Here is a 57,671-nt window from a genome sequence, read left to right as displayed (position 1 = left end):
CACACCATGTTACCTGAAAATCTGTTCTGCAAGGGTATGCCAGAAACGGGTGCGCATTTAATCACTGAGCTAGAAGAAATGATCGCACTGTACGATGCGTCGAATATCGCTGCCGTTATCGTAGAGCCAATGGCTGGTTCGGCAGGCGTTATTCCACCGCCAGTGGGTTATTTAAAACGCCTGCGTGAAGTGTGTACCAAACACAATATTTTGCTTATTTTTGATGAGGTTATCACAGGTTTTGGTCGAATGGGATCAAACACGGGTGCGGAAGAATTTGGCGTAACGCCAGATTTAATGACCATCGCTAAACAGGTTACCAATGGCACAGTGCCAATGGGTGCGATGATTACCAGAAAAGACGTGTATGAAACGTTTATGGAAAATGGTGGTCCGGAATACGCGCTAGAGATTCCTCATGGCTATACTTATTCGGGTCATCCTGTGGCATGTGCAGCAGGCTTGGCAGCGTTAGATGTGTTAGAAAATGATCAATTGGTTTCACGCGTGAAATCGATGGCACCCTATTTTGAAGAAAGTGTACACAGTCTCAAAGGTACGCAGTATATTAACGATATTCGTAACTACGGTTTAGCGGCAGGTCTCACAATAGAGGCAGCACCGGGAGAACCAATGTTGCGCCCTTATCAGATCGCGATGAAATGCTGGGAGAAAGGATTTTATGTCAGATATGGTGGCGATATGATCCAGCTAGGCCTACCTTTTACGGTAGAAAAAGAAGAGATCGACAGCCTGATCAATGCGCTGGGCGAGTCAATTAGAGAACTGGATTAAAAGAGAGCAATTAGAGACTTAAGCGATCTTTTTAACCCATGAATTAAAGAACAAAAACATAACGATATAGGACGGAAAAAATGACAACGATTGGACACTTAATTAACGGCGAGACATATACGGATAATGGCCGTACTCAAGATGTATTTAACCCAGCAACAGGTGAAGTAAGCAAACAAGTTGCACTGGCATCAAAAGAGACAGTTGAAGAAGCAATTGCTGCTGCACAGGCTGCTTTCCCCGCGTGGAGAAACATGCCCGTCGGAAAACGTTCTGCGATTATGTTCAAGTTCAAAGCATTGCTAGAAGCAAATGCAGATAAGATTTGTGAATTGATCGGTGATGAGCACGGTAAAATTTGTCACGATGCAGCGGGTGAATTACAGCGCGGAATCGAAGTAATCGAATACGCATGTGGCGCGGGTGAATTTCTAAAAGGCGAGCACAGTAAAAACGTTGGTCCAAATATCGATTCGTGGAGTGAATTTCAGCCATTAGGCGTTGTTGCTGGTATTACACCATTCAACTTCCCTGCAATGGTACCTTTATGGATGTACCCAATGGCGATTGCTTGCGGTAATACATTTGTACTTAAGCCTTCAGAAAGAGATCCATCATCGACTTTATTCATTGCTCAACTATTCAAAGAAGCAGGGCTTCCTGATGGCGTAATGAATGTTGTTAACGGTGACAAAGAAGCAGTTGATACCTTATTGCATGATAAGCGTGTTCAAGCAGTTAGCTTTGTTGGTTCAACCGATATCGCAGAATACATCTACACCACAGCGACTGCTAACGGCAAGCGTTGTCAGGCACTTGGTGGCGCTAAAAACCACGCAATCGTAATGCCAGATGCAGACATGGATAACGCAGTTAACCAACTATTGGGTGCGGCGTTTGGTTCATCAGGTGAGCGTTGTATGGCGCTATCAGTTGCGGTTGCAGTGGGTGATAACGCAGCAGACGCATTGATCGAAAAGATGAAAGTTGGCATGGCGCCGCTAAAAGTCGGTGAAGCAAAAGTCAAAGAAAATGACTTCGGTCCGTTGATTACTCGTGAAAGTCAGGAAAGAGTGGTTGGCTATATCGATAGCGCAGAAAAAGACGGCGCAACGGTTGTCGTTGATGGTCGTAAACCAACAGTTGATGGTTTCGAAAACGGATTCTTCGTTGGTGCAACACTGATTGATAATGTAACGCCAGAAATGGATAGCTACAAAAATGAAATCTTCGGTCCAGTTCTACAAGTGATTCGTGCTGAAACTATGGAAGAAGCAATGCAGCTAATCAACGATCACGAATACGGCAACGGTACTTGTATCTTTACTCGTGATGGTGCGGCAGCCCGTTACTTCTCAGATAATATCCAGGTGGGAATGGTTGGTATCAACGTACCGTTACCAGTGCCAGTTTCTTATCACAGCTTTGGTGGTTGGAAGCGTTCATTATTCGGTGATTTATACGCATACGGCCCAGATTCAGTAAGATTCTACACACGTCGTAAAACGATTACACAACGTTGGCCATCAACCGGCGTTAAAGAAGGCGTTAGTTTCTCATTCCCGAGCTAAAACGCTTTCGGTATAAGACTTAGTGGTTAGGCTATCATTTTTGATAGCCTTTTTTTTGTTTTAAAAAAGTGCCCCAAAGTAGGGGGGTGGCTTAGGCCCCTTTAAAAGCAATGCGTATCGCAAGAAAGAATGGATCGGAATTATCTGAGAAACTGATACTATATCGATAATTACACATTGAGTAGGAAGCATGAACCGTCGTAAGAAAAGCATTCAGATCGTAAAGTCTCGTATCAAAAAGGCCAAAGCCAAATTAGCGACAAATAGCAAACCTAAATACATTAGCAAAGCTGAGCGCGCTAAATTAGCAGAAGCGGCAGATCAAGAAACTAGCACAGACACAGAGAGCTAATATTAGGCTGTGAGTCAGATAAAAATGATGTCACCATCATTAGAAAAATACGCGCTTCTCAATGGTTATATGAGCACAGCACAACAAAGATTTTTGTCCTTCATATAAAAACAGGTAAACAATGAAATCATTGATTACCTGATAATTCTAACTACGTAAAAAGGCTTCGGAATCCTTCTTTCAAGAACCTAGTTTCGGCCTGCGATTACACCACCATCCACATCCCATATTGCTCCTGTGACCCAACTCGAGTCATCACTCAATAAAAAGCTAACGGTTTTAGCGATATCTTCTGGTTGGCCAATTCTGCCGATTGGGTGAAAACCGTTGAAAGTAGCTAGTGTTTCATCCATGGCACTTGGGTCGATGAATGATTCAAAAATCGTTGATTTTACCAAGGCTGGAGATACCGCATTCACACGAATATTATGATCTGCTAACTCCATAGCCATGTGTTGTGTCAGTGCGTGCAAGCCTGCCTTAGCCATTGAGTATGCAGAAGAAGGGGTTGCCTTAATCGCTTGTTTCGCCCACATCGAACCAATATTAACAATAGAACCACCACCGTTAGCAATCATGTTTTTAGCCACAGCTTGAGAGATAAAAAAGATGGCTCGGTTTAATTCCTGATAGATGTCATAGTCGTCATTGCTGTGATCAACAAATGGCGTTGGTTTAAAATAACCCGCAGAATTCAGTAAATATTTAATGTGTTGATTACCGCTGTTCGCAAATTCAACAATACTCTGTAAATCTTCAGCCTTGTATAAATCTGCCTGCAGGGTTTCAACCTCACCAAATGCAGAAAGCTCCTGACTTGCCTGATTTAATTTTTCCGGGTTTCTGCCGACAATGATTGTTTTTATATTACGTTTCAACAATAATTTCGCGCTCTCTAAACCCATTCCACTTGATCCACCAATAATAAGTGCGGTAGGTTGGCTTGTATTTTCCATCTCATAATCCTCTTTGTATTGTGTTAACTATGTTTTGTAAACTAGTTGTGTAAACTGAATTATTTGAACACAATCTGTGTAAACAAATCTGTGTAAACAAATCTGTGTAAACAAATCAGTGCAAAGTGAAATGAAAGATTACAAGTAAAGGTTGTTCCTAAACAGTAGGTACAATTCAGTAAGGTAGGTACAGTTAGGTATATCTTTATGATAAGTAACAGAAAAATATTTTTGAGAAACTCCGCTCCGGAACGCAGTGCGCGTATGGTAGAAAATGTGTTTCGCTGTAAATGGTCTCTGACGGTCTATCAACTTCTGTCCGAAGGCATTAATCGCCCGGGAGAAATGGTACGAAGTGTCGAAGGCCTAACCACAAAAGTACTGAATGAATGCCTGCGCAAAAACATGGAATACGGCATCATCAAACGCATCGAATACAACGAAGTTCCACCAAAAGTTGAATACGTCGTGACACCTTTCGGCAAAAAATTCATTCGTATTCTTGATGAATTAAAAGAATTACAAAACGAAATGAGCGCTTAACTAACACCAGAAACGTAACAACAGTTAGTTATTCAATGTTGAGTTATAAAAATAAGCAAATACTGCAATGCCTATAAAAATCTGGCACTTTACCGTTAGGAGAATAACAAGATGTATAAGCTATTCTATGCCCCCAGAAGTGCATCAATGGGTATTCAGGTCATTCTGGAAGAAATTGGTGTTCCATACGAACTGATCCCCACGACCACCGACAGGAACAAACCTTGCCCACCAGAACAACTGGCGATTAATCCCAATGGCTGGGTGCCAGTTCTCTCCTGGGACGAAAGTACGACAGATACGACAGATACGACAGGCGCGATGTACGAATACGCCGCTATAACCATGTTCTTATGCGATCGTCATCCGCAAGCAAATCTAGCTCCCGCCATCGATGATCCTTCTCGAGCGCTTTATTTACAGACGCTGGTCTATTTCTCCAATTCCATACAGAACGCATTTCAGCTCAGCTATTATCCAGATCGATTTGTAGACTCCCCAGCGGACGAACCCAGTGCGCAACGACGCGGTAACCGACGCCTCAAAGAAACATGGAAAGTGATTGATGATCAAATAGGGGGCAAGCAATGGATGCTAGGCGATCGCTTCAGTGCTGCTGACATTTACCTATATATGCTTAGCACCTGGCTAAACCCTGCCCTGGGTCATCCAGCCATCGACGAATTCCCCAGCGTCAAACGCATAGCCAATTCAGTGGCGCAACGACCAAGTATCCAGCTCGTTTTTGAAACATGATGAGATAGATTAAGGACTTAACAATATTTTCAATTTATAAAAAAGTGCCCCAAAGGTGGGGGGTGGCTTTTAGTGATCAGGGGACAGCAAATTGTGCTAAATCGATTTTTTCAAGTGAGTAAGGCGTTATAACCTCGTTGTCCGTGCAAGTAGATATCCTATTTCCATTAAGAAAGATATACGTCAGTTCCCACATTTATTAGCGCTTGTGTGCTTATGTCTCCGTAAATACCTAGATTTTGATCTGCTTCGTTTACAATTGTGCGCAGCATCGATTTGTCAAAGCCAAAAGTTTGTTGTTTTCTCGTTACGGCACCACAGCGCGGAGCCGCACTCATACACTTAATACTTGTATTGTCGATATGTAAGGTTTTACCAAGCCATTCTTGTTCGACTAAACCTGAGATTCCTTCAGTGGTCTCGATCAAAATATTAGGGCGGAAACGTCGTATGTCCCAATCTGAATCAGGGTGATTCTTCTTGAAGTGGTCCATGGTGGCAGTAGTAATGATGTGACAGGGCGATACGAGAAAGAATGTTCCGGGTAGCGTCACATAATCAATAAAGTCCTGAGGTAGGTCGCTAAAGTCTGGCAGACTCTCGCCCGGTTCGCGCGTAAATGTGTCTTTCAGTTCCTGGAGCCAATTGTGATTTTTAGCTTTAAAGCGCTTGTACAAATCATTATCGCTATCAGGCTGAAGTGTTTCGAGTATGGATTCGTGGCCTAGCAGCTCTGAGATTTTTTGATTAATTTCAGCGGTCACGCCCGAGTTGAATATTTGTCCGTCGGGGAAGTTTAGTGAAACAGGCGCTTGGTCAATATTTGCTGCATTGTCAGTATTATAGGTTGCGATACAGCTGAGTAAATTGGGCCTGAATTTACAGCTTTGGATTTCATTTCTTTTTACGTCACGAACGGCAAATTGTCGGTCACCTTCTAAACCATGCTGATCGATATGACAACTCTCAATACTTTCACCAGCCATGCCTTTTACGGGGTAGCGCCATATCTCTTTTATTGTTCCGATTTTAATCATGGGTTGCTCGATACTTATTTTTGGTTTGAATAATGCTCTGTTATTGAACCTGAATTTATGAAATATGGACATTTTTGGTGCAAAATCAGGATGAATGTTTATTCCGGTTAAGTTATGCCTAGAGGAGCAAAATATATGCCAATAATGCTAGGACTTTTAGTTTTGTTGAAAAATACGTAATCTGACAGTATCGAAGTGCCAGTATTGTTGGACAAATCTAGCTTGTATTTAAGGTACACTATTCGATTATGGCAATAAATGTATAACAATATGTGCCAGTGGATATTTCTCATTTCGATTTTTTTACAATAGCTCCGCCATTTTATTGTAAAAACACTACGTAAAAATTGCCGTTGTACTGAGCGTTATATGTCTGCGACGCTGAATAGAAAAAGTGCCTAAAAGTACGGGGGTGTGCTTTTATTAAACGAAGGTTATAAATGAAAACATATAAAGGCTCATGTCACTGTCAAACAGTTCAGTTCGAGATTCAAACTGACTTTCCTGAACTTACTACTTGCGACTGTTCAATTTGCCTTCGCAAAAACGCATTGATGGTGAAAGTACATGAGAGCAAACTGAAAATATTAAGTGGTGAGGAATCGCTAACAACGTACACATTTCATACGCATACAGCTAAGCATTATTTTTGTAGTATCTGTGGCATTTATCCATTTCATCGAAAACGTGTTACGCCTGATCACTATGGTGTTAATGTATATTGCCTTGAAGGTTTCGACCCTACTGGTATTCCTGTTAGGGCTACAGATGGAAAGGGTATGGCGTAATTAGTCGTTAAAATAAGGCGTCATATTCAAGTAGCAGAGCAATCTTTCTAGATCAGGTTATATCAATGACAGTGGTTTGTGAAACAGACAGATTGATTATTAGACACTTTCAGCTTTCAGATGCTGAGTTCATTGTTCGATTATTAAATGAAGAGTCTTTTATTCGTCATATTGCTGATAAAAAAGTCCGCACGAATGCTGATGCTGAAAACTATCTATTGAATGGCCCTTTAAATAGTTATAAAACTTTTGGCTTTGGTCTTAATCTGGTTGAATTAAAAAGCTCGAGAACTCCAGTAGGCATGTGTGGTTTGTTGAAAAGAACAGAGCTTGATCATCCTGACATTGGTTTTGCTTTTTTACCTGAGTTCTTTGGTAAAGGCTTTGCCTATGAGGCGACTTTATCAATACTAAATGATGGGTTTTCAACGCATGCTTTGCAGACGATTTTAGCGGTAACACTGCCAGATAACATAAGCTCTAACGCTTTGTTAAGAAAAGCGGGGTTTAATCCTATAGGTAAAATGGAGTTATATGGCTCTGAGAATAATGTCTATGAATACCGGGTAAAAAACAACTAACAAGAATACCGAACGTTTCATATTGGGCTTTAGCAAACTATCTACTCTACCTTTCACTCCCTTAAATGAATATTAAAAAACTCCCCCAAAGTAGGGGGGTGACTTTGATCCTTATTCTAATAATAAAGTGGCGAACTACAACGGTTCAGACGCTGTCTTTTCTCGCAATAACAACATCCCGGCAAATATCAACGCTAGCGCGATATAGTCCAGTGTTTGAATTTCTTCTCCCAGTAAAAATACCGCAATAATCATGGCGATCACAGGCGGTAGATAGGTTACTGATGATGCTCTTACCGCACCGAGTTTATCGACGACGTAATAGTAGGCAATAGAAGCGATGGCGGTATTGATTAATCCCAAACCGATGATAGTGCTGGCGATGGCTTTAGGCGTGCTCCAAACGTTTAAGATACCTGTAAAATCGATAAACGGAATCATCATCAATAAGCCCAGACCGAGTTGATAGGCGGTTAAGGCGATGACTGAGATTCCGAGTGGGGCGATATATTTTTTGGCATAAACAAATGATGCGCCTACCGCGGCTGAGCCTAAGAGTAAATACATCACGCCATAGAGGTTTGCACTTCCTGCTCCAGCATTAAACGGGTTGGCAATTAATACGACCCCAAAAAACCCTAATAGAATCCCGCCAAGTTTTACCCAGGTGGCGTGTTCTTCTTTGATGAAAGCGATCGATAATACAAACGCAAAAAGCGGTATCGAACCACTTAAGGCGCCGGCTATGCCTGAATTTAATAATACCGTTCCTTTGGCAAAAAACAGGAAATGCATCAGGGAAGCCAACACTGCAATCGCTATTAAATGTTTCCAGTGTTTTAGGTGTTCACGATCGAATGATTTGCTGATGATTCCGTAAACCGCTACGAGTAAAAATCCTAAAAATACGCGATAAAAGGCAATCTGTTCGGCACTGATAAATTCGTTAGCGATTTTAATAAAGACAAAAGTACAGCCCCACGCCAGCGCCAATAATAGGAAGGTTAGATAGGGCAGATATTTTTGCATGGAAACGGGTAGAAATCTCATGGGAATCTTCTTCTAAAAAAAGCCCTGAAAGTAGGGGGGGGGCTTTTTGTTTAAGTGGGTTGTATGTAATTGCTAGTGTTTGATAGGAACCTAAGTATAAACAAAGTCTTGTTCTACCGTGAGAACAATGGCGCGAGAATGTATCCTTATGTCGCGCAGATACTTTTCGTCTCTACAAGCACGTAAGATAATGTTAAATGTATAAATAACAACTAAAGAGCGTATCACTATGCCTAGTCCAAGTCGCGGTCGTCGTAATCGTCGTTCCAAAGGTGGCGAAAAAGCAGCCCCAGTCGCTGCACCTGCTTACATCACTCGCAAGATTCCCGAATACGAAATACTCGGCGAAGAGGGTTTGGCGATTATCGAGGCGAATGCCGATACGATTCTGGAAGAAACCGGCATCGATTTTAAAGATGATCCGGAAGCGTTGGAAATGTGGAAAGAAGCGGGCGCTTCGGTTGATGGACAACGCGTACGTTTTCCCAAAGGTATGTGTCGTAAAATTATTCAGGACAATGCCCCTAATCAATATACGCAGCATGCGCGAAACCCAGCCAAAAGTGTCGAAATAGGTGGCAAGCATACGGTGCTTGTGCCAGCCTACGGCAGTCCGTTTATTCGTAATCTGGATGAAGGACGACGCTATGCCACTATCGAGGATTTCCGTAATTTCGTGAAGTTGGCATACATGACGCCGCATCTGCATCACTCAGGTGGAACGGTTTGTGAGCCGGTAGATTTACCTGTCAACAAGCGCCATTTTGATATGAATTATGCGCACATGAAGTATTCGGATAAACCCTTCATGGGCTCAGTAACGGCAGGCGAGCGTGCGCAAGATACGGTCGATATGTGCGAAATTCTATTTGGCGATAATTATATCGATGAAGCAACGGGCAGGCCAAAAACAATTACGACGAGTTTAATCAACGCCAACTCGCCGATGTCATTCGATGACACCATGTTAGGTGCGCTTAAGGTTTATGCGAAGAATAATCAGGCGTGTATCGTTTCACCGTTTATTCTCGCGGGCGCGATGTCACCTGTTACCGTTGCAGGAACTTCTGCTCAAGCATTGGCAGAAGCACTCGCAGGGATGGCGTTTGCGCAGTTAGTAAACCCGGGAGTCCCCGTTATTTTTGGTACCTTCGCCAGTTCCATGTCGATGGCATCAGGTGCGCCTACATTCGGTACGCCAGAGCCTGCATTGGTATTAAATGTGATGGCTTCGCTGGCTCGTCGATTAGGCGTTCCGTTCCGTTCTGGTGGTGGTTTCTGTGGTGCTAAAGTTGCAGATGCTCAGGCAGGTTATGAATCATCAAACTCACTCTGGCCAGCTATCAATGCGGGTGTTAACTTCGTATTACACACCGCGGGCTGGATGGAAGGTGGTCTGGTAATGGGCTACGAAAAATTCATTATGGATTGTGATCAGGCAGGCATGCTAGCGACATACGCTAAAGGTGTAGACCTGAGTGAAAATGGACAAGCGATGGATGCCATCGAAGAGGTTGGTCCAGGCCAGCATTTCCTTGGTTGCGCGCATACTCAGGCAAACTTCCGCGAAGCGTTTTATCATTCACCCATCAATGACAATAATAGTTTTGAACAGTGGAAAGAAGACGGCGAACTCGATCTCGCACAACGCGCGAATGCCTATTACAAAAAGCAATTAAACGAGTACGAATTGCCAGCTATGGATCCTGCTGTGGATGAAGCACTGATTGAATTCATGGAAAAGAGAAAAGCCTCTTTTCCTGATTCGAATATTGCCTAGATAGGTGTTTCATTGAACGCTGTTTATAAGCTTAAAATATCACCTCTGTAATTGTTTCTACCTGAGGTATATGCCATACGGCAATAGTTTATAAATGCTTTTACATTAGCTTCATTGTTTGATGTTTTCCAAGCCAGTCCGATATCCATAGTGGGGATGGGGTCTGATAGTGGGATTGTAATTATACGATCTCCCTCAAGTGACCATGGGCGATAAACCACGTCAGAAAGAATTGTTATTCCAGCTCCTGTCGCAACTAAACTTCTCATAGCTTCGATTGAATTCGTCTTAAATGTAATATTGGGTTTTAAATCTAACTTTCCCCAAAATCTTGGGTGAGTGACTCTGGCTTCGTCTATTGTTAATTGTATATAAGGCTCATGAGAGACATCTTCTAAACTAACTGAGTCTAATTCAATAAATGGATGATTAGGTGGAACCCATAATTGTCTTGAAGACTCAATGAGGGTTTCGCTGGTTATGTCTGAATTGTTTATTAGGTTTGACGTAATTACCAAAGCTATATCTAAACTTCCATTAATCAGCTTTTTCTCAACTATTGATCGTTTATGTTCACTTATTGTTATATCAAGATTTGGGAATGATTTTTTAAATCGTGCAAGCAAAGGCGCGAGAAAGTATGAGGCTATAGTGTAAGTCACCCCAATCGATAGTTTTCCTTGTGCGGTCTCTTGTTGACTATCAAGAGCATATTTAGCATTAGATACGGCATCTAGAATATTCTGGCTGTGTTGTACGAAACGATGTCCATCGTACGTCAACTTTAATCCTTTGCGATGTCTTGAAAATAGAGAAACCCCTAATTCCTTTTCCAAATCTTGTATGGCCGCTGTCACGGACGATGCTGAAATACAAACTTCTATAGCAGCAGATGATACCGAGCCAAGTTCTGCTACAGCCATAAAATATCTAACTTGCTTTAAAGTGAAGGACATTTGTTGTTCTCAAGGGTGAAATTTCTAGGTAGCGAGCAACTATAGCAGTAACTCGAAAGGCATGTAAATTCGGAAAAACAGAATTTACATTTGTAATTTTCATAATTTACTTAAAATCGATTTTATAGAATTATGGACTCAAGAATCAGTTCTTTAAGTAAGTCATCATTATTTGATACAGATTATTTAGAGTCTTTTTTAGTTCCTTAAATCACATAAAGGTATTTATCATGAAAAAAAACATTACTTTACAAGCTACGAAAATAGTAAGCACGGCAGCGTTAGTTTTAGCGACTACCGGAATGAATTTTGCAGCGGAAGTATGGTATCCATTTCCTGTAGAAGAGTGGACCCCAGCGTTTGACATGACAAGCCCAAGAACTTCTATTGAATATAAACCTTTAGAAAAAGCTGAAAAGAAGTGGGATATCTGTGTCTCTTTTCCTCACATGAAAGATGCATATTGGTCAGCGGTTAACTATGGCGTAGTTGACGAGTCAAAAAGACTCGGGGTGAAGATGCAACTTGTAGAAGCTGGGGGCTATACAAATTTAAGTAAACAAATCTCACAAATTGAAGATTGTGTTGCCGGTGGTGCTGACGCGGTTGTTATTGGTGCAATTTCTAATGAGGGTTTAAATAATCTTGTTAAAGAAGTTCGCGGCAAAGGTGTTCCCGTTATCGATATTATTAATGGTATGTCTTCTCCAGATTTGTCTGCAAAATCATTAGTTTCGTTCGGCGAAATGGGAGCCCAGACAGGTGAATATATTTCTAAATTACATCCTGCGGGTGGCAAGCCTGCCAAAGTAGCATGGTTTCCAGGTCCTCCTGGAGCAGCTTGGGTAGAGGCTGGTAACAGTGGTTTTCAGAAAGGGATTAAAGGCAGTGCTATAGAAGTTGTTGAGACTAAGTATGGCGATACCGGTAAAGAGGTGCAGTTAAAATTAGTCGAAGATACTTTGGAAGCTCATCCAGATATTGATTACATCGTAGGTACTGCTGTAACAGCAGAAGCAGCCGTGGGTTTACTGAGATCAAGAGGCTTACTGGATAAAATCAAAATAGTTTCATACTACTTTACTCCAGGGGTGTATCAGGGTATCAAAAGAGGGCAAATTCTTGCCGCTCCAACAGATTCAACAGTAATTCAGGGACGAATAGCAATAGATCAAGCGGTTCGTATATTAGAGAAGAAACCATATAAGAAGCATGTCGGTCCTAAGCTTTATGTGATTGATAAGCTGAATATCGAAACGTTCGATCGTAATTCAGCTTTAGCTGCAGACGGTTTCAAACCTACATTTTCAGTTAAATAATTCTTCATTTTGGAACTTGGTTATTTTTATGAATAGTAAGTCTCAACTTTTATCTGACTCTGTTAAAGAAGGCGAAACATTATTAAGAGTTGAAGGGGTTAGTAAACGTTTTCCTGGGGTGTTAGCCCTCGACAATGTTTCATTTAATCTAAAAGCTGGAGAGGTGCATGTACTGTTTGGTGAAAATGGTGCAGGTAAATCCACAATGATTTCAATGATTGCTGGTGTTCACACCCCTACAAGCGGAGAAATTCGCTTTAGGGGGGAACCCGTGGATTTGAAGTCAGTTCGTTATGCTAGATCTCTAGGTATCAGCGCTGTTTTCCAAGAGTTTTCTCTTGTGGGGCAACTAAATGTTGAGCAAAACTTATTTTTAGGTGATGAGCGAGTTAAGAATAAGATTCTTAGAAAAAAGGAATTGCACATTGAAGCTGAGAAGATATTGAAAGACTTAGGCTTTGATCTGAAACCTTCTCAGATCGTGTCTTATTTATCTAGGGCTGAGCAACAGATGGTAGAAATTGCGAAGGCATTTAGATCGGAGGTTTCAGTCTTAATTCTGGATGAGCCGACGGCTTCTTTAACCGAACGTGAAACTGATCAATTATTTAGATTGGTTGAAATGCTAAAAGCTCAAGGCGTTGGTGTTATTTATATAACGCATCGTATGGCAGAAATCCGTCGAATAGCAGATAGGATAACTGTGCTGAGGGACGGTAAATATGTTGATACGGTTGACGCTAAATCTACCACTGAATCAAATTTAATTAACCTGATGACGGGGCGAGTTGTTGGTGAAATTTTTCCAAAAATAGACTTTAAGCCCAAAGATAAGATTCTCTCCATAGAAAACTTAAGTACCAAAAACCACAGAATCAAAGATGTGTCAGTTCATGTGTCTCCTGGCGAAATTGTTGGGTTAGCAGGTCTTGTTGGTGCAGGGAAGTCAGCTTTAATCAGAGCATGTTTTGGAATACAAAGCGTTTCTTCTGGGAAAGTCATATTTGATGGTGAAGATGTTACCAATATGACAACCAGGCAAATGCTAGATAAAGGGTTTTTCTATAGTCCGCCCGATAGGAAAGGGGAAGGGTTAGTGATGATTAGAAGTTGTCAGGAAAATATCTCTTTACCTTCCTTGCATTTACCAAAATTTAATAAATGGAATCTTCTCAGGAGATCTCATGAATTAAAGGAGACCCTAAGTTTAGCGACAAAGCTGCAATTGCATCCTTTAAAAATTAATCGAGAGGTAGAGCATTTTTCTGGAGGAAACCAGCAAAAGGTCCTATTGGCTAAATGTTTAACTAGAGATGTTAAGTTATTTGTTTTTGATGAGCCAACGGTTGGTGTTGATGTAGGTACAAGGGTAGAAATATATAAATTCATTGCGAAATTATGTGAAGAGGGTGCAGCTGTAATTATCATTTCTTCAGACCTACCTGAGGTTATAAATATGAGTCATCGTTTATATGTAATGCATCGCGGTAAGTTACAAACAGAGCTTCGTGGTGATGAAATCACACAAGAAAACGTACTAATGAACTTTTTTGATAAAGAGGTAGCTTAAGGTGTCAGCAGAAATAGAATTACAGCTTGAAACAGCGAATACAGATTCTGAAAAGAAAGGAGCTTTAAATTTTTTCAAAATGGTGTTTGTGAAAATTGGCGTTTTGCCCTTTCTTTTGATTATTGCAATTATTGTATTTGCAGTAACTTCAGATAATTTTTTAACCAGCCGAAATTTATCAAGTGTCGTTCGACAATCATCCTTTCTAATTTTAGTTTCAGTGGGGCAAATGTTCGTACTGTTAACCGGTGGCTTTGATCTTTCGGTAGGAACTATTGTTGCTCTAACTTCCGTTGTAAGTGCAACAGCAATGGCTATTTTACATACGATTATGCCAGATTCAGTTTGGTTGGTTATAACACTCGGCTGTTTTGCAGGAATTTTAGCGGGTAGTTTTGTCGGAGTAATAAACGGACTTGGTGTTTCCTTATTAAATGTTTCTCCTTTCATGATGACGTTAGGGATTTCATCTGTTGGATTTGGAGTTGCCTTATACATGACGGGTGGCACACCAGTATATGGAATGCCTCCTGAGTTCGGAAATATATTCGGTTATGGCAAATTTTTAGGAATACCTGCTCCGGTTTTCATTGGCGGGGTACTAATTTGCATGCTGTATTTCCTTCTAAATTGGACTCGTTTGGGTAGATATTTCTACGCAGTTGGTGGGAATACCAAGGCTGCGAGCTTATCTGGAATAAATACAGGACTTGTGAAATTTTTAGCTTATTTGATTTGTGCCGCAACTACTGCAATTGCTGGTCTACTGTTAACTGCTCGATTGGATACTGGTGAAGCCAATATTGGTTCAGCTATGCCTTTGGAGTCGATTGCTGCATGTGTCATTGCAGGTGTCAGTTTACGTGGTGGGCATGGTCGTCTAGAAAATGTCGTATTAGGTGCTTTGTTTATAGGCCTTGTGCAGAATGGCATGAATTTAGCGCGGGTTGAATCATACTTGCAGACGGTCGTTATAGGATTGCTTTTAATTTTGGCAGTTATTGCGGATCAGTTGCGAATTCGAGTCATGAAGAGTCTTTATAATTAAATTATAAAAAGTACATAGGAGGGAGTTATGAATATAGATGTAAATATTAACTGTGATATGGGAGAAAGCTTTGGAATTTATCAATTAGGAAATGATGAAGCAATTATGCCTTTTATTACTGAAGCAAATATTGCTTGTGGGTTTCATGCATCGGATCCAAATCACATGATGAATACAGCAGTACTAGCAAAAAAGCACAATGTCAGAGTTGGGGCACATTTTTCACTTCCAGATCTAGTTGGATTTGGTCGAAGAGAAATGAAAGTAAATAAAACCGAACTTTACAATATTGTGGTTTATCAGGTTGGCGCACTAATGGGGTTTTTAAAAAAGCTAGATGTTCCACTAAGCCATTTAAAAGCTCATGGAGCTTTATATGGAATGGCATCAAGACAAGAGCATGTTGCTGAAATCATTGCTGATGTCGGAGATTTATTTAAAGTCCCTGTTTTAGGGATTACAGGAACAAAACAAGAAGAGCAATGTAAAGCAAAGGGGGTTGAATTTAAATCTGAGTTTTTTGCTGATCTCGATTATGACGATAATGGTGGGTTAATTATCAGCAGAGTGCATGAGGCAGTGGACCCAGAAAAAGTTGTTGAGAAATGTTTAAGTGCAATAAAGAACGGCACAATTTTAAGTGTCAATGGGAAAGAGTTAGCGGTTAAAGCTGAAACCATTTGTGTTCATTCAGATACACCAAATGCTGTTGAAATTGCTGAAAGTTTATCCACTGCTTTGAAACAAATGTAAGTTGAATTATTTGTAATATTTATAAGAGGATTATGTCATGGCTATTAAAGAATTTATGTCTCCAGTACCAGGAATATTTTATACACAGCCCAGCCCAGATGAACCGGTATATAAACAAGTAGGTGATGTTGTTTCAGAAGGCGATTCGCTGTGTTTGGTTGAAGTGATGAAATCTTTTCACACAATTGTATCTGACACATCAGGAACATTTAAAGGTTACCTCGTTGAAAATGAAGATGAAGTTTCTCCAGGGCAAGTTTTACTAGAAATAGAAATATCAGAGTAATAGGAAATTTGTCATGAGTATAAATAAACTGTTAATTGCAAATAGAGGCGAAATTGCTGTACGTATTTGTAGAGCAGCACAAGAGCTTGGAATAAAGACTGTTCAGGTATACAGCGATGCTGATGAAGATTCTCTGGCTGTAAAAATTGCTGACGAGACTGTAAATATTGGTCCAGCTTCGGCAAGTAAGTCTTATTTAAATATGGAAGTAATACTTCAGGCAGCAAAAGAAGTAGATGCTGATGCTGTTCATCCGGGTTATGGGTTTTTCTCAGAGAATGCTGAATTTGCTGAGGCAGTTACTAACGCAGGGATGATCTTTGTCGGCCCTTCTGGAGAGACTATACGTCAGATGGGAGATAAAATTTCAGCACGTTATGCAGCGGATAAAGCAGGTGTTCCTACTGTTCCTGGAAGTAAAGGTTTATTAAGTGACTTTGCTGAAGCAAAAGATGTAGCCGATCAATATGGATTTCCTTTAATGGTTAAAGCTACAGCAGGTGGTGGCGGAAGAGGAATTCGAATTGTAGAAAATATAGAAGAACTTGAACGTGCTATCGCTGAAGCCAGTACTGAGGCTAAAGCGGCTTTTGGAAATGGAGGGCTATATATTGAAAAATATATAGAGACTGGTCGTCATGTTGAGGTTCAGTTGTTAGGTGATGGTACTGATGTAGTGCATTTCTTTGAAAGAGAGTGTTCTCTTCAAAGAAGAAGGCAAAAAGTTTGGGAAGAGGCTCCGGCATTTTTATTAACCGAGAGTGTTAGAAATAAACTCTGTGAATCTGCAGTTTCTTTAGCCAAGTCAGTAAATTACAAAGGTGCTGGTACCGTTGAGTTTTTATACGATGAGACTTCAGAAGATTTCTTTTTCATAGAAATGAACACACGTATACAAGTAGAACACCCTGTGACAGAAATGATAACGGGCGTAGATTTATTGAGAGAAATGATTCGTGTTGCAAATGGTGAAAAACTTAGATTTAAGCAAGATGAAATTAAAATTAAAGGCCATGCTATCGAAGTCCGTTTAAATGCAGAAGATGCTTCTAATAATTTCTTACCTAATCCTGGTGTTGTAAGTAAAGTTCATTTTCCTGGTGGTCCCGGTGTGCGAATGGATACCCATTTGTTTGCAAATTATAAAATTTCTCCATATTACGACTCTCTACTCGGTAAATTGATTGTTCACGATGAAGATAGGCTTAGTGCAATCAAAAGATTAGAAAGGGCGTTATCAGAACTTGAAATTGAAGGGGTCAAAACTACTAAACCTCTCTTTCAAGCGTTAGCTAAAGACCCATCAGTAATATCAGGTGATTACGATACAAAATGGCTTGAATCTTGGTTAGAAACAAATAGTAGTAATTTGAGTCGCTAATTTAAGGAGAAACAAAATGAAAACACGCTATTCCTTTGGCGGTGATGAGCACATTTTCGTTGAAGTAGATAAAGAAATGTCTCTAGAAGCTTTTTTTAAAAGCCTAGCCATGACCAATCAAATTAAAGAAAAGAATATTGATGGGATTATTGAAGTCTGTCCTGCAAATGCCTCTTTTCAAATAAAGTATGATCCCGACAAAATACATCCAAACGATATGATGGATACATTAGTTGGAATTGAAAATGATGTAGATCATATTGAAAATGTTTTAGAAACACGAATTATTGAAATTCCTGTTTACTACAATGATCCATGGACCCATGAAACATTAATGAGATTCAGAGAAAGACATCAAGATCCTGATGGAACCGATCTAGAGTATGGGGCACGCATTAATAATTTTGATTCTGTTGACGATTTCATCAACGCTCATCAAGAAACACCCTGGATAGTCACAATGGTAGGTTTTGTTGCGGGTTTACCATTTATGTATCAGTTAGTTGATAGAGAACATCAAATAGAAGTTCCGAAGTATCTTCGACCTCGCACAGATACCCCAAAGCATACTGTAGGTCATGGAGGTTGTTTTTCGTGTATCTATTCCGTACGGGGTGCAGGAGGCTATCAGATGTTTGGTGTAACCCCAATGCCAATTTTCGATCCAAACCAGAAGGTAAATCATCTGAAGGATTTCATGTTGTTTTTTAAACCAGGAGATATTGTTAAATATAGATCGGTCGATAGAGACGAATACGATCAAATACTACTTGATGTGGAGGAGGGTACATTTGAACCTCTCACAAAACCGGTGACTTTCGTGTTAGATGATTTTAATAATGACATGGAAGGCTATAACAAAGTTATTAAGGAGGCTTTATATGTCAATTAAAGTAATCACACCTGGGTTATCAACTAGTGTTCAAGATCTTGGTAGACCTGGTTATTATCATTTAGGCATTCCTTTATCTGGTGGAATGGATCGTTACGCTTTAAGAGTTTCAAATTTATTAGTCGGTAACGATGAAGGTGCTGCAGTTCTTGAAGCAGCTTTTATGGGGCCTGAATTACTATTTAACAAAGATGCTATTGTTGCAGTCACTGGCGCAGGAATGCTACCTAAAGTTGATGGTGAGGCTAAAAGTACATGGGCTTCTTTTGTGATAAAAGCAGGTCAAACTTTATCGTTTGATTTTCTTACCTCTGGAGCAAGAGCTTATATTGCGGTTTCAGGTGGAATTGATGTACCAATAATATTAGGTAGTCGATCAACATACACGCTTGGAGCACTAGGAGGTTTTGAAGGTAGGGGTTTAGCTGCTCAGGATGAGTTGCCAATAAACGAGTGTGACATTAGTAAGCATACTGAAAAAAGTATTGATGAAAGCCTAAGAAATCTTCCACAGAAGCCTGGTGAACTAAGATTTATACCTGGAATTTACTGGCATCGTATAACAGAAAAATCTCAAGCAACTTTTATTAATGATACATGGAAAGTTGCACCTGAAGCTGATCGTATCGGTTACCGTTTTAAAGGCGGGGAAGCATTAGATTTTGTTGATAGAGAGCAGGCCTTTGGTGCGGGTTCTGATCCATCAAATATAGTTGATAGTTGTTATCCATATGGATCAATTCAAGTTCCTAGTGGCTCAGAACCTATTGTCCTACATCGTGATGCCGTCTCAGGTGGTGGTTATTTCATGGTTGGTGTCGTTATTTCTGCTGATATGGATTTAATCGGTCAACTTCAGCCAAATAAACCTAGCACGTTTGTCCCTGTCACTATGGAAGAAGCTCTTATTGCTCGAAGAGAAAGAAAAGAAAAGCTTTCAAAAGTAAGAGATTTTCTTAGTTAAATCAGAGTGATGATTTAGCAATAAATTTGATTTTTATACGCTTTTTAATTTGGACATATATTGAGGATATAGGAAATATTAAACAATCTGTTAAATGTATTTCTTAATCAGCATATATCTATTTACTTAACTAATTAATAATTGGAGGAACAGTATGTTCTTTAAACAAATTACCTACCCAACACTCATCCAGGAAGTATCTGGATTAAAAGACTCGATGCTGACAAAGGTATTTCTAGCCCTTGTGGGTTCCTTAGCTCTATGGGCGTCAGCCAAAATTAGTATACCTTTCTATCCTGTGCCAATGACAATGCAAACGTTTGTTGTCTTGATGATAGGGATGTCTTATGGTGCGAAGCTCGGTGGAGCAACTATTACGTTATATCTAGTTGAAGGAGCATTAGGACTTCCTGTCTTTTCAGGAAGCCCAGAGCGTGGTATTGGTCTTGCCTATATGTTTGGCCCAACAGGTGGGTATCTTTTAGGATTTTTAGTATCAGCTGTAACTGTAGGTATTCTTGCTGAGCGTGGTTTTGGTAAAAATATTTTATCTACCTTGATTTCTATGACAATTGGTACCGCAATAATTTTTGCTTTTGGCTTACTCTGGTTGGGCAGTATTATTGGTTGGGATGCATCTTTGTTAGAACTAGGTTTTACGCCTTTTGCGTTAGGAGCAATTTTGAAAATAGGTTTAGCTGCTCTTTCACTACCTCTTGCTTGGAAATTACTAGGAAAGAAAAGCTAGAAGGATAAATATATTGTTAGTGTATTCTTTGAAATTATCCAAGGGGTACACTAACAATTTCTAGCATCACCCAAATCATAGTAATCCTGCCACACAGAATCAGGAACCATACTTCCACCCGTTGCCCATGCAATATGCGTAGCATTTTCCATTTTTTCCATGAGTCCTTTGGCCTTTAGGTAATTCTCGTTCTTATTCACGATGTTGATGCCAGGGAAACCTGCGAGTGCAGAAGGTTCTAGTTGGAGTTTCTCAGTGTCTGCGGCTAATCTAAGTAGTTGATACAGTTCTTTATCTTCAACGGTGTATACACCATCGAGTAGTGGCTCCATGTTTTTACACACCAAGCCAGAGGGGCGGCTAACGGCTAAACCATCTGCTGCCGTCAGACCATCTAATCCGATATCTTTGGCACTTATGTCTTCGTGTAACCCCGTTCCTAAACCTAAAATAACAGCGGGTGCATGAGTGGGTTCGGCGAATATGCAGTGAACATTATCTCCAAATGCTAATTTTAGGCCAAAGCTAAGACCACCAGGGCCTCCGCCAACACCACAGGGTAGATAAACAAACAGTGGGTGTTCGTCATCAACGTTAATTTCAAGTTCTGCTAATTGCTTCTTCAATCGTCTGGCGGCTACAGAATAGCCGAGGAATAAATCGGCTGAAGATTCGTCATCGACAAAGTGACAATTTGGGTCTTTATCTGCTTCAGCTCTTCCTTGAGCTACCGCGAAGCTGTAATCATCTTCGTATTCTTGAACGGTCACGCCTTTACTGCGCAATAAGTCTTTCTTCCATTGTCGGGCATCAGCTGACATGTGTACCGTGACTTTTAAGCCGAGGCTTGCACCCATAATGCCAATGCTCATGCCAAGGTTTCCGGTAGAGCCGACGACCAAAGCGTAATCACCAAAGAATTCGGTAAACTTTTCAGTGCTTAAAACGGAGTAATCATCGTTAGTGTTGAGTAAACCTGCTTTGATCGCGAGACTCTCAGCATATTTGAGTACTTCATAAATGCCGCCACGTGCTTTGATGGAACCAGAAATAGGTAAGTGGCTATCGAGTTTAATCAGTAACCGACCGGCAAGATCCATATCGTAAAAGGTTTCAAGCGCCTTTTGCATCGTAGGTGCGGTGACTAAGTCCGATTCAATAATGCCGTTAGTGGGACGAGTTTCAGGAAAGGTTAGAGCGATATAAGGGCTAAACCGATCAAGGCGAGCCGCCGCATCGTGCTCGTCAGATTCTGAAAAATCAAGTGTAGAGCGCGCATCAGCAAAAGGTAATTGATGGTTGTTTACCCAAAATACTGCTTTAGCATTTGCTAGGTCTTTGATCTCTGGGAATTTTAAAGAGTGCTCTGATATTAGGTTGGATTTAAGATTTGAGTGAGTATCGCTGCTGCGGGTCATTGATTGAAATTCCTGAGTAATCGTATCTTTTTTAATTATAGATGACTGACCAGAAGTATTATCTTAATTAGCGTTTTTTGGGAAAAAATGTAGGTGGTTTAAGTAGCCTTTGTGTTATTTATAGGCAAAAAATAACCCACCAAATGGTGGGTTATTTTAGTGTTTAAGCGATAGCCAGTATGACTTAGCCAGGTTGCTTAGTTGTTCTTAAGTAAGGCTTGATAGTTTTCCATCCTGCTGGGAAAAGTCCTTTTGCTTCTTCGTCTGACACAGTCGGTACAATGATCACGTCATCGCCATCTACCCAGTTTACTGGTGTCGCTACCTTGTACTCTGCGGTTAATTGCATCGCATCGATAACACGTAAGATTTCCTGGAAGTTACGACCTGTTGCCATTGGGTAAGTTAGCATTAGTTTAATGCGCTTATCTGGTCCGATAACAAATACAGTGCGAACGGTTTGGTTGTTAGCCGCGGTACGACCATCTGCATCAGCTTCTTCATCTGCAGGAAGCATATTGTAAAGCTTCGATACGTTAAGGTCTTCGTCGCCAATCATTGGGAAGTTAACGGTTGAACCTTGCGTTTCTGCAATGTCTTTTTCCCATTCGCCATGATTATCAATTGAATCTGCGCTTAGACCAATTGTTTTTACATTGCGTTTTTCAAACTCAGGTTGTAGACGTGCAACTTCACCTAACTCTGTGGTGCAAACTGGTGTGAAGTCTTTAGGGTGTGAAAATAAAACAGCCCAACTGTCACCAATCCACTCGTGAAAGTTGACCGTGCCTAAGGTTGTGTTTGCGGTAAAATCTGGTGCTATATCATTTATTCTTAATGCTGACATGTTTAATCCTTTTTTATTTGGTTTGAGTGTTGTTGTTAATGTGGAACGGATTATTCATGAAAATTAATTTCTGTAAAAGTGATATAAACAGATTTATATATCACATTTTAAGATAACTGGTTTTTGTTTGGTTTTTATTTTTTGTATGTGATGAAAATTGAAATCAGGAAGAAAGGGTTAAGAATTAGTTAAAAAAGCTCACCCATTCTAATATTGACTTAAAAAATGTTAGTAGTATCGTGCGCAAAGAAACACGCAAAAACTACACTTATTATTTACTTAAGTAGCAATAGGTAGCATTAGGTAGAAAAAATTATAAAAATGCGTTTTATTAAATTGTCATTTATTCTGTGTTTGGTGTCGCTGTTCTTTATCGTCAGCGTCTCAACGGATACCTTTGTATCGAATGATGAGCATGCGAGCGTCCATAAACACTATATTCCTGATGTCGTTGATTTTGACGATAGTCCAGATCTTGCACCTGCGCCTCAAACAAATTCCCATTTAGTAGTAAATGTATTTAGCATCGGCTTATTTGCTGTCTTGCAAAAAGCCATTCTCAAAGTCAAAAAGACCCTTTATATTCGCGGTCCTCCTATTTTCTGATTGATCTAGCCCAAATCAGTTTAAACAACTAATGCATATGCCTTTTATTTATTCTCCATAGGAATTCGTGGGCGTGTGTTTTGTAAAAAATAGAATAGGTATTTGATTATGAAGAAGATGAATTTACACCCATTAAACCGTGTTGAACATTTGGTTCGTCCAGAAGATTTTGATGAAATAACCCTGAGTTCACCGGCAGTTTCTGTGTTTACAGACTTTAAAAAACACATGCCGTTAATGATTGAATCTGATATTTCAGCGGTTCAAGCCAAATATCTCATGCAAAAGACGCATGTACGTTTACAGATCGCGGTAGATAGAGAAGGGGAGCTGCTAGGTACAATCAGTTTAGATCAGCTCAGCGATCAAAATTTGTTAAAAGAGCACACGAAAGGACGTGATCGTGAAGATGTTCTGGTCAGGGATTTGATGACACCAAGAGAAGATATCATGGCTCTGGAGTATAAGGAGTTGATGGCATCTACCATTGGAGATGTTGTAGAAACGTTGAAGAAAGATGGGGTGCAGCACTTTTTGGTAGTCGAGCCGAATAAGCATCAAATCAGAGGAATTATTTCAACGTCTGACATCGCGCGTCGCCTGCATATTCCGTTGGATATTGAGACCAAAACCGCATCGTTTGCGGATGTGTTTAATGCGATAGGAAGTCTTTAGATAATAGAAAGTCCTTAACGAATAAAAAGACTTTAGGATAAAGACGTATCAGTGAATAACAGACGCCCATATTACATAGGCGTCTGTTTTTTCCAGATAATATTGCTTGAATCAAGAGTGCGTTTTAATTCCCTCTGGGTCGTACATCGCGCCGTATCCAACCGATTCGATTTTTACTTTGTAGATTTCATCGAAGTAGTCCATATCTAAAATTCGACCTTCCTGACAGTATTCATGTGGAATGAACGCCAGTGCGATATTTTTACCAATGCTTGGGCCGTATTCGATACTGGTGGTGTAAGAACGTCTACCCACAGAATCGATCAGAACGTCACCGGTTTCTGGGTCGATGATTGGACAATTCCCTAGTGGATAACGTTTTACACCATTGGCATCGGTATTATCTTCCATACTCAAAGTACATAATGTTGCCGGTTGGTGTTCTCTGTCGCGAATTTTCAGGTAAGCTTCTTTACCGTAGAAATCTGCTGCTTTTACCAGTTTACGCGCGAGATCGACTTCTAGCAGATTGTATTCGGTGAGGATGTCGGTATTTTGAATACGCAAACTTTTTTCTACGCGACGACTGCTGGCATATGTTTCTATACCCACCGGTAGCACGCCTTCTGCGTAAAGCGCATCCCATACTGCGAGTCCATCTTCGTATTTGAAATGTAATTCCCAGCCTTGCTCACCAACGTAGGAGATGCGGAAAGCGGATACTGTTTTACCCGCAATCTCGATATCTTTAACCGCTACGAATGGAAAGTTTTCATTGCTGAGTTCTTCCGGGTTGGCGACTAACTTCTCTAAAGTTGTACGTGCATTAGGCCCCCAAAGTCCGATACAGCCAAAATCAGGTGAATGATCAACAATAGATAGTTGTGTGTAGCCGTGATCTTCAGACAGACGCTTCATCCAGACAAAGTCACGGTTACCGTTGTAACCACCATCGATAACACGGTAATGGTTTTCAGCAAGGCGCAAAACGGTTAAGTCAGCGCGAACACCACCCGTATGATCCAGAAAGTGTGTGTAAATGCCTTTGCCTGTTGGTGTATCACCCGCAACCTTTGCTACGCAGAGGAATTCCATAAAGTCTGCGGCTTGGTCACCCGTCACATCGTAAACCGCAAAATGACAAAGGTTAATCATTCCCACGTTTTCTGACATTTCCAGATGTTCTGCATTGGATACGCGCCAGAAATGACGGTTCTCCCATTCCACTTCGCGCACAGGGACTTTATCGCCCCATTTTTCGAGTAGATGTTCGTTAGAGGCGTAACCGTGCGCGCGTTCCCAGCCCACGGCTTCCATGAAGTAACCGCCAAGTTCTTTTTCGCGTTCCCAGAAAGGGCTTTTGTGATGATTACGAGCTGCAGTATAAGGTTCGCGATTGTGAACTGGTGGATTATAGATTTTGAATGCCGTCTCGTAACATCGATCAGCAATGTATTGTTCGGTCTGTTGGAACGGGTAATAACGGGCAACATCGATACTGGAATGATCAAACTCGGTAACCCCATCAGTCATCCAGTCAGCAACTATTTTGCCAGTGCCGGGACCATCTTTGACCCACACAGATTCTACGTACCATAGCCCACGAACATTGGCTGATTCGCCAATAGAAGGGCCACCATCAGCGGTAACTTGTAGTAAACCGTTAAACGAGTATTTCTCGTCGTAACCCAGATCGCCAAGAATAGGGGTAAGCTCCATGGCGCGTTCCATGGGCTCTATGACTTGTTCTAATTCCAGATCGCGCATTGACGGAGATAAGCGACAATCTTCTTTTTCTAAAATATCGCGAGGATGACACATACGCGGCACTTTCTCTTCGTAATAACCCCATTCTATTTGACCACCTTCGGCAGATTTAGGGTCGCCGGTATCGCGTAAGTACGCGGAGTTCCCCTGATCTCTTAGTAATGGATAACCGATTTCTTTGCCTGTATTGGCAAATTCGTCAAAACCGCCAAAGAAGGTTAGTGGGTGATCGACAGGCATAATCGGTAAATCTTCACCGGCCATTTCTGCGATTAAACGCCCCCAAAGGCCGGCACAACACACCACATAATCTGCTTCGATATAGCCGCGATTAGTTTCTACCCCTTTGATATGACCATCTTCAATTTTTAGACCGGTACAGGAGGTATTGGCGAAGGATTGTAACTTTCCGGATGCGACGCCCATCTCCACTAATTCACCGGCAACGGTTTGTGAGCGTGGCACAACGAGTCCTGCATCAGGATCCCAAAGCGCGCCCTGGATAACGTCTTCTTCAAGGTGCGGAAATTTCTCTTTGGCTTCTGCGGGTGTAATCATTTCAACGCGATTACCGAAAGCCTTGCCAGACGTTACACGGCGCTTGAGTTCGACCATGCGTTCATCATCACCAACACGTGCTACTTCGATACCGCCAATGCGCTCGTAGCGACCCATTTTCTCGAAGAAGTCGATACTGTATTTCGTGGTGTGCATGGTCATTTGATCGTGCATGGTGTTAAAGCAAAAATCAGATGCGTGTGCGGTTGATCCAATATCTGTTGGAATGGCTGACTTATCGATGCCGACAATATCATCCCAGCCGCGTTCGATTAGGTGATGCGCTACTGATGAGCCAGTAATGCCGCCGAGGCCGATAATGACGACTTTTGCTTTTTCTGGAAATTTTGCCATGTGTTTCACTCTCTAGATCAATCGGTAGTATGGTAGGTTTCAATTTCATTAAGATACTTGCTCTTACAATATCCTAACGTGATTGATTTTGCCTGAAACAAATTACTGACCTTATTTAAAAACGATATTTTATGTTTGATATGCGTCGGACTCGCTTATTCAGATAAACCATTAGTAAAAGAAAGCTGCCTAAAAAACGCCTGTAAGTAGGGGGGTGGCTTAATAAATTATACAAAGCTTTAAAATTCATATTTCTGTTGAATGAACCAGTATCTTTAATCACAGTCTGAGTAGTTTCAATATTTGCAGTATCGACGCAACGCGTTTATTAAACTGATACTGCAAATGATTAAAATGGGTTTGCGAGGTTTACATGAATAATAATAGTGAAAATAAACAGAAACAATTAGCAGAAAAAAGCCGTGGTGGTTTTTCGATCAGGTCTTTATTTGCAGGGGCATTTTCTTTCTTGTTTTTTGTTTTATCAGGGCTGATCGCCATCTCAATGTTGGTGATGGTGGGTGAAAGTATCATTGCTGGTGAAGAGTTCATGCCAGTCATTTTAAAGAGTATTAATACTGGCATTATTGCTTTAGCGGTGTTTGAGCTAGCTTTAGTTATCAATCAGGAGTACCGACTAGATAAAGGTGAGCATAATGTAATCACCAGCCTTAGAAGAACACTGCCACGTTTTATCGGCACGGTGTGTGTGGCTTTATCTCTTGAGGGTTTGATTATGGTGATTAAGTATAGTCAGCTTGATATGGCAGGAAATCTATATTATCCCGTAGCCATTATCATTAGTACTGCGATATTGCTTGCTGCTTTAGGTTTATTCCTGAAGTTATTACCAGAGCCAACACAAAGACAAAATGAAGTGAAACTGGTGACTGTTCCGTCGAACAATAGCCTAGATAGAGAAAAAGCAGATTTTCCCGTACCTACATATAACTAGTTTACTTATTACATATAAAGACAAGCAAAATAAAGATAGGTAAAAAAGATAAGTAAAAAAAAGCCCCCAAAGTAGGGGGGTGGGTATACATTTTAAAATAACCAGACTAGTAAGGCACTAGTCTGGTTGTCTGCTAAATGTCGATCATTTTGTTCTTATTGTTAGATCCTGATCAGTGCCAAATGGGTTTTTGTGGACTTCTAATCCAGAAAAACTATTGCGTGCGTTTAAGCGGTTAAACTTACTGATTAGGTGTTTAATTAATGATGACATTCCTTTCTCCTTTTATGAATTAACCTGTTCCTTTCAGGTTGAGATCAGTATAGGACTTGAAGCGAAAACACTTTGTGACATATTCACGGTGAGTTTGTGAGATATTCACCTTTATGGAGTGATAACCGATGCGGCGAGCAGCTCTTCGTGAGTTGGGAACCACATTTGATCTGGCTTTTTACTAAAGACTTTATCCAGAAAGCTTTGATTGATTCCTCTGGATTTAAACAACTCAATATCCCGGCGTTGTTCCTCTTCCGGCTTGTGAAAGGGGACGAGCTTTTTGTGGTGTGAATAATCCAGTTTGTACTGGTGGAAGCCTAGTTTTGCGCCTTTTGAAAGGTGGCGTTTGTTACCGCCAATGAACGCACTGGCACAAGCGCTGCTGCAATACTTATCTACTTCTGTATCGAGGTTATATCTGGAAAATAATTTAGATAAGCCTCGGCCTTCATAAATGTGCCCACCATTGCTTTCTAATAGCACCGAGGTAATGGTTTTATTCTTTTCAATCAATGAGGTGACGGCTTTTGTGATACCAATGTCTAAATCGCCTTTTATGGTTAATTGTTGTTTTTGTGGGTCTATAGAAAGGGTGTAGGACGGTTGCTCCTGTTTGGCTGCCAAACGTTCGATTTTGTTCTTATACAAGTACGCATCCTGAATTAATTCAAGACTGTAAGACAGCGTGAATAATACCGAGAGGACCATTGCTGCCTGAATAAAACGCGTTTTGATTGTACTTGAGGCTTTAACAAAGTCTCTGTCGACAACACGTATCAAACCGATCAGTTGCCAGGGAAAGATAATCAGTCTGGTAATAGCCAGCGATATAAAGGTTGCACTAATGCGTTGCTGCGGGTCATCAAAGAAAGTGCGGAGTATTAGTGGTTCTAACAGGCTCAATAATATCAAAAGAAAAAGAAACACAACCCAGAATGAAAAGCTGATATTCAGCTTTCCATTCCAGTAATTGATTAAGAATTTGATAATCGACCCTTTGCTCAATGAAAGCCTTTTTAAAAAAAGGCCTAAAAGGTGGGGGGTGGCTTTTCGTTTTTAGCCGTTGTTTGTTCTCAGATAATGAGTCACAACTTTATTCTTCATTGTTTACGTCGTTCGTTAGTGAGGTGTAATGCCTCTTAATCTTTCATTTCTACGGCGTAGTAACTCAACCATAAACAATAAGATTATTGAGAACGTAATCAATAGCGTCGCAACTGCCAAAATTGTTGGGCTAATCTCTTCACGTATACCAGAGAACATCGCCCAAGGTATGGTACGTTGATTAACACTACCTACAAATAACACCACTACCACTTCATCAAAAGAGGTGATAAAGGCGAACAATGCGCCTGAAATAACACCTGGTGTAATCAGAGGAACAGTGATGCGGAAGAAGGTATTGGTAGGTGATGAACCAAGGTTTGCTGCTGCACGGGTTAAACTGTGGTCAAAGCCTGTCAGCGTCGCTGTAACGGTTATCACAACAAAGGGTGTAGCTAACGCAGCATGCGCGAGGATTACACCAATGTGTGTGCCTAATAAGTTAATTTTGGCGTAGAAAAAGAACATACCTGCAGCAGAAATGATAAGAGGCACAATCATTGGCGAGATCAGGATACCCATCATCGCTGTCTTGAATGGAAAATCTTTTTGACTTAAACCTAAGGCGGCTAAGGTGCCGAGGAAGGTTGAGATAATAGTCGAGAACAACGCGATGATTAATGAGTTTTTAACAGCGGCTCGCCAGTTAGAATCACTGAAGAAGGCTTCATACCATTTCGTTGAATAACCTGCCGGATCAAACGCCACCATTTCAGGTGTAAACGTAAAATAGGGCTGTGCATTAAACGATAACGGTATGATGACCAAAATCGGAATAATAAGAAAAGCAAAGATGAGCACACATATTGTTAAAAATGTGTAATGCCAGATTCTTTCGCCAGTTGTTGCGTGTAGTGGAAGTGCCATATCTATTTCCTTTTCCTTAACCCAGTTTCATATTGTCGATGCCGACAATTTTGTCATAGAGGATATAAAGTGCGACTACTAGCAAGAGTAATAGCGTTCCTAAAGCGGCAGCTAAGCCCCAATTAAGTGATCCTGAAATATGATAAGCAATAAAGTTACTGATCAACGTACCTTGTGTTCCACCGACTAAAGCAGGGGTAATGTAATAACCGATTGAAAGGATGAAAACCAGGATGCCTCCTGCGCCGATACCCGCTATGGTATTGGGGAAATACACGCGTCTAAATGCCGTGAATGAATCTGCGCCCATAGAACGCGCGGCGCGCACATAGCTAGGATTAATAGTCTTCATCACACTAAACAACGGTAGAATCATGAAGGGCAATAAAATATGTGTCATGGCGACCACAGTACCTGTCTGGTTGTGGATCATCGCTAGTCTGCCATCATTACTAATCAAGCCGATGGCGAAGAGGAAGTCGTTGATAACACCTTCCTTCTGCAATAAGGCAATCCACGAACTGGTTCTTACCAGTAGTGATGTCCAGAAGGGCAGTAGTACCAGAATGATTAATAAGTTACTGGTGCTGGTTTTTAATGTTGCTAATAAATAGGCAATTGGGTAACCCAGTAACACCGTTAAAAAGGTAATTAAAAAGCTCAGCCACAGCGTGCGTTTAAACAGATTTAAGTAAATCTGGCTGTCTTCCGCTTTCCAGGTAACACCATCAACGTCCTGTTTCATATCAACAGCTGATAGGAAATACGATTTGGTATAAGGACCGCTTTCTCTATGAAGGAGTTGCCATGTTTCCAGTTTTCCCCATTTTTTATCCATACCTATGAGGGCTTCTTGATACGTGGTTGTGAGTTTTTCAGGGTCTAGTTTTCTGAGTTTACGGCCTGTTTTTCTAAACAGACTCGATGTGCCTGATTTTTCATAATTCAAACGCTTACCTAAGCGATTGATGGTTTTCTCTTTGGCTGCGACCTTGCCATCGATGATGAATGCTTTAAATACTTCTTCATCGGGAAGCTCGCCCGACTTAGGGTCCCACTTTAATAATAAAGGTGCTGCAGTGGGCAGAATTTCTTGAGTAATAGAATTGTCGACACTTTTCATTAACATGTAAAAGATCGGCAATATAAAGGTAATTAGAATGAATAGGAATAAGGGAGCCACTAGGAGTAGGGCGTTGCGTTTCTTTCTTCGTAAAGAGCGCTGGAGGCTTAACTTTAATGAAATGCCGTCTGCTGTTTTTAAATCGCCCGTTTCGCTTTTTGTCATTCTAGATCCATGAATTTAGGGTTGTACTTTTATGATGAGAAACTATTAGTAAATGCTGTTTCTAGCTGTTCTATTAGCTGTTCTATCTAAATATTATCTAACGTGTATAAACTATCTAGCTTGTGTAAATTAGATTAAAGGTGAATAAAAATAGCCGGAGTAAATCCGGCTATTTTTAAGCGCTTTAATTAGCCTTTAGCTAACCAAGCTTCAAACTTCTCAGCAAGTTCTTCTTTGCGATCAGCCCAAAAGTTAATGTCTTTAAACAGTGTGTTTTTAGCATTAGCTGGGTTTGTAGGCATGTGTGGAGCCATATCTATACCTAGCTCAGCATGCTTACCTACTAACGCTGCAGACGACTTACGTGCTGGACCGTAAGAAATATACTTAGCCTGATCAGCTAAACGCTGTGTATCTGTAGCGAATTTTAAGTATTTCTTAACTTCTTCCAGGTTAGGAGCACCTTTAGGGATAATCCATCCGTCTAGTTCGAATAACTGAGCATCCCACATCATGCCAACAGGTTGCTTGTTTTCTACAATTGCAGAGAATAGACGACCGTTATAAGCAGAAGCCATTACAACTTCGCCATCAGCAAGTAGCTGACCAGGTTGAGCACCTTTCGTCCACCAGATTACATCTTTCTTAATGGTGTCTAGCTTTTTGAATGCGCGTGCTACGCCTTCTTCAGTCTCTAGCTCTTTATAAACGTCTTTACCTGCAACACCGTCAGCCATTAAAGCCCACTCAAGGTTACCGATTGGGTTCTTTTGTAGAGCACGTTTTCCAGGATATTTTTTAGTATCAAAAACATCGTTTATGCTTGTTGGTGGAGTGCTGCCAACTTTATCAGTACGGAAACCGATAGTTGTTGAGTAAACAATCTGTGGAATGAAACATGGTGAAACAAGAGAATCGCCAAAGTCTTCAGAAGCAGGTGTTCCATCTGGAGCTGGTGCTAATAGTTTATCAACATCAACTTCGAGGGCTAGACCTTCGTCACAAAGTGCAACAGCATCATCAGGAACAACATCGACCAAATCCCATGAGATTTTTCCAGCTTCTGCTTGAGCACGTAATTTAGATGCGCCTTCAGCTGCAGAGTCATCATTGATGATCTTGACGTCTGGATGTTCCTTCATGTAGGGCTCGTGATAAGCTTTCTGCTGACTTTTTGTATAAGCGCCACCCCAAGATACAACAACCATTTCGGTTTTTGCTTGAGCTGTGCTTACGCTTGCTGCAAGTACTGCAGTAGCTAGGCTACACTGGATAAAAGTTTTCATTATTAATCTCCTTTGATGGTAATAATGTTCTTGATGAAAAGTGCGGATATTGTTTCTTCCGCACAGGTAAGAGGCTAATGCCAAATCCGTATATGACTCTGGGGTTTAGAGTCTTTAATTATCAAACGCGTCTAATGCGCGACAATCATATTCATTCCAGCCGATCTTGACGGTATCGCCTTTATTAAGATCAGCATGGTGTGAAGAATTGGGGATCTTCACGTAAAAATTATCATTTCCACAGACTTCCATGCGCGTACGAATGTGGTCGCCGAGGTAAATGAGTTCCGCAGCCTTGGCTTCAAATATATTAGGTACCTGACCAGGTTCTGGGTTAACAATAACGCGTTCAGGTCGGATAGATAATGTAGAAGGCTGTCCGACTCCCTTGATATTAATTTTATTCGCTTGTATCTGAGAGCCATCATCGGTTTTAACTACGCAGCTGTTTTCAGTTTCACTGGTGACTATGCCATGGAGGCAATTGTTATCACCAATAAAATCAGCAACGAATGCATTTTCAGGCTCTTCATAAAGAATATTGGGTGGTGCTAATTGCTGGATAACACCAGCATCGAATACTGCAACGCGGTCTGACATTGTCAGCGCTTCGCTTTGGTCGTGCGTTACATATAAAACTGTTACACCAAGTCTTTCGTGTATGTGTTTGATTTCATACTGCATTTGTTCGCGTAAGTTTTTATCTAATGCGCCTAAAGGTTCATCCATCAGGACAACATCTGGATCAAATACTAAAGACCTTGCTACGGCAACTCGTTGTTGCTGACCACCAGACAATTGCGCTGGACGTCTATCTGCAAAGTTACCTAATTGCACCATGTCTAAGGCATTTTTAACTTTTGCTTCGCGCTCTGATTTTCCCATCTTTCGAACTTCTAAAGGGAAAGATAAATTTTCACCGATAGTCATGTGTGGGAATAGTGCGTAGCTTTGGAAAACCATGCCGATACCGCGTTTATGCGGAGGAACACGGTTTATTGGGACATTGTCTAGGTATATTTCACCGTGTGTGGCTGGCTCAAAACCTGCGAGCATCATGAGGCAAGTTGTTTTGCCTGACCCTGAGGGGCCTAACATGGTGAGAAACTCACCTTTTGCCATATTTAAATTTAGGTCTTTAACAACGAGGATTTCGCCATCATAACTCTTTTGAACATTTTCGAATCTAACTAAGTAATCTTCTTTGTTTACAGGCATAAATTTAAGGGTCTGTGGTTTTATTATTAAAAAAGCTGGTTTTATTCATTAATTCTGTAAAAAATATAGGTTAAGGAATATTCATTGTCAAACTTATGATTAATATTAATTTTCTAAGTGTTTAATATGTATTTATATGTCGTTTTATGGCAAATAACAGGATTAAATCCTGTCTTTAAGAATTATTTAGTCAGTTTTTGGAGTTATATATTTCTGAGGTCGTTGTAAGTAGTGTCTTTCACTTCTTCACTGACAATATTGGTATGAGTGAGTGAAACATAGGGCAATGTATCTAACCCTTTTCCCAGAAACTCTCGATATTGTTGAATATCGCTAAAGCGAAGCTTCAATAGATAATCAAAACCACCTGCTATCATGTGACATTCTAGTATTTCAGAATAGTTTTTTACTCTGTTGGAAAATTCTCTAAAAACTTCATTGTTCGTTTTTTCCAGAGTGACCTCGATGAATACTAATAAAGACGTGTTTGTTTTTACGGGACAAATGATGGCGTGATAGCCTTGAATAACTTCTGCTTTTTCAAGACGTTTGACTCTTTCAAGACAGGGTGTGGGACTTAGGTTAACACGTTTTGATAATTCAACGTTTGAAATTCTTGCATTATGTTGTAGCTCTTCCAGAATGCGTTTATCTATGGAATCCAGTTGAAGTACTTTATTTTTTTCTATCACGATATTTCATCCTGTTTACTAATGCAGATGTTTGGGTTTGTTCTTGGTACTGAAGGAATAGAGAGATATTATGCCAAAAAAGTTCATTATAAAGCATCTTAATTTCTTATTAATTATAAGGACAGTTTATCTGAGTATATAAAAGGCACCTCCCCACTTACAGGCAGTTTTTTTATAAGCTATGAAAAAATACATAAGGATTTGCTTATCAAATAATGATAATTAAAAGATGCTAATTTAAATTATTAAATTATACTCTGAGTAATATTGTGACTGTTACATAGGTATAAGCATCGTTGATCACTGAAGACTTAACAAGTGAGAATTTCTCTCCGAAACATTTTGGATTTCTGGCGTTGCCCGGATTTTCTTTGATTGCGTATGCGGCTGCAATCGATACGCTGCGATTAGCAAATCGTTTACAAGGCGCTGAACTGTATACCTGGGAGACGATTACGCCTAATGATGAATTAGTCATGGCAAGTAATGGGCTAGAAGTTAAACCTAACCGTAATTATCAAGATACTGATGTTTATGACATGCTGTTTGTTTGCGGCGGCGTAAAAATCAGCAGTACCTGGTCAGAATCAATAGGCAAGTATTTACGTTATCAGGATAAAAGAGGGGTCGTGCTCGGTGCCTTATGCACTGGTGCCTATATTTTAGCGAAGGCAGGCTTACTCGATGGCTATCGTTGTACTTTGCATTGGGAAAACATAGCGTCTATGCGCGAAGAATTTCCCCATTTAAATATCACTGATGATATTTATGAAGTGGATCGTAATCGTTATACCTGCGCGGGCGGCACAACGCCTTTCGACATGATGCATCATTTGATTTCACGTCAATATGGAAGAGTACTTGCGGCGGCTGTGAGTGAAACTATTCTGGTTGATCATGTGCGTAATATGACCGACAGACAACGTGTTCCCTTAAGACAGCAAATCGGTACGAGTCAACCTAAATTGACCGAAGCCGTAATGCTGATGGAAGCAAATATTGAAGATCCATTAACGCCTGACGAATTATCCAGTTTAGTCAGCATTTCAAGACGTCAACTCGAGCGTTTATTCCGAAGTTATTTGAACTGCACACCTACGCAATATTATTTGGGATTACGTTTACGCAACGCCAGAAGACTGTTGTTACAAACAGAAAAGGCGATTATTGATATATCACTTGTCTGTGGTTTTTCATCGGCTCCTCACTTTAGTAAATGTTATCGCGATATGTTTGGTTTACCGCCACGAGATGAACGACGCCTTCTTCTTAAGCGCGGCGAGTCTGAAGATGATTCTTCTTTTGCAGGCAGAAAAACAACCTGAGATAGGTGTTCGAAGGTATCTATCTTGTGTGGAATTGCCATGGCATTTACGAAGTAATCCTGAAAACTGGCTTCCGTAGCTGTTTCAATTTTTTCCATGCGCAATACCTCATTTTCGATTTCACGACGTCCCGCCAGATTGGTTAAGGCAATTCTTGCGCCTGTTCCGGCGGCATTGCCTACAGATTGCACCTGATCGAGAGGACAGTCTGGAATCATTCCCAAAAGCATGGCGTATTTCGGATCGATGTGCGCACCAAATGCACCGGCAAAACGGATCTGCTCGATTTTCTTGACGTGTATCTTATCCATCAATAATTGCACGCTGGCATAGAGCGTGCCTTTTGCGAGTTGAATGGCACGAATATCATTTTGAGTTATCAGAACACCTGTTTCAGATCTGGCCGAGTTGATGTCGCTATCATCGTTTTTACTCGCCACCATTTTGTAAGCCCAGGTTTTTCCATCGTTAACAATGCGCGCAGATATACTGGCTTTTTCACCGTTAATGACGCCATCAGTGGTCACAATGCCTGCGAGATACATGGTGGCAATAGCTTCGATGATGCCCGAACCACAAATGCCGGTGACGCCCGTCTCGCCAATAGCTTCATCGAAACCAGGATCGTCCGACCAGAGATCTACCCCTATCACTTTATAGCGTGGTTCCAGCGTTTCAGGATCAATTCGAACTCTTTCAATCGCGCCCGGTGCAGCACGTTGCCCATTATGAATTTGTGCGCCTTCGAAGGCAGGCCCAGTTGGGGATGAGGCCGCTACCAGCTTTTTCTTGTTGCCTAGAATAATTTCAGCATTGGTGCCCACGTCGATAATGAGTGTCATCGCGTCATTCTTGTAAGGTGCTTCAGATAGCACTACTGCAGCTGCATCAGCACCAACATGTCCGGCAATACAAGGCGGTAAATAAACCTGTGCGCCAGCTGCCAAATGTAGATCTAAATCTCTAGCGGGTAAGGTCATCGAAGCTTGGGTCGCTAATGCGAATGGCGCTCCACCTAACTCAACGGGGTCGATCCCAAGAAAAATATGGTGCATAACCGGATTGCCGACAAAGGTGGCATCTAGCAGTAAATCTTTAGTCACTGGTTTGTCATCAGGTCGAGGTGAGGTATTTGCCTCAATCAACAGCTGATCAACTAAATGATTAATGCCTTCTCTGATTGCAGCGGTCATTTTTAAATCACCGCCTGGATTCATCATTGAATACGAAACCCGGCTCATCAAATCTTCACCAAAGCGTATTTGAGGGTTCATAATGCCGTGTGATGCGAGCACTTCACCGGTAGCTAGATTACACAAATGACCAGCAATGGTAGTAGAGCCCATATCGACTGCCAAGCCATAAGCATCTTCTTGTTTACCTGACCAAATACCAATAATGCGCTGGTTCTCATAAATGGCAACAGTCACTGTCCATTTACCTTTTCGAAGCGCAGGTTGTAGATCGCGTAATAAATGGGTTTCAATCGATAAGTCAGTGAGACTTGTCTCGAACTCAATGGCGTCTTTGAGCCTTTCTAAATCTCCCGTGGGTGAATTTAAATCTGGTTCTTCAACATCGACTGTGATCAGTTTAACGGCTGGTTTGTTTTCTATATCTAACACGGTCGCATCTTTACGAATGACCTGCTGGTGTGTCTGACTTTCTGCTGGAACATCAATGACGATGTCGCCTTGTATCTTTGCACTGCAACTGAGTCGGTAGCCTTGTTCTAAGTCTGCTTCACTGATCCGCTCTCTTTCGGCAGAAGTAATAGGGGAGAGGTGTTGTGTCTGAGATTCTATTTGGTGTTTAGGAAACGAGCCTGTACTTAATTTAACTTTGCAACGGGTGCATAAGCCATTGCCACCGCAGAGTGAAGCAACATCTGCGCCTAATTCTCTCGCTGCAGATAATACATCTGTGCCTTCTTTTATGTCTCCGCGAATACCTGATGGCGTAAAAACGACTTTAAAAGTGCTCATTCATTTATCTCAATCTATTTATCATTTTCTAGAGCAGGAATAACACAATAATCACTGGCATCTTCAGTGTGGATGTTGCCTACCGTTTTTAAGTGTGTTGGTGCATCTAGAGTTCCCGCACCAATGCTGATTTGATTATCCTTATTGTTGTCCCAGAAGACATTGCCACCACAATTTTCGCAGAACCCCTTAAAAGTGCCAGGTGAACATTCATACCACTTTAAGGTGTTTTCAGATTCTATTGTTAAGTGATCTTTATTGATGCGTGTTGCCGCAACATGATGACCACTGGTTTTACGACATTCTGAGCAAAAGCAATTAACCACGTCCCGTGCTGGTCCATCGATGCGGTACTTTACGCCACCGCAATGACAACTCCCGGTTAAGTGAGAATCCTCTTTGTTATTAATGCTCAAAATGTCTGTCATGTTAACCTCTGCGACGGCGACGTCCAGAACGTTCGCGTGCTCCTGCTGCAGGTGGTTCACGATAATTAGAAAGCCATTGTGCGCAATCAGGGTCATTGCCCATCACCACATCAGCTGCTCGTACAGCCTGAACCACTTCTGTGTGTAATGGATTCACGATGGCTGATGTCATCCCAGCCCCCATTGCCATACTAATGAATGACGCATTCATACCATTTCGGTTAGGAATACCAAAACTAAAGTTAGATGCACCACAGGTGGTATTTACTTTTAATTCATTACGTAAGCGACTGATTAAATGCAATACCTGTTTTCCAGCATCGTTGATTGCACCAACTGGCATCACCAGTGGATCGACCACTACGTCTTCGGCTTTGATACCATAATCCTGAGCTCTTTCGATTATTTTTTTCGCTACTTCAAAGCGTACATTCGGGTCTTCCGAGATTCCTGTTTCATCGTTTGAGATTGCAACCACAGCACAGTTGTATTTTTTGATGAGAGGTAATACATCTTCCAGACGATCTTCTTCACCAGTAACTGAATTCACTAAGGGGCGACCTTGATAGACTTCAAGTCCTGCTTCCAAAGCAGCGACGATGGATGAATCAATAGACAGTGGGACATCCGTAATTGATTGGACCAATTTGATGGTGTCTGCGAGAATTTTAGGTTCGTCAGCTAAAGGTATGCCGGCATTTACATCCAGCATTTGAGCCCCGGCAGCTAGCTGAGCCAGGGTATCCATTTCTACACGTGTAAAATCACCGTTTTTCATTTCTTCAGCAAGAATTTTCCTGCCAGTGGGGTTGATTCTCTCACCGATCATGACAAAGGGTTCATTAAAACCAATCGCAATTTCTTTACTGTGCGAGCTTAATATCGTTCTGGTCATTTTACTTCTCCTCTTTTTACATTGAGTTTATCCAAGGTACAGCAAATGAATATTCAGATTACTCAGCCTGATCTGGGTGCCAAGGAATTCTATCTCCTAAAACGCCAGATTTTAAAACGATGTCTTTTACAGAAGATTCTTGTCTGTATGCCATCACGTGTACTCCTGCAACACCTTCGATTTCTTTTAGTTGTTGCATGAGCTCGATACAAATTTGCTGACCTTCCTGTTTCGGGTTTTCAGCATCTTTCAATCTTTTTATGACCCAGTCCGGGATATGAATCCCTGGTACGTTGTCACGTATCCAGGTCGCAGAACGTGCTGACGCCATAGGACCAACTCCGGCTAAAATAAACACTTTATCTAGTAAGCCTTTATCACCAGCACGCGCCATATATTCTTTAAATACCGGAATATCAAAACAGTACTGTGTTTGAATAAACTGTGCGCCAGCTTCGATTTTCTTTGCCAAACGATCAACTCTGAATTCCCTGGGTTCTGCAAAAGGGTTTGCGGCAGCGCCAAGAAAAGAGTGGGGTGGTGTATCAAGTTTACGCCCGCTTAAAAAACGTTTCTCATCACGCATTATTTTAATCGTTTGAAGTAGTGTCATAGCATCAAGATCAAAAACGGGTTTAGCCTCTGGATGATCGCCAGCCTGAACACCATCGCCGGTTAAGCAAAGCATGTTTGCCACACCCATGGCAGAAGCACCCAAGACATCACCTTGAATAGCGATACGGTTTTTATCTCGACATGAAATTTGCATCACCATCGAATAGCCTTTGCGGGTTAGCAAAGAACATACGCCAACACTCGACATATGACAGTTTGCACCTGAACCATCTGTGGCATTAATAGCATCCGTGACACCATCGAAAAGGGCTGCTTGTTTATAGACTTCTTGTGGGTCTGCAGAATCTGGAGGCGCCATTTCAGAGGTGACGGTGAAATGTCCTGCGCGTAAAATACGTTCTAATCGACCAAACGAACTGTGCCCCGGTAATATGCTCAGGTTTTCTCCTGGGATAGGTTCATCCGAGAATTTCATTAAACCTCATCCTTCACTTTTAGATGTTTTTCACGAACCTCTTTAAGCCATGAAGAACGTCCTTTAAGACTATGATCTACCGCAATTTGTACATTTAAAATTGATTCTCTTGACCCAGCTATTGATTGATTATCGTTGATAATTTGATCACCACGCCAGGCTTCAACCCATACACAACGCATCTCGGGTTTTACTTCGCAATTGCCGTTAGCTCTCACGCCACCACAAGGACCATTTCTTAATGTTTTAGGGCAATTCATGGGACAGGACATGCCGGTTTCATGAAGTACGCATTGACCACACATTTGACAGTCAAAGAGTAAGCCTTTTACGTGTTTCTCAACAAAGGCGACAGGCTTTTCAACACGCTCATAACCTATTAGTTTCCAAACAGGGTGCAGGGCACTTAGAGTATTTTCTAATATTTTATAAACGCTATTGAAGCTCTTCGCATGACTCACTGTCCATTTACGAACCGAGTACATTTTTAAGCGTCTCCGCCTGGGTTTGCCTGATCTGTGTTTTCTGGGAGTAAGCCTTTGTTTCTGACAATGCTATCGAGTTTTTCATCAGTGAACTCTGCTTCAATCTGATTAGCTACGCTTTCCACAAGTTCGTTTATATCACCTTCTTGTTTGGTATTTGTGCGCTTCCAGTCCTCAAGATAAGCATCACTATCGATTTTCTTAGCGCGCATAGCAGCGCGGTCAATTGCTTCTTGAAATCGAGCGGGTAATAGCTTTTTTGCTCGTTTACGTCCTTCCTGAACGGTGACTTGCGATGGAATATCGCGCCAATAAATGATAACTATTTTAGGCACTAGGCTGTTTTCTCCAGTGAAGTGTTTAATGTCAGATTTTTAATATTAATAACCTGATTTGATATTTTATTTAATTCGTCTTCCATTTCACCATAACCGGTGAAAATGCGCTCATAAGCAAGACCAAGACGAGATGCGGATTCCTCAGCTTTCTGATCGAGTTCCGGGTTATCAGTTTGCGCTAAATAAATAAGTTTTTTGTAATTGCCAAAATACATTTCAAGCAGTTCAGGCTTACGATCAAGACCTAGCATTTTCCATACATAGGTCTCGAAATGCTGGGTAAGGAAGTCAGTTAGATAGAAGGTGCCAATTTCTGCTTCATGCAAGTCATTAAAGGCATCATGACCGGCAAAAAACTGATAACAATGTGCCCCAGGTAATCTGCTTGTGCCGGTTTCTTCTAAAACAACATCTAATAACCCGCCAGTGCCGCAATCCCCATAAGCGACGAGAATTTCCCCGTCGTTATGTGTTCGAATTTGTATGATTTTTTCGCGAACTGCATCAGGTATTAATGCCGGTGTTGAATGGTATTTCGCGGGTAGACAGTCAATATTAAAATGATCCCATTGGTTTAATGTTTTCAAAGCAACAAGCTCATTCGCGAGTGCACCACAAGCGATAATATTTACAACTTGTTTGGGATCAGATTTCATTACATTAGCTAGCTCTGCGCAGTGCTACCTGCTCTTTGGCAATGTCAACGGCAGAAGCGGCATCACGACAATAGGCATCTGCACCAACCGCTTCACTAAATTCTTCATTGAGTGGAGCACCGCCGACGAGCACGATGTAATCTTCACGCATGCCTTGTGCAACCATCTCATCGATGACAACTTTCATATACGGCATAGTTGTGGTGAGAAGAGCTGACATTCCCAATATATCCGGTTTGTGTTCTTCAAGAGCCGCAAAGAAATCTTCAGCTGATTGATTGATGCCCAAATCTATAACTTCAAATCCTGCACCTTCCATCATCATCTTAACTAGGTTTTTACCGATATCATGGATATCACCTTTAACGGTGCCAATAACCATTTTACCTGCGCGACTTCCGTCTGATGCAGATAGAAGAGGGCGCAAAATTTCCATTCCGCCTTTCATGGCATTCGCTGAGGAAAGCACTTCGGGTACGAATAAAATACCATCTCTAAAATCGATGCCAACGATGGTCATGCCACCTACTAAGGCTTTGGTTAAAACATCTCCCGCTTCCCAGCCACGTTTTAATAGAATTTCTGTTCCTTCAATAACTTCTTCTCTGAGACCGTCATAGAGATCATCTTGCATTTGCTCGACTAATTCATCGTCATCAAGTGCATTTAAATCAATATCTTCTTCGTCATCATAGTTTGAATCATTATCGTTTTCAGCCATATCTAAACCCTGTAAAAGTGAACCTGATTAGTGAGCGCATTTCTGTATCTTTATTAAGTGTATGGTTTAACCATTATTTATGCTCCAGAATTAACGACTTACCGTTATCTGATTACGACGTACTCAGGTGAAATTACAAAGTCTTTTATACATATCGTGGGCGAAGACTCTATGGGTGATATAAAATTTATGAGTTATTTAAAAGTAAAATTAAATCAAAACGCAAACTAAACTAAAAGTATGCTTGATTATTAAACGCGAGTGAGAGGAAATAAGTTATGGATAAGGATAGATTTGAATTGGGCTTAAACCAACGGAAAGCGACGCTAGGTGCGGAATATGTAGAAAACACACTTCAATCAGCAGATGATTTTAGTCGACCGTTTCAGGAAATGATGACCGAATGGTGTTGGGGATTCGGTTGGGGCGATGACGTAATCGATCTCAAAACACGATCACTGATGAATCTCACCATGATTGCGGCATTAGGCAAAATGCAGGAATGGGAATTACACCTGAAAGGCGCGTTAAAAAATGGCGCATCGGTTGAAGAAATTCGGGCAGCCATTCATGCCATTGCGATCTATTGTGGAGTGCCACAAGGGGTAGAATGTTTTCGTATCGCGCGAGAGGTTTTAAAAGCCGAAGGTAAGCTTTGATCTAAAAAAGTGCCTCAAAGTAGGGGGGTGTCTAATATTGGTTCTTAAATACCTTGTTTTAAGTCGTTGCCAGTTGTGGTTGGCGCTTTGCCCATGGACGTTCATCAATGGGCAAATGGATAATCGCCGAGAACCCGCCCACTCCAACCCCAATCCACCACACAATATTGTAGTTACCAAATAAATCGTAAAGGCTTCCACCTAACCAGACTCCGAGGAATCCGCCGAGTTGGTGTGAGAAAAAAACCAGTCCATATAGCGTGCCCATATAGCGTAAGCCATATATATGCGCAATCAGTCCCGAGGTTAATGGCACCGTTGCTAACCAGAGTGCGCCCATAGTGACAGAGAAAAATACCACAGAAGCAGGTGTGATTGGATTAAGAATAAATAGCGCAGCGATAATTGTGCGCAACATGTAAATGCTTGCTAATAAATACTTTCTTGAATATCTGCTTCCGAGCCAGCCAGCGAGTAAAGTGCCGCCAATATTAAACACACCGATGATGGCAATCGATACCGCACCAAGCGTGGTGGTGCTCGAAACCCCAAGCGTTTGCATAATGCTGTCGGGAGAAATCGCACTGCACATTTCAGCAATGAACGCGGGGAAATGCGCGGTGATAAAAGCGAGCTGATAACCACAGGAGAAAAAGCCAAGGAAGATAAAAGCAAAGGTAGGGTCTTTAAAAGCCTTCTTTAAAACAGTACCGAGGGATTCATCATTTTTTTCAACTTTAGGTGGCGGTGGCACGCGCATAAAGGTTAATGCGAATAACGACAATAAGATAAAGCCTGCAAACATCATGAAAACAGATTGCCATTGCATGCTTTGAAGCATGGCTTGCGCTAACGGAGGCCCCACAATCTGACCAGCAGAACCAGCTGCCGTTGCGATTCCAAGAGCCATGGAGCGGTGTTTGTCAGATGCGGCGCGCCCCACTACGGCTAAAATGACGCCGAAACCAGTTCCGGCAATACCAAAACCAACTAGAATTTCCAGAAACTGGTGTTGACCCGGGGTAATCGCAAACGAAGAAAATATCAAACCCGCGGCATAAAAAAGTGCACCCGTGATAATCGCTTTACGGTCGCTATATTTCTCTGCAAGCGCACCAAAAATAGGTTGCCCGATACCCCAGAACAGATTTTGAATGGCAATGGCAAAAGAAAAATCAGCCCTTAACCAGCTGAATTCAGTGGCAATAGGGATTTGAAAAACACCAAATGACGCCCTGATAGCGAAGCTCACCAGAATAATAATGCAGCCCGCAATTAATACCGGCGTAAATAAGGAAGCACTCTTGGTTGTCGTGTCAGCAGTAGTCATAGTAACGGTGTTTAGGGAGAAGTAACTTCTCGGATTAATTTATTATAGACACAAACGGAGTCCTGCCTAGTTTTTAGTGATAGTTTGTTTAACGATGATCAAAATAGTCTTATTACAAAAATATATCTAATTGTTAATACAGAAGGCTATCATCACTAAATCGGATTGGTTTAGCTTCGCATCCTATTGCTTCGTTCGATGAGAAAAAAAAGTGCCTCAAAGTAGGGGGGTGACTTAAACAATAATATGCACCCATAGTGATACTTAATTTTTTACAGGATCATGTTAGCATAACGCTTCTTCAACCTAGTCCAATGAGAACCATTAATGGAAGACAAAATCGATGGGGTTTTTTATCCCAGTGAAAACCCTGGCGCGCATGAACGTCACTTAATAAGACGCAATAACAATGTATTGTTTGGTGCACGTCAAACTGAAGTCGACAGTGATTCTTTGCAAAAAAACCAGAAAAAAGATCACGATATTTTGCAACAATTCATGTCAGATTTTCGCGACTTGATGACTCAGGCCGTTTCTCTTGATTTGAATGAGGACAGCGACGTCATTCTGAAAATTAAAGACCGTCTGGATAAGATGTATGCGGCGTCAGTCAGTGTTGCGGATGATCAGAGCAGAGTGAAAGAGTCGATTAAAAAGTTATTGGCTGTGATTATGCAATCTGTGCGTCAGGGAGCGGGAACGGACTCTCATGCATTGCAAGAACTAGATCAGGAAGATGCTGCGCGAAAAGCAAATTTTGCCTTTTTAGAATCTAATTTAGTGGCTGATATTCTGGACCCTGATTCACCAATCGAAAATGTTGATTTGGTACCTACGTTATTATCAGCAGAGAAAGATGACTTGGCGTTGGCGATTCAGTTATTTGATGAACAGCAAATGGAATATGTCTTATCTCAAAGCGAAAGCTTAGTGACAAAGTTAGATGCAGAAGGTCATGATGTAAAACAGGCTGCTGAAAATTACGTATTTATGGAAGGCTTCATGACATTTTTAAAAGAACAGATGGCTTCTAAATAGTCTTTTAATAACATCAGAAGCAAAGCATATATTTAAGGCAGTTTTTGTAATAATTGCTTTATAAAAATATCCATATCCGGGAAGCTTAAATTGGCTTCTCGTTGTTTTTTGCCCCACATCGGTTCGGGGAAAAAACTATCTTCTTTAAAGCGCGCCATAATGTGCCAATGCACCTGAGGTAAATAATTGGCGAACGATGCGATATTGATTTTTTCAGGTTTGAAGTATTCCAGCATCTCTCGTTCGATTAGATCAAGCAGCATCCAGATTTGTTGTTTGGTTTCCTGATCACAGTCGGTCATTTCTTTGCTGTTGTCTTGAGCAAAAATCTTTAGCCATGGAATTTCAGAATCTTCTACTTCTATGCGTATGTGTTCGTTTTGGTAAATGCTAGTCATTTGCAGAGTTAAACACGGATGCAAAAAAAAAGCCAAGGAGATTCCCTGGCTTTAAGTGTATGAAAATTGAGTTACTCAGTAACTGTGATCGTTACATTACCTGAGCCGTTGTGCCCATGACCATCGTGAACACCGTAGTAGAAAATATCAGTACCTACAAACCCGGGGTTAGGAGTGTATAGAACACCACCGCCACTTTGTTTAACAGCAGTTCCATTATCTGGAGGGCTGATTTGGTCAAGTATCAAAACATCACCATCAGCATCGGAGTCATTGGCTAATACATCAATAAAGATTGCTGTGTTCTTAGGCGTAGTGACAACTTCATTGGTTATAGAAGGGTAAGCATCGTTACCGTCATTAGGGTCAGTGCTAGCCACTGTTAATGCTGCTACATCTGTACCACCTCGACCATCAGAAACCGTGTAGAAAACTGTAATACTTCCAATATTTCCTTCAGGATTAAAGAGAATCGTACCATCGTTATTCAGGACAGCTGATCCAACCGTAGGTTGAACGATTGATTCAACGGATAAAGTATCACCATCAGGATCTGTGTCATTGGCTAATACATTGACTAATACGGTCTTATCGAAATCTACATCAGCCACATCTTCAACAGCATCAGGGGAATTGTTTGGTACCGTAACAAATACTGTAGCTGTCGCTGTAGCTCCACTTCTATCTTGAATAGTATAGCTAAATGTATCTGTACCAGTAAAAGTTGGATTTGGGGTGTAATCAAGCGTTGATGGCGTATTTCTAGCTACCGTTCCATTACTTGGTTGAGTGTAATCATTGGTAAGGTCAGTGCCATTATTATCTGGGTCAAAGTCGTTGTCTTTTACTCGAATTCGTAAAGTATTAATACCATCAGTAGTTACATTATCATCAACAGCCACTGGAGGATTATTTTTAGTAACGACAATAGTTACAAGGGCCTTATCTGTTCCACCATTTCCATCGCTAATAATATAAGTGAATGTATCAGTTCCTAAGAACCCAGTGTTTGCCGTATATCTAATAAACGCTGAATTTGAATTATGGGTAACAGTTCCATTTGAGCCTTGAGAAATCTGTATGATTGCTAAATTGTCTCCATCTGGGTCAAAATCATTACGTAATACACTTATTGATGCTTCATTAGTTTCAACTGTTGTTACTGAGTCATCCTTTGCTTCTGGGTCTTGATTTGGTATTGACTGAACCGTAATTGTTAATACAGCAGATGCAGTTCCTCCGTTGCCATCACTAATTTCATAAGAGACTGAATCAGTTCCTGTGAAACTTGTGTTTGGTGTGTAAATAATATTTCCACCAGAACTTACAGCTTGACCATTTCCTGCTTCGCCAACACTAGAAATACTTAACGTATCGCCATCAGCATCACTATCGTTCTCTAATACATTAACTGCAATTTGCGTATTGTAAGGTGCGCTGGCAGAGTCATTTTTAGCAATAGGTGCACTATTAGTTGGTGCTGCTACCTCAACTGTTACAGTGGCTACATCTTCGTAAAGTCCTGTTGCTACATCTGCGATTGAATAGCTAAAGGTGTCTGTACCCGTAAAGCCTGCATCGGCTTTATATTTTATTTTATTTGAAACAATAGTCGCCGTTCCGTGACTAGGAAGTTCATCTATAAGAATAATTTCAAGAGCACTTCCAGAATAAGAAATATCATTTGCCAGTACATTAATAGTGATGGATCCTGCATTAGCCACAGTGATGCGGTCGGCATTTGCTTTCACTTGATTAGAGTTAGTTGGAAATAACAAAGTATAAACAGGCATTGCTTGCTCAGGAATCTGATACATCACATTCCAGTTTTCATCACGACTCATAAATGCCATTGGAATTTTATTCCCTAGATATTCAAAGTCTGACTTTTTGATGGCTACTTCCAGAATATTTCCTGCTTTAACAAACTCTGTATCACCAATTGTATAGTCCCATGCCCATAGTGCAGAGTTACTTGTGGATTTATCGAGTGAGTTGTTTTCTAACATATAGTCAGCACCTGCCGACCAGCCACTCATGTGTGCGGCTAGATCTAAACCGGTGCTCGCTCGATTATCGGTATCCATGAAAATTTGAGTGTTTTCATTGAGGTTATCGGCGTTTACTAAAATATAGATTTTTTCAGCATCATCGGTGACCTTCATGATGCCATTTGATGAACTCGTTAAGGTCGGTATATTTATCCAATCTGAAGCATTTCCGTCAACAGTAATACCTTCAGGCGTAACTGCTGTGATTTCAACTTTTCGAGTTTTTGTTGCTTTATTACCGGCATTATCTTTAACGCTATAGTTAACAGTGTAACTACCTGCTACAGCAGTGTTTACATTTGATGAGATAACAATACCTGTACTTAAATCACCATCGATATTGTCAATAGCTGTTGCACCTAGCTCACTATAGATAGACCCAACTTCAAGATTAAGTGGGTTTGCACCAATCAAACTAAGAAATGGCGCTTCTGTATCTACAGGTGTTGTTGAGCAATAAGATAGGGTGAATGACTGCATCTTCGCAGAAATTGGGTAGAAGGTTGCTATATTCCAATCATCATCGCGAGTCATTACACCCACGTTTAGATTGTTACAGATGTCACCGAGTAGGGTGAGATCGATATTGATTTTTAATTTATCAATGCTTACTGCATAAGTGATATCGCCTGCATTTGTATCCCAACTCCAGGTGGTGTCGTTTGCGGTTGATTTGAATAGGTCACCGTCTTCTATGATGAAATCGACCCCACTTTGTGACCAAGCCTGATTTTCAAATTGAAAGCCTGTTGCAGCGGTATTGTCAGTATCCAGATAGATTTGAACATGATCACCATGACTTAAATTGTCAGACTGAATGGTAATGAGTAATTCATTGCCAACCACTTCGACTTCTAAGTCGGTATCGCTTTGGGGCGTTAGCAACGGAGCACTTTTCCAGTTAGTGGTATTCACTATTCTCGGCAGTGCGGTGACTGATGGTGCATCACTGATAACAACATCAACAGTGTCATTTGAGTTTGAATTATCGGTTGAGTCAGATGAAGCAGACGAAGAGCTTCCACCTCCACCACACGCACTTAAAATTATAGATAATGATGCAGCAAAAACGATAGATAGAGATCCATTCAGTTTCATCAGTGAGTCCTTTCAGTATGAAATATAGTGTGTTTGAACCATTGATAGATTCAAGCAAAGGAATTATAGGGGTAATAAAGAACAGAGTTTTCGAATCACTCTAAACTAAAGATAAGGGGTTGTATTCATTGGATGTAAGGATTTTATGCAAGCGTGGAATACGAGCTTGGTATGCAAGCCCATTAATGATTTTATGCGCAGATAGATTACAAATTGCATCGTTGCAGACATCGCTCTATTATCGGCTTTTTCCAGAGTCTTGTGTTTAATTGACAAGACTAAGTAGGCGATAGTAAATAGAATGAGTTTTCTCGATCATATCAAGCAGTGTAATCATTATAATCCACTGAATTACATGCCATTTCTTGTGAATGGTATTCAATACGGATGGGCAAAAAAAGAGTTTGTCGGACAGCTAAAAACCTATGACAAGGTTTTCGCTATCGAATCAGATTGTCTAACGATTAATCCTGCCTTAAGCACTTGTGAAGAGCGTAGTGCCGCAATAAAACCTGTGTTGGAACAACTCCACAAAGAGGGTGTTATTGATACCTGGGTGAATGAGCTATATGCCATTACCAATCACTTCGGTGATGAGCCTGCGGTGCTAATTGAAAGAGCATCCGTCAGCTACTTTGGAGCACGAGGTTATGGAGTACATATCAACGGTCTGGTCGAAAAAAATGACGGTGTGTACATCTGGATTGCAAAACGCGCCAAAGATAAACCTTTCTGGTCTGGTAGTCTTGATCAGATCGTCGCAGGTGGTCAGCCTGCTGGAATAAGCTTGATTGAGAACGTCATCAAAGAGTCGGCAGAAGAAGCGGCAATCCCAGAATCTATTTCAGCGAAAGCTGAATTAATGAGCGAAATTCATTACCGGGGTGAAACGCATAGCGAAAAGAATAGAGGGTTAAATGTCGACACATTATTTAATTACGATTTATGGCTGCCCGACGACTTTACACCCGTCAATACCGATGGCGAAGTTGATGAGTTTATCTTGATGTCACTAGAAGAAATGGCAGATATCACAGATACAAGCAATGACTTCAAAGCCAATTGTAACCTGGTCAATATTGATTTATTAATCAGACGAGGTTTGATAAGCGAAAGCCGCCCAGACTATAATGAAATCACACAACTACTGTATGCCCCAGCGGCACTGTAACTTGTCTTTTTTTAGAAAAGATTATTAACGAACACAAACTGAGAAATTTATGAGCTATACCACCGAGAATAACCACAGTATTCCTTTGAATCCTGTGTCTAGCAGTGAACTTGAAACTACTTTAAAACAGTACCCAGAAAACGTATCAAAATGGGTTGTGAGTAACGGTTTCGAGGCCAAGCCAGATCAGTTTTGTGTCGTGCCAGATGCAAATGGTGCGCTATCAATGGTATTTGTCGGTGTTGAAGAAAACATCACAAGTAAACCTGAATTATTAATGTGGTCAATAGCTGGTTTACCGAAGAATTTGCCTGCGGGTCAGTACCATCTGGAAGCGAACTGGTCAGAGGCTGAGAAACTAAAAGCCACAATCGGTTGGGGACTTGGTGATTACAGTTTCGATTTCTTTAAAGCTGATTTCCTGGAACCTAAAGAGAAAGCCGTATTGCGCGTTGAAGAGCAACAGCTGGATGAAGTAAATGCCTTTGTAGATGCATTCACACTCGTTAGAGATATGGTCAATACACCAGCAAACCACATGATGCCAGCAGATATGTCTTCGCTAGTTCAAGAGTTAGCCGAACAACACGATGCAACTTTTAGTGAAGTGGTCGGTGATGATTTACTGGAAGAAAACTTTCCCGCGATACATGCGGTAGGTCGTGCCAGCGATCACGCACCAAGACTTTTGCAAATGAATTGGGGTGATGAGAAAAATCCAGTACTTAGTTTGGTCGGTAAGGGCGTTTGTTTTGATACAGGTGGCCTTGATTTAAAACCATCCAAGTTTATGCGCAATATGAAAAAAGACATGGGTGGTGCAGCGCATGTGTTAGGTCTGGCGCATTTGATTATGAGCAGAAATCTACCTGTTCGACTTCAAGTATTGATTCCGTCTGTGGATAATGCGGTTTCAGGAGATGCCTATCGTCCGGGAGATATCATTGATACCCGCGCACATAAAACCGTTGAAATCGATAATACTGATGCTGAAGGTCGCGTTGTATTGTGTGATGCATTAGCCCTGGCGTGCGAACAAACGCCAGATTTAATCATCGATTTCGCCACCCTGACTGGCGCTGCTCGTGTTGCCGTAGGTACAGAAATACCGGCATTGTTTAGTAACACCGATTCAGTCATTACTGATTTACAAAAAGCCTCGAAAGAATCCGGCGAGTTACTATGGCCGTTACCTTTGCATCAAGGTTATCGTTATCAATTAGAAAGTGCAGTCGCCGATATGGTGAATAGCTCATCAGAAGGTTACGGTGGTGCGATTACTGCAGCGTTGTATCTCAATGAATTTGTTACTGAAGGAACTCAGTGGGCACATTTTGATGTGATGGCGTATAACACAAGAGATCGTGCAGGAAGACCGAAAGGTGGCGAAGCGATGGGCTTATTGGCTACGTTTGCTTATTTAGAAAGCCGTTATTCTTAATCTACGAATTAATCTAAATTTAATTAGTCGTATAAAAATCTAAATACACCCCCCCACTTATAAGGCTTTTTTAAATAAAGCCTTATAAGTGGGGGGGTGTATTAGTTTATAAATTAGTGTTCGGAAGGCTTTTCAGGTTTATAAAACTGAATAGGCTGTTCTTGTTGCGATTGTTCATAACTTCTATCGTAGATGAATTCGATAGAAATTCCGCCATCTTTTTCTTTCTCAGTTCCATCTTTCTCACTGCTATCCTTCGCGCCTTTTCCTTCAGTACCTTCGCACTGTATTTGTTGTAACTCTGGCATGCGTTTTCCCAGAAAAGTGCACATCGCAATCGCCTGGTTAAAATCCTGTTTTAATAATGCATTGACCAAAGAGTTCGCGACAAATTGTGCGCGTTGCAAAGGGTTAGGATTTTCGATAAAGGTATCTCCCAGCTGAATACCCTGATTCATGCGTTCATCCATACGATCCAGGTATTGTCGTTGTTTTCCGGGAAGCGGTTTATTTCTATCAAATTCTAATACGGGCTCTTTATTGAAAATGACGAGTAACTTGTTATCTTGCATGGCTATTAATCTTGCGTTGTTAATTATCGTGAAACACTTTTAAGGGCTGGTAAAAAAGTGCCCCAAAGTAGGGGGGTGACTTTAATTCTATTTGATAATCTATCGAGAATACTTAAACAGATGAAGGATGAAATAGTTTAAGCAAGATCATCAAACCCCGCCGCTTTATACAACTCTTTAGCCTTTTCTGCATTCTGCTCAACGCCTTCACCTTGTTCATACATCATCGCAAGCGTCGTCATTGATCCTTGCAAACCTTGTTCTGCTGCTTTTTCAAACCACTCAACGGCTTTCGCTGAATCTTTCTCAACACACTCACCTTGCATATACATAAAACCTAAACCGTGCTGGGCGATTGGATAACCTTGCTCGGCAGATGCCGTCATCATTTTCACTGCCTGCGTGGGGTTTTCAACAGTCCCCAGACCATTTTGATACATGATCGCCAGCATGTGTTGTGCGTGCGCATCTCCATCGTTGGCAAAGGGAGAAAGTAATTGCATCGCGCGGGAAAAGTGTTTGGCTTCAAAAGCGGCGAGGCCACTGGAAAAGTCCATTTCTTGGTTATCAGAGCGTGTCTGTTCAGTCATATTATTTTCACTATTAAGGATTGATAAATAGAGTTCTAAGTTTGAATTTTAGCTGGAAATTACTGGTGATTGAATATCTCTAAATACCCAATAAATACGTTTTCAGAGAGAAAGTTGGGTCATCAAGGATGCATTGCTTTGTTTATAAAGAGAGTGATCGTTCAGGTTCAAAAAAAATTAAAAATATTTTTACTGGAAATTCATCTTGTTTTTCTGCGGCTAAAAATAGACTTGGATATAAAAATATATATTTAATTATCAGTCCATTAAGAGGTCTTATGAAACCATGTTATGGGATGAGAATTAATCTTATATTTAATGCAAATGAGAATGATAAGTATTGGATTCATTCAGTTCGTTCATTTTAAATTCAGTAACAATAAAATATTATTGCATGCATAAACATTGCATAGCAGCATTTTGCAGATTTATTGTTAACGTCTTCTCGTTCAATGAAAAAAGTAGATTGCTAAAAATAAAAATTTATATCTACACATTTAATATTCCATAAATAACTAAATAAAATACACGGGTTTGGGTATGGCATTTCTAAAGGAACTTCAATTTCTAGTTTTCTCACTTTTAGCTAAAAAAACAAATAAAAATAGAGCTAAAAACAATTTTGAGGTTATACAGAATAGTCGTATTAATCATACGAACGGCCCTTCAAATAATATAAAGATTAGACCCTTAAATTCTAAAAAAATTACAGCATTAGTATCATTATTCCTGTTTGCGTTTTTAACTCCTAACATCGGTTTTGCTGAAACAAGAACTTTAAATCAGGCAACTGCGATAACTAGCGGTATGAGACTTTGTGATTCGGCCGCTGAGTATTGTGTCGATATCACTCGTAACTCATCAAGTTCTCCGGGTGCATCTACGGTATTTGTCCCGGGATCGACTCCAACAATAGGGTCGACAGGTTCTGACGTAGGAAATGATGAGTTAATAACTCTTGATTATGCTGTGTCGGCATCATCTCTACCATTCGAGTTAGATGATATAGCTATTGAAAACATCCAGAGTCTAACTGCGGGTAAAAGTTGTGTAATCGGAGCGTTAGGTATTGAAATTCTCTGTACATATAGCGCTACGAATATCAGAGATGCCTATGCATGGTCAGCGCCAGGCAGCTGGACACTAGGCACTAATCCAGGAGGTGCCGTAGTTTCTGTAAATACCGGAAATTCGGATAATGTGGGTTCATTTCTGATTAATGATCCTGACGGGGATAACAACCTAAATCTCATCGGACAATTTACCGAGTTACCTGCAGACGCGACATCCGTATTGTTGAACATGAAAGGTGAAGAGAATGGACATACCGTCGGTTACAATTTAGATACGCCTACTAGTAGCCTGAAAATGTATATTTTCAATTCAGGTGGTGGTTTGATGTCCTGGTCTTTTGAACCATCTATGACCATAACTCTGGATACTACTGCTCCTACCGTTAGTGTCGATATTGTAGATACTGAGCTAAACGACTCCGATCTGGAATCATCAGTAATCTTCACCTTTAGTGAGCCAACTTCAAATTTTGATAACAGCGACATCACCGTAGTAGGTGGTATTTTAAGTAATGTTACAACATCAGATAACCAGACTTATACCGCAACATTTACGGCTACTGATGGATTGAGCACAACAGGTTCTGTCACGGTAGATGCTGATAGTTACACCGATGCGTCAGGCAATTTAGGTGCAACGGCTACAGATTCGGTTGCAATTGATACTGTGAATCCATCCGTAAGTGTTGCTATTGCGGAATCTGATTTAAACGATGATAGCAACATATCATCGGTAACTTTCATTTTTAGTGAAGCTACAACTGATTTTGATAACGCTGATATTGCCTTAGTGGGAGGTAGCTTAAGCGCTGTAACAACGTCGGATAATATTACTTACACAGCTAACTTCACGGCAATTGATGGCGAGAACACAACAGGTTCAGTCACTGTTACAGATGCGAGCTACACAAATGCAAATGGTAATGTAGGAACATCAGCTTCAGATACTGTCGAAATAGATACTGCCAACCCATCCGTCAGTGTTGATATTGTGGACACTATTTTGAACGGTGCTGATAATGAATCTTCAGTTATCTTTTCTTTCTCTGAAGCTACTACTGACTTTGATAATACCGATATATCGTTGGTAGGAGGTACATTAAGTAACGTATCAACATCTGACAACATCACTTATACCGCAACATTTACTGCAACAGATGGGCTTAGTTCAACCGGTTCTGTGACTGTCAATGGAGATAGTTATACTGACGCAAGCGGCAATTTGGGGATAACAGGCACAGACACAGTTGCTATCGATACTATTAATCCTTCTGTTAATGTAAACATTATTGATTCCAGCCTAAACGATGGGGATAACGAATCTACAGTTACTTTCACCTTTAGCGAAACCACCATAAACTTTGATAATACAGATATTACTTTAGTGGGCGGCTCTTTAAGCGGCGTAACAACATCAGACAATATTACTTATTCAGCTACTTTTACTGCTACAGATGGTTTGAGCACGACGGGTTCTGTGACAGTGGATGCTGATAGTTATAGCAACGGCACTGGTAACCTTGGCACAGCCGGTTCAGATACGGTGATAATAGAAACAATTAACCCATCAGTCAGTGTCGACATTGCTGATACAACGTTAAATGATGCCGATAACGAATCATCAGTAACGTTTACTTTCAGTGAAGCGATTACGGACTTTGATAATACAGATATCTCTTTAGTAGGCGGTACTTTAAGCAATGTGACGACGTCGGATAACATTAATTATTCGGCAACCTTTACTGCAACAGACGACACTAATACCACCGGTTCTGTGACCGTAACAGCAGGCAGTTATACGAATACAGTAGGGAACTTAGGAACTACTAATTCGGACACTGTCGTTATCAATACAGGAAACCCATCAGTCAGTGTCGATATTATTGATGCTAACTTAAACGATGCCGATACTGAATCTACAGTAACTTTTATCTTTAGTGAGGCGACTACAGACTTTGATAACAGTGATATCACTGTAGTAGGTGGTAACTTAAGTAACGTCAGCACATCTAACAATATTACTTATACCGCCACCTTCACAGCAACAGATGGTGAGAACACAACTGGCTCAGTAACTGTAAATGAAAGTAGCTATACAAGTGGCGCTGGTAACCCCGGAGCATCAGGTACAGACACAGTCGCAATCAATACATCTAATCCATCAGTGAGTGTTGACGTCGTCGATACAGAGTTAAACGATAGTGATAATGAATCAACGGTTACTTTTACCTTTAGCGATGAGATAACTGACTTTGATAATAGTGATATTACTTTAGTAGGTGGCACCTTAAGCAGCGTAACAACATCAGACAATATTATTTATTCAGCAACATTCACGGCTACTGATGGATTGAGCACAACGGGCTCAGTCACAGTAGATGCTGATAGCTATGCAAACTTAGCTGGAAATTTAGGAGCCACAGATTCAGATACGGTTGCCATAGATACTGTCAATCCATCCGTGAGTGTCGATATCACAGATACAAATTTGACTGATGTTGATAATGAGTCATCAGTGACTTTCACCTTCAGTGAAGCGACAACAGATTTTGAAAATAGCGACATCACAATAGTAGGGGGTAGCTTAAGTAGCCTAACAACATCTGACAATATTACTTATTCAGCTATCTTCACGGCTACTGGTGGTACTAATTCAACAGGTTCTGTAACTGTTGATGCAGGCAGTTATACAAACGCTGCTGGTAACTTGGGTATAGCAGGTTCAGATACAGTAACAATTAATACCACTAACCCTTCCGTTGTTGTAAACATTGAAGACACTGATTTAAACGATACCGATAGTGTATCAAATGTCACTTTCATATTTAGTGAAGCAACATCAGATTTTGATAACAATGATATCACTCTAGAGGGCGGTACCTTAAGTAACGTTAGTACATCTGACAATATTACTTATTCAGCAATATTCACCGCAACAGATGGTGTTAATACGACTGGTTCAGTGACGGTTGATGCCGGAAGCTATACAAATTCAAGTGGAAATTCAGGTACAACAAGCACAGATACTGTTGCTATTGATACCGTTAACCCATCAGCAAGTGTCGATATTACAGATAGTAATTTGAGCGACCTTGATAATGAATCCAATGTGACATTCACCTTCAGTGAAGTGATAACAGATTTTGATAACTCCGATCTCACCCTGGTAGGAGGAACGTTAAGTAACGTCAGTACATCTGACAATATCATTTATACCGCAACTTTCACCGCGTCAGATGGTGTCAACACAACGGGATCCGTGACAATAAATGCAGGTAGCTATACAAATGGCGGAGGGAATTTAGGTACAACAGCTGACGCTACGGTAGCTATTAATACCGCTAATCCTTCGGTGAGTGTGGATATTACTGATACTGAATTAGATGATACTGATAATGTTTCTAATGTAACCTTCGCTTTCAGTGAGGCGACTACAGACTTTGATAACAGTGACATTACATTAGTAGGGGGCACACTAAGTAACGTCAGCACATCTGATAACGTTATTTATACCGCTATCTTTACCGCAACAGACGGCTTGAGTACAACTGGTACGGTCACCGTAAATGCAGGTAGTTACACAAATGTTAGGGGTAATAGTGGGTCAACAGGAACAGATAGCGTTTCTATCGATACTGCTAATCCATCTGTAACTGTCAATATCGAAGATACTAATCTGAATGACGCTGATCTTGAATCAAATGTCACTTTCATATTTAGTGAAGCAACACCAGATTTTGATAATAGCGACATCACAATAGTAGGGGGTACCTTAAGCACTCTAACAACATCTGACAATATTACTTATTCAGCGACATTCACTGCATCGGATAGTGTCAACACGACAGGGTCAGTAACTGTAGAAGCAGATAGCTATAGTGATAATGTTGGTAATCTGGGTTCAACTGGGATAGATACAGTAACGATTAATACTGAAAATCCATCGGTAAGCGTAAACATCGTAGACAGCACATTAAGTGACGCTGACAATGAATCGACAGTAGTATTTACCTTTAGTGAAGCCACCGCAGACTTTGGTAATTCTGATATTTCGTTATCTGGTGGCACTCTTAGCAATGTAACAACTTCCGATGGAATTACTTATTACGCAGTATTTACCGCAACAGATGGTTTGAACACGACGGGTTCAGTCACCGTAGATGCGGATAGTTATAGTAATGCAGCTGGGAATTTAGGAACTGCTGGTTCTGATAATGTGGTAATCGACACTTCTACAGACACCACAGCACCAGCTGCACCAACGCAAGTGATTACGGTAAACACTGACGGTACACTCAGTATCTCTGGAACGGGTGACCCTGGAAATAC

General features: G+C 41.0%; 53 protein-coding genes (1 of these 53 cut by a window edge). 26 read left to right on the top strand and 27 right to left on the bottom strand.

The features are described 5' to 3' along the window. The 3 genes from aptA to EV695_RS14775 all read left to right on the top strand — a co-directional run. A protein-coding gene (aptA, locus tag EV695_RS14785) for an omega-aminotransferase AptA (RefSeq protein ID WP_131906745.1) crosses the window boundary here: on the top strand, positions 1–795 show its 3' portion. 552 nt of this gene lie to the left of the window's left edge; only the last 795 of its 1,347 coding nucleotides appear in the window; the start codon falls outside the window, past its left edge; its stop codon occupies positions 793–795. Between the two features lie 80 nt (positions 796–875). Then, positions 876–2,366 (top strand): CoA-acylating methylmalonate-semialdehyde dehydrogenase, encoded by a 1,491-nt coding sequence (locus EV695_RS14780; protein ID WP_131906744.1) that lies wholly within the window; start codon positions 876–878, stop codon positions 2,364–2,366. A 190-nt stretch (positions 2,367–2,556) separates the two neighbouring features. Further along, the gene (locus EV695_RS14775) at positions 2,557–2,718 is read left to right on the top strand and encodes a DUF2986 domain-containing protein (RefSeq protein ID WP_131906743.1); all 162 of its coding nucleotides are present in this window, start codon (positions 2,557–2,559) and stop codon (positions 2,716–2,718) included. 188 nt (positions 2,719–2,906) lie between these two features. Here EV695_RS14775 and EV695_RS14770 read toward each other — a convergent pair whose 3' ends face one another. Then, positions 2,907–3,674 carry an SDR family NAD(P)-dependent oxidoreductase gene (locus EV695_RS14770; RefSeq protein WP_131906742.1) on the bottom strand — a complete coding sequence of 256 codons (768 nt, stop codon included), beginning with the start codon at positions 3,672–3,674 and terminating at the stop codon, positions 2,907–2,909. 207 nt (positions 3,675–3,881) lie between these two features. Here EV695_RS14770 and EV695_RS14765 point away from each other — a divergent pair, with 207 nt between their 5' ends. Further along, positions 3,882–4,217: a winged helix-turn-helix transcriptional regulator gene (locus tag EV695_RS14765; protein ID WP_131906741.1), complete on the top strand. Its 336-nt coding sequence runs from the start codon at positions 3,882–3,884 to the stop codon at positions 4,215–4,217. Between the two features lie 111 nt (positions 4,218–4,328). Further along, a complete protein-coding gene (locus tag EV695_RS14760; RefSeq protein ID WP_131906740.1) occupies positions 4,329–4,973 on the top strand; it encodes a glutathione S-transferase family protein in 645 nt (214 codons plus the stop codon). Between the two features lie 167 nt (positions 4,974–5,140). On the opposite strand, the gene EV695_RS14755 is transcribed toward EV695_RS14760, so the two are convergent. After that, on the bottom strand, positions 5,141–6,082 hold the full coding sequence (locus EV695_RS14755) for an MOSC domain-containing protein (RefSeq protein ID WP_243651650.1): 942 nt from the start codon (positions 6,080–6,082) through the stop codon (positions 5,141–5,143). 368 nt (positions 6,083–6,450) lie between these two features. On the opposite strand from EV695_RS14755, the gene EV695_RS14750 reads away from it, so the two are divergent. Beyond that, positions 6,451–6,798: a GFA family protein gene (locus EV695_RS14750; RefSeq protein ID WP_131906738.1), complete on the top strand. Its 348-nt coding sequence runs from the start codon at positions 6,451–6,453 to the stop codon at positions 6,796–6,798. 65 nt (positions 6,799–6,863) lie between these two features. Beyond that, positions 6,864–7,379 carry a GNAT family N-acetyltransferase gene (locus EV695_RS14745; RefSeq protein ID WP_131906737.1) on the top strand — a complete coding sequence of 172 codons (516 nt, stop codon included), beginning with the start codon at positions 6,864–6,866 and terminating at the stop codon, positions 7,377–7,379. 135 nt (positions 7,380–7,514) lie between these two features. Here the strand turns inward: EV695_RS14745 and EV695_RS14740 are convergent, their stop codons facing one another. Continuing rightward, positions 7,515–8,429, bottom strand: coding sequence for a DMT family transporter (locus tag EV695_RS14740; protein WP_131906736.1), 915 nt, complete (start codon positions 8,427–8,429; stop codon positions 7,515–7,517). Between the two features lie 229 nt (positions 8,430–8,658). Between EV695_RS14740 and EV695_RS14735 the strand changes: the two genes are divergently transcribed. Next, positions 8,659–10,209, top strand: a complete 1,551-nt coding sequence (locus tag EV695_RS14735; RefSeq protein ID WP_131906735.1) for a trimethylamine methyltransferase family protein — start codon at positions 8,659–8,661, stop codon at positions 10,207–10,209. Positions 10,210–10,232: 23 nt separating this feature from the next. Here the strand turns inward: EV695_RS14735 and EV695_RS14730 are convergent, their stop codons facing one another. After that, a complete protein-coding gene (locus EV695_RS14730; protein ID WP_131906734.1) occupies positions 10,233–11,165 on the bottom strand; it encodes a LysR family transcriptional regulator in 933 nt (310 codons plus the stop codon). Positions 11,166–11,395: 230 nt separating this feature from the next. On the opposite strand from EV695_RS14730, the gene torT reads away from it, so the two are divergent. From torT to EV695_RS14685, 9 genes are all read left to right on the top strand, one after another. Beyond that, positions 11,396–12,484 (top strand): TMAO reductase system periplasmic protein TorT, encoded by a 1,089-nt coding sequence (gene torT / locus EV695_RS14725; RefSeq protein WP_131906733.1) that lies wholly within the window; start codon positions 11,396–11,398, stop codon positions 12,482–12,484. 28 nt (positions 12,485–12,512) lie between these two features. Then, a complete protein-coding gene (locus tag EV695_RS14720) occupies positions 12,513–14,054 on the top strand; it encodes a sugar ABC transporter ATP-binding protein (protein WP_131906732.1) in 1,542 nt (513 codons plus the stop codon). A 79-nt stretch (positions 14,055–14,133) separates the two neighbouring features. Beyond that, positions 14,134–15,102 (top strand): ABC transporter permease, encoded by a 969-nt coding sequence (locus tag EV695_RS14715; protein ID WP_131907082.1) that lies wholly within the window; start codon positions 14,134–14,136, stop codon positions 15,100–15,102. Positions 15,103–15,129: 27 nt separating this feature from the next. After that, a complete protein-coding gene (gene pxpA, locus EV695_RS14710) occupies positions 15,130–15,855 on the top strand; it encodes a 5-oxoprolinase subunit PxpA (RefSeq protein ID WP_131906731.1) in 726 nt (241 codons plus the stop codon). Positions 15,856–15,892: 37 nt separating this feature from the next. Beyond that, a complete protein-coding gene (locus EV695_RS14705; protein WP_131906730.1) occupies positions 15,893–16,141 on the top strand; it encodes an acetyl-CoA carboxylase in 249 nt (82 codons plus the stop codon). A gap of 13 nt (positions 16,142–16,154) precedes the next feature. Further along, positions 16,155–17,522: an acetyl-CoA carboxylase biotin carboxylase subunit gene (locus EV695_RS14700; protein WP_131906729.1), complete on the top strand. Its 1,368-nt coding sequence runs from the start codon at positions 16,155–16,157 to the stop codon at positions 17,520–17,522. A gap of 16 nt (positions 17,523–17,538) precedes the next feature. After that, the gene (locus EV695_RS14695; RefSeq protein WP_131906728.1) at positions 17,539–18,414 is read left to right on the top strand and encodes a 5-oxoprolinase subunit B family protein; all 876 of its coding nucleotides are present in this window, start codon (positions 17,539–17,541) and stop codon (positions 18,412–18,414) included. Next, complete coding sequence (locus EV695_RS14690) at positions 18,404–19,378, top strand: 5-oxoprolinase subunit C family protein (protein ID WP_131906727.1); 975 nt, start codon at positions 18,404–18,406, stop codon at positions 19,376–19,378. The genes EV695_RS14695 and EV695_RS14690 overlap by 11 nt, the downstream gene beginning before the upstream one ends. A 154-nt stretch (positions 19,379–19,532) precedes the next feature. Beyond that, positions 19,533–20,126, top strand: coding sequence for a biotin transporter BioY (locus EV695_RS14685; RefSeq protein WP_131906726.1), 594 nt, complete (start codon positions 19,533–19,535; stop codon positions 20,124–20,126). Positions 20,127–20,176: 50 nt separating this feature from the next. On the opposite strand, the gene EV695_RS14680 is transcribed toward EV695_RS14685, so the two are convergent. After that, positions 20,177–21,544 carry a D-serine ammonia-lyase gene (locus tag EV695_RS14680; protein WP_131906725.1) on the bottom strand — a complete coding sequence of 456 codons (1,368 nt, stop codon included), beginning with the start codon at positions 21,542–21,544 and terminating at the stop codon, positions 20,177–20,179. A gap of 184 nt (positions 21,545–21,728) precedes the next feature. Next, complete coding sequence (locus tag EV695_RS14675; RefSeq protein ID WP_131906724.1) at positions 21,729–22,391, bottom strand: peroxiredoxin; 663 nt, start codon at positions 22,389–22,391, stop codon at positions 21,729–21,731. A 321-nt stretch (positions 22,392–22,712) separates the two neighbouring features. Here EV695_RS14675 and EV695_RS14670 point away from each other — a divergent pair, with 321 nt between their 5' ends. Together EV695_RS14670 and EV695_RS14665 are read left to right on the top strand one after the other, a co-directional pair. Further along, positions 22,713–22,997, top strand: coding sequence for a hypothetical protein (locus EV695_RS14670; protein WP_131906723.1), 285 nt, complete (start codon positions 22,713–22,715; stop codon positions 22,995–22,997). 108 nt (positions 22,998–23,105) lie between these two features. Then, on the top strand, positions 23,106–23,672 hold the full coding sequence (locus EV695_RS14665) for a CBS domain-containing protein (protein ID WP_131906722.1): 567 nt from the start codon (positions 23,106–23,108) through the stop codon (positions 23,670–23,672). Positions 23,673–23,783: 111 nt separating this feature from the next. On the opposite strand, the gene EV695_RS14660 is transcribed toward EV695_RS14665, so the two are convergent. Further along, positions 23,784–26,351, bottom strand: coding sequence for an FAD-dependent oxidoreductase (locus EV695_RS14660; RefSeq protein ID WP_131906721.1), 2,568 nt, complete (start codon positions 26,349–26,351; stop codon positions 23,784–23,786). 373 nt (positions 26,352–26,724) lie between these two features. Between EV695_RS14660 and EV695_RS14655 the strand changes: the two genes are divergently transcribed. Further along, positions 26,725–27,306: a hypothetical protein gene (locus EV695_RS14655; protein WP_207907098.1), complete on the top strand. Its 582-nt coding sequence runs from the start codon at positions 26,725–26,727 to the stop codon at positions 27,304–27,306. A 144-nt stretch (positions 27,307–27,450) separates the two neighbouring features. Here the strand turns inward: EV695_RS14655 and EV695_RS20520 are convergent, their stop codons facing one another. The 7 genes from EV695_RS20520 to EV695_RS14625 all read right to left on the bottom strand — a co-directional run bounded on the left by EV695_RS20520 (position 27,451) and on the right by EV695_RS14625 (position 34,037). Further along, the gene (locus EV695_RS20520; protein WP_279388054.1) at positions 27,451–27,579 is read right to left on the bottom strand and encodes a hypothetical protein; all 129 of its coding nucleotides are present in this window, start codon (positions 27,577–27,579) and stop codon (positions 27,451–27,453) included. A 111-nt stretch (positions 27,580–27,690) separates the two neighbouring features. Further along, positions 27,691–28,587: a COG3904 family protein gene (locus EV695_RS14650; protein ID WP_131906720.1), complete on the bottom strand. Its 897-nt coding sequence runs from the start codon at positions 28,585–28,587 to the stop codon at positions 27,691–27,693. A 114-nt stretch (positions 28,588–28,701) separates the two neighbouring features. Then, on the bottom strand, positions 28,702–29,553 hold the full coding sequence (locus tag EV695_RS14645; RefSeq protein WP_131906719.1) for an ABC transporter permease: 852 nt from the start codon (positions 29,551–29,553) through the stop codon (positions 28,702–28,704). Positions 29,554–29,569: 16 nt separating this feature from the next. Beyond that, entirely contained in the window at positions 29,570–30,841 is a 1,272-nt protein-coding gene (locus EV695_RS14640) for an ABC transporter permease (RefSeq protein ID WP_131906718.1), read from the bottom strand. 188 nt (positions 30,842–31,029) lie between these two features. Further along, positions 31,030–32,127 (bottom strand): ABC transporter substrate-binding protein, encoded by a 1,098-nt coding sequence (locus tag EV695_RS14635; protein WP_131906717.1) that lies wholly within the window; start codon positions 32,125–32,127, stop codon positions 31,030–31,032. A 114-nt stretch (positions 32,128–32,241) separates the two neighbouring features. Then, entirely contained in the window at positions 32,242–33,345 is a 1,104-nt protein-coding gene (locus EV695_RS14630; protein ID WP_131906716.1) for an ABC transporter ATP-binding protein, read from the bottom strand. Between the two features lie 203 nt (positions 33,346–33,548). Beyond that, positions 33,549–34,037 (bottom strand): winged helix-turn-helix transcriptional regulator, encoded by a 489-nt coding sequence (locus tag EV695_RS14625; RefSeq protein WP_243651642.1) that lies wholly within the window; start codon positions 34,035–34,037, stop codon positions 33,549–33,551. Between the two features lie 296 nt (positions 34,038–34,333). Here EV695_RS14625 and EV695_RS14620 point away from each other — a divergent pair, with 296 nt between their 5' ends. Continuing rightward, on the top strand, positions 34,334–35,362 hold the full coding sequence (locus tag EV695_RS14620; RefSeq protein WP_207907097.1) for a GlxA family transcriptional regulator: 1,029 nt from the start codon (positions 34,334–34,336) through the stop codon (positions 35,360–35,362). On the opposite strand, the gene EV695_RS14615 is transcribed toward EV695_RS14620, so the two are convergent. Genes EV695_RS14615 through EV695_RS14580 form a run of 8 tightly spaced genes read right to left on the bottom strand, consistent with a single transcriptional unit; the run spans position 35,257 to position 41,921 of the window. Further along, on the bottom strand, positions 35,257–37,347 hold the full coding sequence (locus tag EV695_RS14615; protein WP_131906715.1) for an ASKHA domain-containing protein: 2,091 nt from the start codon (positions 37,345–37,347) through the stop codon (positions 35,257–35,259). The two genes, EV695_RS14620 and EV695_RS14615, sit on opposite strands and share 106 nt — an antisense overlap. A 14-nt stretch (positions 37,348–37,361) precedes the next feature. Further along, complete coding sequence (locus EV695_RS14610; RefSeq protein ID WP_165874719.1) at positions 37,362–37,775, bottom strand: GFA family protein; 414 nt, start codon at positions 37,773–37,775, stop codon at positions 37,362–37,364. A 1-nt stretch (position 37,776) separates the two neighbouring features. Continuing rightward, positions 37,777–38,670: a dihydropteroate synthase gene (locus tag EV695_RS14605; RefSeq protein WP_131906713.1), complete on the bottom strand. Its 894-nt coding sequence runs from the start codon at positions 38,668–38,670 to the stop codon at positions 37,777–37,779. A 58-nt stretch (positions 38,671–38,728) separates the two neighbouring features. Next, on the bottom strand, positions 38,729–39,721 hold the full coding sequence (locus EV695_RS14600) for a methylenetetrahydrofolate reductase (protein WP_131906712.1): 993 nt from the start codon (positions 39,719–39,721) through the stop codon (positions 38,729–38,731). Further along, positions 39,721–40,206, bottom strand: coding sequence for a methylenetetrahydrofolate reductase C-terminal domain-containing protein (locus EV695_RS14595; RefSeq protein WP_131906711.1), 486 nt, complete (start codon positions 40,204–40,206; stop codon positions 39,721–39,723). Before EV695_RS14595 ends, EV695_RS14600 begins: the two co-directional genes overlap by 1 nt. Positions 40,207–40,208: 2 nt before the next feature. Continuing rightward, positions 40,209–40,541, bottom strand: coding sequence for a virulence factor (locus EV695_RS14590; protein WP_131906710.1), 333 nt, complete (start codon positions 40,539–40,541; stop codon positions 40,209–40,211). After that, the gene (locus EV695_RS14585) at positions 40,541–41,200 is read right to left on the bottom strand and encodes a DUF1638 domain-containing protein (protein WP_131906709.1); all 660 of its coding nucleotides are present in this window, start codon (positions 41,198–41,200) and stop codon (positions 40,541–40,543) included. Before EV695_RS14585 ends, EV695_RS14590 begins: the two co-directional genes overlap by 1 nt. A gap of 4 nt (positions 41,201–41,204) precedes the next feature. Then, positions 41,205–41,921, bottom strand: a complete 717-nt coding sequence (locus tag EV695_RS14580; RefSeq protein ID WP_131906708.1) for a corrinoid protein — start codon at positions 41,919–41,921, stop codon at positions 41,205–41,207. A gap of 278 nt (positions 41,922–42,199) precedes the next feature. Between EV695_RS14580 and EV695_RS14575 the strand changes: the two genes are divergently transcribed. Next, the gene (locus EV695_RS14575) at positions 42,200–42,580 is read left to right on the top strand and encodes a carboxymuconolactone decarboxylase family protein (protein ID WP_131906707.1); all 381 of its coding nucleotides are present in this window, start codon (positions 42,200–42,202) and stop codon (positions 42,578–42,580) included. 58 nt (positions 42,581–42,638) lie between these two features. On the opposite strand, the gene EV695_RS14570 is transcribed toward EV695_RS14575, so the two are convergent. Further along, a complete protein-coding gene (locus EV695_RS14570) occupies positions 42,639–43,910 on the bottom strand; it encodes an MFS transporter (RefSeq protein WP_131906706.1) in 1,272 nt (423 codons plus the stop codon). Between the two features lie 327 nt (positions 43,911–44,237). Between EV695_RS14570 and EV695_RS14565 the strand changes: the two genes are divergently transcribed. Next, positions 44,238–44,948 carry a hypothetical protein gene (locus EV695_RS14565; protein ID WP_131906705.1) on the top strand — a complete coding sequence of 237 codons (711 nt, stop codon included), beginning with the start codon at positions 44,238–44,240 and terminating at the stop codon, positions 44,946–44,948. Between the two features lie 32 nt (positions 44,949–44,980). Here the strand turns inward: EV695_RS14565 and EV695_RS14560 are convergent, their stop codons facing one another. Both EV695_RS14560 and EV695_RS14555 read right to left on the bottom strand, forming a co-directional pair. Beyond that, positions 44,981–45,346 carry an HIT family protein gene (locus EV695_RS14560; RefSeq protein WP_131906704.1) on the bottom strand — a complete coding sequence of 122 codons (366 nt, stop codon included), beginning with the start codon at positions 45,344–45,346 and terminating at the stop codon, positions 44,981–44,983. Between the two features lie 71 nt (positions 45,347–45,417). Beyond that, the gene (locus EV695_RS14555) at positions 45,418–48,495 is read right to left on the bottom strand and encodes an Ig-like domain-containing protein (RefSeq protein WP_131906703.1); all 3,078 of its coding nucleotides are present in this window, start codon (positions 48,493–48,495) and stop codon (positions 45,418–45,420) included. 301 nt (positions 48,496–48,796) lie between these two features. On the opposite strand from EV695_RS14555, the gene EV695_RS14550 reads away from it, so the two are divergent. Both EV695_RS14550 and EV695_RS14545 read left to right on the top strand, forming a co-directional pair. Continuing rightward, entirely contained in the window at positions 48,797–49,666 is an 870-nt protein-coding gene (locus EV695_RS14550) for an NUDIX hydrolase (protein WP_131906702.1), read from the top strand. A 49-nt stretch (positions 49,667–49,715) separates the two neighbouring features. Further along, complete coding sequence (locus tag EV695_RS14545) at positions 49,716–51,107, top strand: leucyl aminopeptidase family protein (protein WP_131906701.1); 1,392 nt, start codon at positions 49,716–49,718, stop codon at positions 51,105–51,107. A 113-nt stretch (positions 51,108–51,220) separates the two neighbouring features. Here the strand turns inward: EV695_RS14545 and EV695_RS14540 are convergent, their stop codons facing one another. Both EV695_RS14540 and EV695_RS14535 read right to left on the bottom strand, forming a co-directional pair. Next, entirely contained in the window at positions 51,221–51,679 is a 459-nt protein-coding gene (locus tag EV695_RS14540; protein ID WP_131906700.1) for a hypothetical protein, read from the bottom strand. Between the two features lie 137 nt (positions 51,680–51,816). Then, positions 51,817–52,269 (bottom strand): tetratricopeptide repeat protein, encoded by a 453-nt coding sequence (locus EV695_RS14535; protein WP_207907096.1) that lies wholly within the window; start codon positions 52,267–52,269, stop codon positions 51,817–51,819. A gap of 807 nt (positions 52,270–53,076) precedes the next feature. On the opposite strand from EV695_RS14535, the gene EV695_RS14530 reads away from it, so the two are divergent. After that, the coding region (locus EV695_RS14530) for a beta strand repeat-containing protein (RefSeq protein ID WP_207907095.1) at positions 53,077–57,671 on the top strand (4,595 nt) is incomplete at its 3' end.

It is taken from the genome of Cocleimonas flava (assembly GCF_004339015.1).
Classification (GTDB): Bacteria; Pseudomonadota; Gammaproteobacteria; order Thiotrichales; family Thiotrichaceae; genus Cocleimonas; species Cocleimonas flava.
Note: the sequence above shows the minus strand (reverse complement) of the source record. Positions and strands in the feature narration are given on the sequence as shown.

Coding starts and splice junctions, on each gene's coding strand:
- EV695_RS14630 (WP_131906716.1), bottom strand. CDS start 33,345: ATGCCTGTAAACAAAGAAGATTACTTAGTTAGATTCGAAAATGTTCAA.
- EV695_RS14715 (WP_131907082.1), top strand. CDS start 14,134: ATGGTGTTTGTGAAAATTGGCGTTTTGCCCTTTCTTTTGATTATTGCA.
- EV695_RS14595 (WP_131906711.1), bottom strand. CDS start 40,206: ATGTACTCGGTTCGTAAATGGACAGTGAGTCATGCGAAGAGCTTCAAT.
- EV695_RS14680 (WP_131906725.1), bottom strand. CDS start 21,544: ATGACCCGCAGCAGCGATACTCACTCAAATCTTAAATCCAACCTAATA.
- EV695_RS14775 (WP_131906743.1), top strand. CDS start 2,557: ATGAACCGTCGTAAGAAAAGCATTCAGATCGTAAAGTCTCGTATCAAA.
- EV695_RS14640 (WP_131906718.1), bottom strand. CDS start 30,841: ATGACAAAAAGCGAAACGGGCGATTTAAAAACAGCAGACGGCATTTCA.
- pxpA (WP_131906731.1), top strand. CDS start 15,130: ATGAATATAGATGTAAATATTAACTGTGATATGGGAGAAAGCTTTGGA.
- EV695_RS14660 (WP_131906721.1), bottom strand. CDS start 26,351: ATGGCAAAATTTCCAGAAAAAGCAAAAGTCGTCATTATCGGCCTCGGC.
- EV695_RS14670 (WP_131906723.1), top strand. CDS start 22,713: ATGCGTTTTATTAAATTGTCATTTATTCTGTGTTTGGTGTCGCTGTTC.
- EV695_RS14610 (WP_165874719.1), bottom strand. CDS start 37,775: ATGACAGACATTTTGAGCATTAATAACAAAGAGGATTCTCACTTAACC.
- EV695_RS14745 (WP_131906737.1), top strand. CDS start 6,864: ATGACAGTGGTTTGTGAAACAGACAGATTGATTATTAGACACTTTCAG.
- EV695_RS14540 (WP_131906700.1), bottom strand. CDS start 51,679: ATGCAAGATAACAAGTTACTCGTCATTTTCAATAAAGAGCCCGTATTA.
- EV695_RS14740 (WP_131906736.1), bottom strand. CDS start 8,429: ATGAGATTTCTACCCGTTTCCATGCAAAAATATCTGCCCTATCTAACC.
- EV695_RS14560 (WP_131906704.1), bottom strand. CDS start 45,346: ATGACTAGCATTTACCAAAACGAACACATACGCATAGAAGTAGAAGAT.
- EV695_RS14780 (WP_131906744.1), top strand. CDS start 876: ATGACAACGATTGGACACTTAATTAACGGCGAGACATATACGGATAAT.
- EV695_RS14735 (WP_131906735.1), top strand. CDS start 8,659: ATGCCTAGTCCAAGTCGCGGTCGTCGTAATCGTCGTTCCAAAGGTGGC.
- EV695_RS14720 (WP_131906732.1), top strand. CDS start 12,513: ATGAATAGTAAGTCTCAACTTTTATCTGACTCTGTTAAAGAAGGCGAA.
- EV695_RS14730 (WP_131906734.1), bottom strand. CDS start 11,165: ATGTCCTTCACTTTAAAGCAAGTTAGATATTTTATGGCTGTAGCAGAA.
- EV695_RS14655 (WP_207907098.1), top strand. CDS start 26,725: ATGAATAATAATAGTGAAAATAAACAGAAACAATTAGCAGAAAAAAGC.
- EV695_RS14705 (WP_131906730.1), top strand. CDS start 15,893: ATGGCTATTAAAGAATTTATGTCTCCAGTACCAGGAATATTTTATACA.
- EV695_RS14565 (WP_131906705.1), top strand. CDS start 44,238: ATGGAAGACAAAATCGATGGGGTTTTTTATCCCAGTGAAAACCCTGGC.
- EV695_RS14760 (WP_131906740.1), top strand. CDS start 4,329: ATGTATAAGCTATTCTATGCCCCCAGAAGTGCATCAATGGGTATTCAG.
- EV695_RS14770 (WP_131906742.1), bottom strand. CDS start 3,674: ATGGAAAATACAAGCCAACCTACCGCACTTATTATTGGTGGATCAAGT.
- EV695_RS20520 (WP_279388054.1), bottom strand. CDS start 27,579: ATGTCATCATTAATTAAACACCTAATCAGTAAGTTTAACCGCTTAAAC.
- EV695_RS14750 (WP_131906738.1), top strand. CDS start 6,451: ATGAAAACATATAAAGGCTCATGTCACTGTCAAACAGTTCAGTTCGAG.
- torT (WP_131906733.1), top strand. CDS start 11,396: ATGAAAAAAAACATTACTTTACAAGCTACGAAAATAGTAAGCACGGCA.
- EV695_RS14585 (WP_131906709.1), bottom strand. CDS start 41,200: ATGAAATCTGATCCCAAACAAGTTGTAAATATTATCGCTTGTGGTGCA.
- EV695_RS14765 (WP_131906741.1), top strand. CDS start 3,882: ATGATAAGTAACAGAAAAATATTTTTGAGAAACTCCGCTCCGGAACGC.
- EV695_RS14700 (WP_131906729.1), top strand. CDS start 16,155: ATGAGTATAAATAAACTGTTAATTGCAAATAGAGGCGAAATTGCTGTA.
- EV695_RS14605 (WP_131906713.1), bottom strand. CDS start 38,670: ATGACCAGAACGATATTAAGCTCGCACAGTAAAGAAATTGCGATTGGT.
- EV695_RS14555 (WP_131906703.1), bottom strand. CDS start 48,495: ATGAAACTGAATGGATCTCTATCTATCGTTTTTGCTGCATCATTATCT.
- EV695_RS14600 (WP_131906712.1), bottom strand. CDS start 39,721: ATGAAATTCTCGGATGAACCTATCCCAGGAGAAAACCTGAGCATATTA.
- EV695_RS14545 (WP_131906701.1), top strand. CDS start 49,716: ATGAGCTATACCACCGAGAATAACCACAGTATTCCTTTGAATCCTGTG.
- EV695_RS14755 (WP_243651650.1), bottom strand. CDS start 6,082: ATGTCCATATTTCATAAATTCAGGTTCAATAACAGAGCATTATTCAAA.
- EV695_RS14675 (WP_131906724.1), bottom strand. CDS start 22,391: ATGTCAGCATTAAGAATAAATGATATAGCACCAGATTTTACCGCAAAC.
- EV695_RS14685 (WP_131906726.1), top strand. CDS start 19,533: ATGTTCTTTAAACAAATTACCTACCCAACACTCATCCAGGAAGTATCT.
- EV695_RS14635 (WP_131906717.1), bottom strand. CDS start 32,127: ATGAAAACTTTTATCCAGTGTAGCCTAGCTACTGCAGTACTTGCAGCA.
- EV695_RS14550 (WP_131906702.1), top strand. CDS start 48,797: ATGAGTTTTCTCGATCATATCAAGCAGTGTAATCATTATAATCCACTG.
- EV695_RS14645 (WP_131906719.1), bottom strand. CDS start 29,553: ATGGCACTTCCACTACACGCAACAACTGGCGAAAGAATCTGGCATTAC.
- EV695_RS14695 (WP_131906728.1), top strand. CDS start 17,539: ATGAAAACACGCTATTCCTTTGGCGGTGATGAGCACATTTTCGTTGAA.
- EV695_RS14580 (WP_131906708.1), bottom strand. CDS start 41,921: ATGGCTGAAAACGATAATGATTCAAACTATGATGACGAAGAAGATATT.
- EV695_RS14570 (WP_131906706.1), bottom strand. CDS start 43,910: ATGACTACTGCTGACACGACAACCAAGAGTGCTTCCTTATTTACGCCG.
- EV695_RS14690 (WP_131906727.1), top strand. CDS start 18,404: ATGTCAATTAAAGTAATCACACCTGGGTTATCAACTAGTGTTCAAGAT.
- EV695_RS14615 (WP_131906715.1), bottom strand. CDS start 37,347: ATGAGCACTTTTAAAGTCGTTTTTACGCCATCAGGTATTCGCGGAGAC.
- EV695_RS14665 (WP_131906722.1), top strand. CDS start 23,106: ATGAAGAAGATGAATTTACACCCATTAAACCGTGTTGAACATTTGGTT.
- EV695_RS14575 (WP_131906707.1), top strand. CDS start 42,200: ATGGATAAGGATAGATTTGAATTGGGCTTAAACCAACGGAAAGCGACG.
- EV695_RS14535 (WP_207907096.1), bottom strand. CDS start 52,269: ATGACTGAACAGACACGCTCTGATAACCAAGAAATGGACTTTTCCAGT.